General features: G+C 60.4%; 54 protein-coding genes (2 of these 54 cut by a window edge). 34 read left to right on the top strand and 20 right to left on the bottom strand.

The annotated features are described in order from the left end of the window. The 11 genes from RDA78_RS12890 to RDA78_RS12840 form a co-directional block, all read left to right on the top strand. Nucleotides 1-1,879, top strand: partial view of an ATP-binding protein gene (locus RDA78_RS12890; protein ID WP_434055706.1) — the 3' portion only. The gene continues 71 nt to the left of window position 1, outside the view; the window shows 1,879 of its 1,950 coding nt (coding positions 72-1,950); its start codon lies off the left edge, out of view; its stop codon occupies nt 1,877-1,879. Then, nucleotides 1,876-3,270: a DUF6638 family protein gene (locus RDA78_RS12885; protein ID WP_434055705.1), complete on the top strand. Its 1,395-nt coding sequence runs from the start codon at nt 1,876-1,878 to the stop codon at nt 3,268-3,270. Before RDA78_RS12890 ends, RDA78_RS12885 begins: the two co-directional genes overlap by 4 nt. Then, nucleotides 3,270-3,938: a DUF1523 family protein gene (locus tag RDA78_RS12880; RefSeq protein ID WP_434055704.1), complete on the top strand. Its 669-nt coding sequence runs from the start codon at nt 3,270-3,272 to the stop codon at nt 3,936-3,938. Before RDA78_RS12885 ends, RDA78_RS12880 begins: the two co-directional genes overlap by 1 nt. A gap of 210 nt (nt 3,939-4,148) precedes the next feature. Next, nucleotides 4,149-5,180 (top strand): LacI family DNA-binding transcriptional regulator, encoded by a 1,032-nt coding sequence (locus RDA78_RS12875; RefSeq protein ID WP_434055703.1) that lies wholly within the window; start codon nt 4,149-4,151, stop codon nt 5,178-5,180. 85 nt (nt 5,181-5,265) lie between these two features. Further along, a complete protein-coding gene (locus tag RDA78_RS12870; protein WP_434055702.1) occupies nt 5,266-6,570 on the top strand; it encodes an ABC transporter substrate-binding protein in 1,305 nt (434 codons plus the stop codon). A gap of 122 nt (nt 6,571-6,692) precedes the next feature. Next, nucleotides 6,693-7,559, top strand: a complete 867-nt coding sequence (locus tag RDA78_RS12865; protein WP_434055701.1) for a carbohydrate ABC transporter permease — start codon at nt 6,693-6,695, stop codon at nt 7,557-7,559. A gap of 12 nt (nt 7,560-7,571) precedes the next feature. Beyond that, on the top strand, nt 7,572-8,402 hold the full coding sequence (locus RDA78_RS12860; protein WP_434055700.1) for a carbohydrate ABC transporter permease: 831 nt from the start codon (nt 7,572-7,574) through the stop codon (nt 8,400-8,402). An 11-nt stretch (nt 8,403-8,413) separates the two neighbouring features. Next, nucleotides 8,414-9,418: an ABC transporter ATP-binding protein gene (locus RDA78_RS12855; protein ID WP_434055699.1), complete on the top strand. Its 1,005-nt coding sequence runs from the start codon at nt 8,414-8,416 to the stop codon at nt 9,416-9,418. Next, entirely contained in the window at nt 9,415-10,188 is a 774-nt protein-coding gene (locus RDA78_RS12850; RefSeq protein ID WP_434055698.1) for an L-iditol 2-dehydrogenase, read from the top strand. Before RDA78_RS12855 ends, RDA78_RS12850 begins: the two co-directional genes overlap by 4 nt. Before the next feature lie 3 nt (nt 10,189-10,191). Then, nucleotides 10,192-11,697 carry a mannitol dehydrogenase family protein gene (locus tag RDA78_RS12845; RefSeq protein ID WP_434055697.1) on the top strand — a complete coding sequence of 502 codons (1,506 nt, stop codon included), beginning with the start codon at nt 10,192-10,194 and terminating at the stop codon, nt 11,695-11,697. A 139-nt stretch (nt 11,698-11,836) separates the two neighbouring features. Then, nucleotides 11,837-12,379: a TlpA family protein disulfide reductase gene (locus tag RDA78_RS12840; protein ID WP_434055696.1), complete on the top strand. Its 543-nt coding sequence runs from the start codon at nt 11,837-11,839 to the stop codon at nt 12,377-12,379. Between the two features lie 29 nt (nt 12,380-12,408). Here the strand turns inward: RDA78_RS12840 and RDA78_RS12835 are convergent, their stop codons facing one another. Both RDA78_RS12835 and RDA78_RS12830 read right to left on the bottom strand, forming a co-directional pair. After that, nucleotides 12,409-13,110, bottom strand: a complete 702-nt coding sequence (locus tag RDA78_RS12835; RefSeq protein WP_434055695.1) for a GntR family transcriptional regulator — start codon at nt 13,108-13,110, stop codon at nt 12,409-12,411. Nucleotides 13,111-13,119: 9 nt separating this feature from the next. Further along, entirely contained in the window at nt 13,120-14,499 is a 1,380-nt protein-coding gene (locus RDA78_RS12830; protein ID WP_434055694.1) for a formimidoylglutamate deiminase, read from the bottom strand. Between the two features lie 80 nt (nt 14,500-14,579). On the opposite strand from RDA78_RS12830, the gene hutI reads away from it, so the two are divergent. The 7 genes from hutI to RDA78_RS12795 all read left to right on the top strand — a co-directional run bounded on the left by hutI (nt 14,580) and on the right by RDA78_RS12795 (nt 23,236). Further along, complete coding sequence (hutI, locus tag RDA78_RS12825; protein ID WP_434055693.1) at nt 14,580-15,785, top strand: imidazolonepropionase; 1,206 nt, start codon at nt 14,580-14,582, stop codon at nt 15,783-15,785. Further along, nucleotides 15,782-17,335, top strand: coding sequence for a histidine ammonia-lyase (hutH, locus tag RDA78_RS12820; protein WP_434055692.1), 1,554 nt, complete (start codon nt 15,782-15,784; stop codon nt 17,333-17,335). The genes hutI and hutH overlap by 4 nt, the downstream gene beginning before the upstream one ends. Next, nucleotides 17,332-18,162, top strand: coding sequence for an N-formylglutamate deformylase (gene hutG / locus RDA78_RS12815; RefSeq protein WP_434055691.1), 831 nt, complete (start codon nt 17,332-17,334; stop codon nt 18,160-18,162). The genes hutH and hutG overlap by 4 nt, the downstream gene beginning before the upstream one ends. Then, entirely contained in the window at nt 18,159-19,832 is a 1,674-nt protein-coding gene (gene hutU, locus RDA78_RS12810) for a urocanate hydratase (protein ID WP_434055690.1), read from the top strand. The genes hutG and hutU overlap by 4 nt, the downstream gene beginning before the upstream one ends. Nucleotides 19,833-19,882: 50 nt before the next feature. Continuing rightward, the gene (locus RDA78_RS12805; protein ID WP_434055689.1) at nt 19,883-20,980 is read left to right on the top strand and encodes a TRAP transporter substrate-binding protein; all 1,098 of its coding nucleotides are present in this window, start codon (nt 19,883-19,885) and stop codon (nt 20,978-20,980) included. Between the two features lie 205 nt (nt 20,981-21,185). Continuing rightward, nucleotides 21,186-21,689, top strand: a complete 504-nt coding sequence (locus RDA78_RS12800; protein ID WP_434055688.1) for a TRAP transporter small permease subunit — start codon at nt 21,186-21,188, stop codon at nt 21,687-21,689. After that, nucleotides 21,686-23,236 carry a TRAP transporter large permease gene (locus RDA78_RS12795; RefSeq protein WP_434055687.1) on the top strand — a complete coding sequence of 517 codons (1,551 nt, stop codon included), beginning with the start codon at nt 21,686-21,688 and terminating at the stop codon, nt 23,234-23,236. The genes RDA78_RS12800 and RDA78_RS12795 overlap by 4 nt, the downstream gene beginning before the upstream one ends. Here RDA78_RS12795 and RDA78_RS12790 read toward each other — a convergent pair. From RDA78_RS12790 to RDA78_RS12760, 7 genes are all read right to left on the bottom strand, one after another. Further along, on the bottom strand, nt 23,230-24,483 hold the full coding sequence (locus tag RDA78_RS12790; protein ID WP_434055686.1) for a glycoside hydrolase family 3 protein: 1,254 nt from the start codon (nt 24,481-24,483) through the stop codon (nt 23,230-23,232). The genes RDA78_RS12795 and RDA78_RS12790 overlap by 7 nt on opposite strands. Before the next feature lie 122 nt (nt 24,484-24,605). Continuing rightward, entirely contained in the window at nt 24,606-25,883 is a 1,278-nt protein-coding gene (locus RDA78_RS12785) for an aspartate aminotransferase family protein (protein ID WP_434055685.1), read from the bottom strand. Nucleotides 25,884-25,895: 12 nt separating this feature from the next. Then, nucleotides 25,896-27,020, bottom strand: a complete 1,125-nt coding sequence (locus RDA78_RS12780) for a mandelate racemase/muconate lactonizing enzyme family protein (RefSeq protein ID WP_434055684.1) — start codon at nt 27,018-27,020, stop codon at nt 25,896-25,898. Continuing rightward, complete coding sequence (locus RDA78_RS12775; protein WP_434055683.1) at nt 27,017-28,132, bottom strand: mandelate racemase/muconate lactonizing enzyme family protein; 1,116 nt, start codon at nt 28,130-28,132, stop codon at nt 27,017-27,019. The genes RDA78_RS12780 and RDA78_RS12775 overlap by 4 nt, the downstream gene beginning before the upstream one ends. After that, a complete protein-coding gene (locus RDA78_RS12770) occupies nt 28,129-29,241 on the bottom strand; it encodes a mandelate racemase/muconate lactonizing enzyme family protein (RefSeq protein ID WP_434055682.1) in 1,113 nt (370 codons plus the stop codon). The genes RDA78_RS12775 and RDA78_RS12770 overlap by 4 nt, the downstream gene beginning before the upstream one ends. Continuing rightward, nucleotides 29,238-30,332, bottom strand: coding sequence for an alcohol dehydrogenase family protein (locus tag RDA78_RS12765; RefSeq protein ID WP_434055681.1), 1,095 nt, complete (start codon nt 30,330-30,332; stop codon nt 29,238-29,240). The genes RDA78_RS12770 and RDA78_RS12765 overlap by 4 nt, the downstream gene beginning before the upstream one ends. Continuing rightward, on the bottom strand, nt 30,329-32,809 hold the full coding sequence (locus tag RDA78_RS12760) for an FAD-dependent oxidoreductase (RefSeq protein WP_434055680.1): 2,481 nt from the start codon (nt 32,807-32,809) through the stop codon (nt 30,329-30,331). The genes RDA78_RS12765 and RDA78_RS12760 overlap by 4 nt, the downstream gene beginning before the upstream one ends. Nucleotides 32,810-32,885: 76 nt before the next feature. Between RDA78_RS12760 and RDA78_RS12755 the strand changes: the two genes are divergently transcribed. The 10 genes from RDA78_RS12755 to RDA78_RS12710 all read left to right on the top strand — a co-directional run bounded on the left by RDA78_RS12755 (nt 32,886) and on the right by RDA78_RS12710 (nt 41,450). Then, nucleotides 32,886-33,794, top strand: coding sequence for a MurR/RpiR family transcriptional regulator (locus RDA78_RS12755; RefSeq protein WP_434055679.1), 909 nt, complete (start codon nt 32,886-32,888; stop codon nt 33,792-33,794). Next, nucleotides 33,791-34,873 (top strand): aromatic ring-hydroxylating oxygenase subunit alpha, encoded by a 1,083-nt coding sequence (locus tag RDA78_RS12750; protein ID WP_434055678.1) that lies wholly within the window; start codon nt 33,791-33,793, stop codon nt 34,871-34,873. Before RDA78_RS12755 ends, RDA78_RS12750 begins: the two co-directional genes overlap by 4 nt. Beyond that, nucleotides 34,873-35,721 (top strand): hypothetical protein, encoded by an 849-nt coding sequence (locus RDA78_RS12745; RefSeq protein ID WP_434055677.1) that lies wholly within the window; start codon nt 34,873-34,875, stop codon nt 35,719-35,721. The genes RDA78_RS12750 and RDA78_RS12745 overlap by 1 nt, the downstream gene beginning before the upstream one ends. Further along, nucleotides 35,714-36,457, top strand: coding sequence for a hypothetical protein (locus tag RDA78_RS12740; protein ID WP_434055676.1), 744 nt, complete (start codon nt 35,714-35,716; stop codon nt 36,455-36,457). The genes RDA78_RS12745 and RDA78_RS12740 overlap by 8 nt, the downstream gene beginning before the upstream one ends. Then, entirely contained in the window at nt 36,454-37,905 is a 1,452-nt protein-coding gene (locus RDA78_RS12735) for an aldehyde dehydrogenase family protein (RefSeq protein ID WP_434055675.1), read from the top strand. Before RDA78_RS12740 ends, RDA78_RS12735 begins: the two co-directional genes overlap by 4 nt. Before the next feature lie 3 nt (nt 37,906-37,908). Then, nucleotides 37,909-38,289 (top strand): carboxymuconolactone decarboxylase family protein, encoded by a 381-nt coding sequence (locus RDA78_RS12730; protein WP_434055674.1) that lies wholly within the window; start codon nt 37,909-37,911, stop codon nt 38,287-38,289. 127 nt (nt 38,290-38,416) lie between these two features. Further along, nucleotides 38,417-39,124: an ABC transporter permease gene (locus RDA78_RS12725; RefSeq protein ID WP_434055673.1), complete on the top strand. Its 708-nt coding sequence runs from the start codon at nt 38,417-38,419 to the stop codon at nt 39,122-39,124. After that, nucleotides 39,117-39,935: an ATP-binding cassette domain-containing protein gene (locus RDA78_RS12720; RefSeq protein WP_434055672.1), complete on the top strand. Its 819-nt coding sequence runs from the start codon at nt 39,117-39,119 to the stop codon at nt 39,933-39,935. Before RDA78_RS12725 ends, RDA78_RS12720 begins: the two co-directional genes overlap by 8 nt. Next, nucleotides 39,932-40,768 carry a substrate-binding domain-containing protein gene (locus RDA78_RS12715; RefSeq protein ID WP_434055671.1) on the top strand — a complete coding sequence of 279 codons (837 nt, stop codon included), beginning with the start codon at nt 39,932-39,934 and terminating at the stop codon, nt 40,766-40,768. Before RDA78_RS12720 ends, RDA78_RS12715 begins: the two co-directional genes overlap by 4 nt. A gap of 124 nt (nt 40,769-40,892) precedes the next feature. Further along, entirely contained in the window at nt 40,893-41,450 is a 558-nt protein-coding gene (locus RDA78_RS12710; RefSeq protein WP_434055670.1) for a hypothetical protein, read from the top strand. A gap of 76 nt (nt 41,451-41,526) precedes the next feature. Here RDA78_RS12710 and RDA78_RS12705 read toward each other — a convergent pair whose 3' ends face one another. The 10 genes from RDA78_RS12705 to RDA78_RS12660 all read right to left on the bottom strand — a co-directional run bounded on the left by RDA78_RS12705 (nt 41,527) and on the right by RDA78_RS12660 (nt 51,352). Next, the gene (locus RDA78_RS12705) at nt 41,527-42,564 is read right to left on the bottom strand and encodes an aminoglycoside phosphotransferase family protein (protein ID WP_434055669.1); all 1,038 of its coding nucleotides are present in this window, start codon (nt 42,562-42,564) and stop codon (nt 41,527-41,529) included. Between the two features lie 112 nt (nt 42,565-42,676). Then, nucleotides 42,677-42,805, bottom strand: coding sequence for a hypothetical protein (locus RDA78_RS12700; RefSeq protein WP_306144911.1), 129 nt, complete (start codon nt 42,803-42,805; stop codon nt 42,677-42,679). Further along, entirely contained in the window at nt 42,802-44,163 is a 1,362-nt protein-coding gene (locus RDA78_RS12695) for a c-type cytochrome (RefSeq protein ID WP_434055668.1), read from the bottom strand. The genes RDA78_RS12700 and RDA78_RS12695 overlap by 4 nt, the downstream gene beginning before the upstream one ends. A 20-nt stretch (nt 44,164-44,183) precedes the next feature. Continuing rightward, entirely contained in the window at nt 44,184-45,404 is a 1,221-nt protein-coding gene (locus tag RDA78_RS12690) for a formate dehydrogenase subunit gamma (protein ID WP_434055667.1), read from the bottom strand. 145 nt (nt 45,405-45,549) lie between these two features. Next, nucleotides 45,550-46,146 (bottom strand): formate dehydrogenase FDH3 subunit beta, encoded by a 597-nt coding sequence (gene fdh3B / locus RDA78_RS12685; protein WP_306144908.1) that lies wholly within the window; start codon nt 46,144-46,146, stop codon nt 45,550-45,552. Nucleotides 46,147-46,158: 12 nt separating this feature from the next. Next, nucleotides 46,159-49,050 (bottom strand): formate dehydrogenase subunit alpha, encoded by a 2,892-nt coding sequence (locus RDA78_RS12680; RefSeq protein ID WP_434055666.1) that lies wholly within the window; start codon nt 49,048-49,050, stop codon nt 46,159-46,161. Between the two features lie 109 nt (nt 49,051-49,159). Further along, nucleotides 49,160-49,360 (bottom strand): twin-arginine translocation pathway signal protein, encoded by a 201-nt coding sequence (locus tag RDA78_RS12675; RefSeq protein ID WP_306144906.1) that lies wholly within the window; start codon nt 49,358-49,360, stop codon nt 49,160-49,162. Nucleotides 49,361-49,419: 59 nt separating this feature from the next. Then, entirely contained in the window at nt 49,420-50,028 is a 609-nt protein-coding gene (locus tag RDA78_RS12670; protein ID WP_434055665.1) for a TorD/DmsD family molecular chaperone, read from the bottom strand. Nucleotides 50,029-50,099: 71 nt separating this feature from the next. Next, nucleotides 50,100-50,786: a DUF3306 domain-containing protein gene (locus RDA78_RS12665; RefSeq protein ID WP_434055664.1), complete on the bottom strand. Its 687-nt coding sequence runs from the start codon at nt 50,784-50,786 to the stop codon at nt 50,100-50,102. After that, nucleotides 50,783-51,352, bottom strand: a complete 570-nt coding sequence (locus RDA78_RS12660) for a DUF3305 domain-containing protein (RefSeq protein ID WP_434055663.1) — start codon at nt 51,350-51,352, stop codon at nt 50,783-50,785. Before RDA78_RS12660 ends, RDA78_RS12665 begins: the two co-directional genes overlap by 4 nt. 194 nt (nt 51,353-51,546) lie before the next feature. On the opposite strand from RDA78_RS12660, the gene RDA78_RS12655 reads away from it, so the two are divergent. After that, nucleotides 51,547-53,511 (top strand): 4Fe-4S binding protein, encoded by a 1,965-nt coding sequence (locus RDA78_RS12655; RefSeq protein ID WP_434055662.1) that lies wholly within the window; start codon nt 51,547-51,549, stop codon nt 53,509-53,511. A gap of 16 nt (nt 53,512-53,527) precedes the next feature. Here the strand turns inward: RDA78_RS12655 and RDA78_RS12650 are convergent, their stop codons facing one another. Then, on the bottom strand, nt 53,528-54,292 hold the full coding sequence (locus RDA78_RS12650) for a hypothetical protein (protein ID WP_434055661.1): 765 nt from the start codon (nt 54,290-54,292) through the stop codon (nt 53,528-53,530). 92 nt (nt 54,293-54,384) lie between these two features. Here RDA78_RS12650 and RDA78_RS12645 point away from each other — a divergent pair, with 92 nt between their 5' ends. From RDA78_RS12645 to RDA78_RS12625, 5 genes are all read left to right on the top strand, one after another. Then, complete coding sequence (locus RDA78_RS12645) at nt 54,385-54,573, top strand: DUF6494 family protein (RefSeq protein WP_434055660.1); 189 nt, start codon at nt 54,385-54,387, stop codon at nt 54,571-54,573. A 7-nt stretch (nt 54,574-54,580) separates the two neighbouring features. Continuing rightward, nucleotides 54,581-55,672, top strand: coding sequence for an Mrp/NBP35 family ATP-binding protein (locus RDA78_RS12640; RefSeq protein ID WP_434055659.1), 1,092 nt, complete (start codon nt 54,581-54,583; stop codon nt 55,670-55,672). Then, a complete protein-coding gene (locus tag RDA78_RS12635) occupies nt 55,669-56,370 on the top strand; it encodes a DUF4444 domain-containing protein (protein WP_434055658.1) in 702 nt (233 codons plus the stop codon). Before RDA78_RS12640 ends, RDA78_RS12635 begins: the two co-directional genes overlap by 4 nt. Before the next feature lie 4 nt (nt 56,371-56,374). Then, the gene (locus tag RDA78_RS12630) at nt 56,375-56,851 is read left to right on the top strand and encodes a DUF6505 family protein (RefSeq protein ID WP_434055657.1); all 477 of its coding nucleotides are present in this window, start codon (nt 56,375-56,377) and stop codon (nt 56,849-56,851) included. 233 nt (nt 56,852-57,084) lie between these two features. Next, nucleotides 57,085-57,671, top strand: the 5' end (the start) of a protein-coding gene (locus RDA78_RS12625) for a multidrug effflux MFS transporter (RefSeq protein ID WP_434055656.1). Its footprint extends 616 nt past the window's final position; only the first 587 of its 1,203 coding nucleotides appear in the window; its start codon is at nt 57,085-57,087; its stop codon lies off the right edge, out of view.

Here is a 57,671-nt window from a genome sequence, read left to right as displayed (position 1 = left end):
ACTGATCTCGGGGTTCGACCACACGCCGCGCATCGCCGCGAAACGGGAACCGGATGTTGTCCGGGAACGCTCGCCGGATCTGGGTACGCGGCGCAGGTTTCGTTCAACGACACCGGGTCTTGTCACACGCTCCACGGCACGGCCGGAAGGCGTGCAGCTTGCCGAACGGGTTTTGGAGAGCGACGACGACGCCCTGACGACACCCTTGCAGGCAAGCGTGCTGCGCGCCCTGCGACGGTCCCTGTCCGTTGCCCAGGTGATGTCGGACCAGTATGCCGAACAGACCGGGCTGTCCGACCAGAAGCGGGCCAATCTGGCCGGGACGCTGGACGCGTCCCAGAAAGACCGGTTCCAGCAGTTGCTCTCGGCGTCGGCCCTGATTTCGCTGCACGTCTTCGCCAACATGATGGATTTCCTGCTGTCCGGTCTTGCCGCTGACACGGAGGCGAGCGAAGTCCAGTGCGGCGAGGTCGAGGAAATACTGCTCGACAATGACCAGCTCGCGTTGCACGGCGCGCTGTGGGAACTCGACCAGGAGATCGCGTCTGCCTCCATCGATACCGACGCGCAACTGGTCAGCCTGATCATGTCCTACTGCGAACAGCTTATGGAGAAGGTCACGCTCCGGGCCGAAGGCGCGGAGCTGCTGCAGTCCTTTTCCGATGCACGCTACCGGGTGGAGGCCGACAATTTCGAAATCACCGGCTTCACGCCGGCTGCCCGCGCCCGGTCGACAACGCTGGCCATGGCCTTCAAGAAGCCGGAAGAGGTCGTCGGCAATCACATCGCCAAGTATCAGGCCATGAAACTCGCCAAGATGCTGATGGCCTATGATTTCGACCGGAAACTCAATCCGTTCGCGGAACTCGGCGGGTTCATCTTCACTTTCATGGGCGACGGCAAGCCAGGCACCGGCAAGACCACCCTCATCCAGATGATGGCGGGGTTGATCAACGATTACTGCACCAACGCCGGATACGCATTCCGCTATCAGAACCTGTCGACGGACAGCATCGACAGCTACCAGGGCAAGTCCGCTCAGAACGCCAAAGCCTTCATCAGGAACGTGACGGATCCGAATGTCATCGGCTTCGGCACGATCGACGATATCGATCAGCTCGCCGGTAAGCGCGGTGACCGTCAGTCCTCGGCGGGCCAACTGGAAATCACCGCTGTTCTCATGGAAAGTTTCGCCGGTGCCAACACCGTCGTGCGCGGCAACTGCACCTTCGGAATGTTTTCCAACTACCCGGAAAACGTGGATGACGCCCTGCGCCAGCGGGCAGGTGCCCGGTTCCTCGTCGACGGCCCCCAGACCCGCGAAGACTATATCGACATTCTCTACCTCCTGATGGGCAAGAACCACGCGATCCCCGTCGGCGATCACGATCTCTTCGAGGCGCAGGTGATCCAGAAGGCCGTCGCCGCGTCCTATGAAAGTCACTCAAGACCCAAGGAAGACGCGCTGATCAGGGTTTATGAGAAGATCAGCAGCGGCATCGGAGACTTTGACACGATCGCAAAGATCGGCGCCTACCTTAAGGCGATCCAGGAGGCCGACGAACGCTTCACGGGCCGGGCCATCAAGAACATCACCGATGCCGTCAAGGTCCGGGCGATGGATTTCGAGCTGCCCGACGAATGGATGGAAAACCCGGATCTGTTCCTTTTCAAGAACTATGAGACCAAGAAGAGCATGATCGCCGATCTGGCGCAGCCGATCACGATCGACATGGTGATCCAGGAAATCAACCGCTACGCCGACAGTGAGTTCCGCTACGCCGACAAATCGGACGAAGTCGCGATCGACAACGCTGTCCGCGAGATGCAGCGCATGGAAGAAGCCAAACGCCGTTACATGGAACAGTCGCGCACATGATGAGGCTTGTGAAACACGGGCTGATGTACGGCAACCTTGTGGAGGTGACGTCCCCCTCCATGGTGAACCGCTACAATCGCGCGCTGGAGCACCTGACCGGCAAGCGGACGTCCTTGCCGGAATTCCATATCGACATTTCAGGCTTTTCACCGGAGATCGGGGAAGAACTGAATGATCCCCTGTATCTCAACCCGAACGGATGCAATCGCCAGTTCATTCTCCTGAACGTCGCCCAGAAGACCGCCCCGCTTCTCAACGCCCATTTCTCGACATCCCGATCGATCCTCCGGCGGTTCATCGACGAGAATGAAGACCAGCTGTTCGCGCTTTCCATTCGCGATGCGGTCGTCGGCGAACTGGTCAACACGGTGTTTTCTATCGGCTCCCCGCTCGATCTGTTCGACATCCGCTCGATCGACGTGGAAGCGGACACGGTTGGCGGGCATGTCGAGGCAGGCGACGAGCTCACGGACAAGATCAACCGCTTCATGAGCGAACCGGACGGGTGGTGGGATGACGTCCTGATTGCCGAGATGGTCGAACTCTCCAAGCACGCCGGCGACATTATCCGGACACCGATTGCGCTCGAAACGCAGAGCTTCGAGCAAGGCAACTTTTACACCAGCCACTATGGCGGTCTGTATATTTTCCGCTCTGTGAAACGCACAGCCTGCATCTCGGCAAAAAAACTCGACATCGTTGCCGACCTGCCGGTCAGGTACGTTCTGACTCTCCAGGATCGGCGTGAGATTGCCTCGTTCCTGTCGAAGAACAAACTTGCAGAACCGATCGCAAGTGCAGGCAAGTCTCGCGCCGAAAGCATCTTGAGGCAGAAGCTCGATTTCATCGTTATCGATACGGCGGCAAATAACGGCGAGGACCTGTCCGACGTCTCGCGGCGCGACCTTCGCGCCCTCAAGCGCCGCCATCACAAGGATCTGCCCGACGCCTATCACACCCTTGAGCGCTATGTCCGCGCCTTGTCGAAGGGAGGTCGACCGCCTCAGCTCAGCTACGACGATCCCGCCTATTTCTACCTTCTGCGCTCAGCCGGTCACCGCGACAAGCAGCTCGTCAACATGCTGCTGGCGCAGCTGACGCCGCTTGATTTCCGTCAGCTCTTTATCTGTCACAAGGATGCGTTCTATGCTCACTACCAGGGCTGGAGTGACGCCAAGAAAACCTATGCAGCCCAGTTCCTTGCCGAGGAGTATGTTGTCGACAAGGTCGGGACGCGAACCGAACTGTTCGGCCCGGAACCCGGCATGAACGAAGACACCGATCCATCGGATTACGGTTTCGGCAAGGGCATGGGCCCCTGGGGCGCCGTTCCAAGGCATCGAGACGATGACGACGATGATGATGACGACGACGAGGACGACGACGACTGATGAAATACATTAAATGGATCGTCGGTATTCCCCTGGTGCTGATCATCGTCCTGTTCGCGCATTACACGCTTCCAGGCCGTGATGTCGTGCGCATCGTCGGGACAGACGTCAAGCGCATGGATATCGGGTCGTCTTCGCTTTTCTGGGCCGCTCCGGACGCGGGAACGAACCCGAACTGGACGCGCGACGTCCGGTTCATAAATGCGGTGTGGCCGAACGGTGAGCCCAGGGTCTACCGCAACGAAGACACCGAATGGCGCTGGCCGCCCTACCTCAAGTTCAACAGTTCAAACGTCACTGCACAGGCACAGGATCTTGCAAAGAAGGATGGGGAAGTCTGGGTCGCGGTCACGCACTATGGCTGGCGGATCCAGCTTTTCACGATTTTTCCGAACATCATCAGCATACAGGAAGTGTCAGGGCCGAGCGCTTTCCTGATACCCTGGTTCAACATCATCTTCTTTCTGGTTCTGGCCGCCATTGCCTACATGGTCTTCCGTGTCGTCCAGGCCTTCAAGCGCAACCGCATCGACCCGGTTGTCGAAAACATCGATGGCTTCATGGATGATGTCGGTGAAAACGCGGAGCAGGCGCGCGCCCAGGCGGGAAAACACGCGACCGCAGCCACTTCCGGATTCCGCCGCTGGTTCAAACGCTGGTTCGGCTGACCGCAAATCGCGCGGACCACTCGCGTCAAGGCGATTGACGTGAGCAACCGGTGCGATTTTGCCGCTCCGGATCGATGTGACTTGACCAATCCGGTGGAAAGTTTCACTGTTCATAAAAAATTTTACACGCGGAAAGTTTCAGATGCGCCGATGATGTAATAGGCAGCAACCTGGAATCGGAAATCTAGGGCGGAGTGTCAGGGCGGACATATGACGGAACGCAAAATCAGAAATATGGAAGAATTTGCTTCCGTCAGCGGCATTTCAAGGCCGACCGTTTCGAAGTATTTCAACGACCCGGAGAGCGTGCGGCAATCAACAAGGGACCGCATCGAGCAGGCGCTTGAGCGCTACGACTTCCGCCCCAACATATTCGCAATCAACCAGAATCGGCGCCTGACCAAGAATGTCGGCATTGTCGTGCCCTATCTTGCCGACCCGTTTTTTGCCGAGATTGCGCGAAACATCGAGCACCGCTGCCTGGACGCCGGCTACTGGCCGATCCTGTTCAGTGCGCACGGTCAGCAATCCCTGGAAAATGACATCCTCAACAGCCTGCGGTCGCTGAAACCGGCCGGTGTGCTGCTGGCTCCGCTGGGTCGCGCGTCCGACCGGAGCTCCATCGAAAAGTTCTGCAAGGACGTACCGACCGTTCTGTTCGACAGTAATCTGGATGGCATCGGTGAGGCCTTTGTGGGCTCGGACAATTTCAGTTTTGTGTCACAAACCGTGGAATATCTCACGCGGTCCGGCGAGCCGCCCTGCTTTTTTGAGATGAAGACACCGGCGAACCCGAATGCCAACAAGCGCAGGATCGCCTATATCGAGGCCATGGAAAAGCTGGGGCTTGAACCCCACGTCGTCCGGGTCGACGGCGAAGGCTGGGCATTTGAGGAGATCGGACACGAGGGCGCCATGCGCATTCTGGAAGTGAGCGGCTTCCCGACCGATACCGTCCTGTGCAGCAACGACCGTCTGGCGATCGGACTTTTGTCGGCGTGTTACGAAAAAGGCCTCAGGGTCGGCCGCGGAGAAGGCTGCGCGCTTCGCGTTGCATCGCATGACGACCATCCGTTTTCCCGCTTTACCTGCCCTTCCTTGACCACAGCCGCGCATGATTATGACTCGGTCGCAAACCATGCATTCAGCACCCTGATGGACCTGATCGAGGCCGGCGGGGCATTCAGCGATCGCCAGGAAACCCTTTTCACAGCACGACTTATTCTACGCGCGTCTGCCTAAAATTTTACGCGCGCAAATTTTTTCTTGACGCCAGCCAATTTATGCCTCAGGCTCTCTTCAACATCCAAGCCAGGGAGGACATAGGATGTATTTGAAGAACGCATTACGTGCGGTCACCGCACTTACTTTGATCACGACTACCAGCGCTTTCGCAGACACGATCACCATCGCCACCGTGAACAACGGTGACATGATCCGCATGCAGGGTCTGGCGGACGACTTCACCAAGAAAACCGGACATGAGGTCGAGTGGGTCACACTCGAAGAGAACGTGCTGCGCCAGCGCGTCACACAGGACGTTGCCGCCAAGGGCGGTCAGTTCGACATCATGACCATCGGCATGTACGAAACGCCGATCTGGGCGGCCAACGAGTGGCTCGTGTCTCTGGCGGATCTGCCGGCAAGTTACGACGCGGATGACATTCTGCCGGCAATGCGCGCCGGTCTCAGCCATGACGGCACACTCTATGCTGCACCGTTCTACGGCGAATCCTCGATGATCATGTATCGCACGGACCTGATGGAAAAAGCCGGTCTGACGATGCCCGATGCACCGACCTGGAGCGACGTTGAAGCCGCTGCCAAGGCCATGACCGACAAGGACAACGAGATTTACGGCGTCTGCCTGCGCGGCAAGGCCGGTTGGGGTGAGAACATGGCGTTCATCACCACCGTTGCCAACTCCTTCGGTGCACGCTGGTTCGACGAGAACTGGAAGCCTCAGCTCGACACACCGGAGTGGAAGGACGCTGTTACCTTCTACAACGACCTTCTGAACAACTATGGGCCTCCGGGCGCATCGACCAACGGTTTCAACGAAAACCTCGCGCTGTTCCAGCAGGGCAAGTGCGGCATGTGGATCGACGCGACGGTCGCGGCATCCTTCGTGACCAACCCGAACGACTCCACCGTTGCTGACAGTGTCGGCTTCGCGCTGGCGCCGAACAAGGAAGGTGTCGACAAGCGTGCAAACTGGCTCTGGGCGTGGGCGCTCGCAATTCCGGCCGGTACCCAGAAGGAAGCTGCTGCCAAGCAGTTCATCGAATGGGCGACCTCGAAGGAATACATCGAGCTGGTTGCGTCCAAGGAAGGCTGGGCCAACGTTCCTCCGGGTGCGCGGACGTCGCTCTACGAAAATCCGGAGTACCAGAAGGTCCCGTTTGCTGCGATGACGCTCGAAAGCATCAACGCCGCCAATCCTGACAGCCCGACCGTTCAGCCGGTTCCCTATGTCGGCATCCAGTATGTCGCAATTCCGGAATGGGCAGGCATCGGCACGGCTGCCGGACAGGAGTTCTCTGCAATGGTCGCTGGTCAGCAGACCGTGGAAGAAGCCCTGTCGAAAGCTCAGGCGAACACCGCCGAGGAAATGGAAGCCGCCGGCTACTAAGTTTTTCCTCCCCACTTGGGAGGGCGGAAGATATTCCGCCCTCCCTTTTTAATTAAGCCCCTACATCTCATCGCTCCGCTCGACACGGTAGTCTTGCTGCCGTCAACAGAGAAGGTGTATCCATGGCTACGCAGCATTCACGCTCCGCCGCGCGCATCATGATGGCTCCTGCGGTCATCCTACTGCTCGGCTGGATGCTCATCCCCCTCACGATGACCCTGGTCTTTTCCTTCAAGAGATACCTGCCACTGCGTGGTGGTGATCTCGGATGGGTCGGTTTCGAAAACTATGTACGCTTCGTTTCATCGAGCGCCTTCTGGCCAAGCGTGCAGACAACACTGATCATCGTCGGTGGCGTCCTGGCCATCACCATCATTTTCGGAATTCTGCTGTCGATCCTTCTCGATCAGCCGATGTGGGGCCAGGGTGTCGTCCGCATCCTCGTAATCGCACCGTTCTTCGTGATGCCGACGGTTTCGGCCCTCGTCTGGAAGAACATGTTCATGGATCCGGTGAATGGGCTGTTCGCACATCTGTGGAAAGCCTTCGGGGCGCAGCCGGTCGAATGGCTCAGCGATGCGTCGCTGTTCTCGATTATCCTGATCGTCTCTTGGCAGTGGCTGCCCTTTGCAACGCTGATCCTTCTGACGGCGATCCAGTCGCTCGACAGCGAACAGCTTGAGGCTGCCGAGATGGATGGCGCACCGCCGCTCTCCCGCTTCGCCTATATCACCCTGCCGCACCTGTCGCGCGCCATCACCATCGTGCTTCTTATCCAGACGATCTTCCTGCTCGCGATCTTTGCGGAAATCTTCGTGACCACCAGTGGCGCGTTCGGTACACGGACGCTGACTTACCTGATCTACCAGCGCGTGCTGGAAAGTCAGAATGTCGGCCTTGGATCCGCTGGCGGCGTCTACGCAATCATCCTGGCCAACATCGTTGCCATCTTCCTGATGCGCATCGTCGGCAAGAACCTGGACACCTGAGGAGGGAACGACATGTCACGTGCTGTAACCACCCGCCGGAAGACGATCAACACGGTCGCCGCCTGGGCAATCGGTTTGCTGATCTTCTTCCCGATCCTCTGGACCATCCTGACCAGCTTCAAGACCGAAGCCCAGGCAATCAACGATCCGCCCCTGTTCCTGTTCTTCGACTGGACTCTGGAAAACTACGCGGTCGTTCAGGAGCGCTCCGACTACATGCGCTTCCTGTGGAACTCGGTGATCATTGCCGGCGGATCAACGGTCCTCGGCCTCATCATCGCCGTCCCCGCTGCCTGGTCCATGGCCTTCGTGCCCTCCAAGCGCACCAAGGACATCCTGATGTGGATGCTCTCCACGAAGATGCTGCCCGCAGTCGGGGTGCTGTATCCGATCTACCTGCTCTTCATTGAGCTGGGTCTGCTGGATACCCGCATCGGTCTGACGATCGTGCTCATGCTGATCAACCTGCCGATCATCGTCTGGATGCTCTACACCTACTTCAAGGAAATCCCGGGGGAGATCCTCGAAGCAGCCCGTATGGACGGCGCAACGCTGAAGGAAGAGATCCTCTATATCCTGACGCCAATGGCCATACCTGGGATCGCCTCCACGCTGCTGCTCAACGTCATCCTGGCATGGAACGAAGCCTTCTGGACGTTGAACCTCACGGCAGCGAAGGCGGCACCGCTCACGGCCTTCATCGCCAGCTATTCCAGTCCTGAAGGCCTGTTCTACGCAAAACTGAGCGCAGCATCGACCATGGCGATCGCACCGATCCTCATTCTTGGTTGGTTCAGCCAGAAACAACTCGTACGCGGCCTGACATTCGGCGCGGTCAAATAGGAGTTCCCGACATGGGTCAGATCACTCTCAATCAGATCACCAAGAGCTTCGGCGACGTCCAGGTGATCCCTCCGTTGGACCTGCGTATCGACGATGGCGAGTTCGTTGTCTTCGTCGGACCGTCCGGATGCGGCAAGTCCACTTTGCTGCGCCTGATCGCCGGTCTTGAAGACATCTCCAGCGGCGTTATCGACATTGACGGCAGGGATGCCACCGAAGTCCCGCCGGCCAAACGCGGCCTTGCCATGGTGTTCCAGTCCTACGCGCTCTATCCGCATATGTCGGTGCGCAAGAACATCGCTTTTCCGCTCAGGATGGCCGGTCTCGAAAAGGCCGAACAGGACAAGAAGGTGAATGCGGCCGCCAAGGTGCTGAACCTGACGGATTACCTGGAACGGCGACCCGGCCAGCTGTCGGGCGGTCAGCGTCAGCGTGTGGCCATCGGCCGGGCGATCGTGCGCGAACCCGCCGCCTTCCTCTTCGACGAACCGCTCTCGAACCTCGATGCGGCTTTGCGTGTCAACATGCGTCTGGAAATTTCCGAGCTGCACCAGACCCTCAAGACGACGATGATCTACGTCACCCACGACCAGGTCGAGGCCATGACCATGGCCGACAAGATTGTCGTTCTGCAGGCCGGTGTTATCGAGCAGGTGGGGTCACCGCTCGAGTTGTACCACACGCCACGCAACCGCTTTGTCGCCGGCTTCATCGGATCGCCCAAGATGAACTTCATGATGGAAGCCTTCTCCGCCGAATACAATGCGGCGACGATCGGCATCCGTCCCGAGCACATCTCGGTTTCGCATACCGAGGGCAAATGGTCGGGCAAGGTCGGTGTTTCGGAACATCTGGGCTCTGACACGTTCCTTTACGTCGATGTGGAGGGTCTTGAAGATCCTGTCACCGTCCGCTCCACCGGCGAGGTCGCCTTCCGGCACGGAGACACGGTCCACCTGACACCCGAGGCCGACAAAATCCATCGCTTCGACAATCAGGGGCTGAGGATTGCGTGATGCGTCTTGAGGGCAAGTCAGCTCTGATCACCGGTGCCGCACGCGGCATCGGCAAGGCCTTCGCGGAACGCTATGTCCGCGAAGGCGCAACGGTCGCGATTGGTGATATCGACATGGACCGGGCAAGGGAAAGTGCCGCTGAAATCGGAGCCCAGGCCTATGCCGTCTACCTCGATGTCACGGACCAGAGTGCCATTGAAAGCGCGGTTGCCTCGGTCGAGCAGAAAACAGGCGGGCTCGATATCCTCATCAACAATGCAGCCCTGTTTGACCTTGCACCCATCGTCGAGATCACACGGGAAAGCTACGACCGCCTGTTCAACATCAATGTCGCCGGCACGCTCTTCACCATGCAGGCGGCTGCGAAATCGATGATAGAACGCGGCCAGGGCGGCAAGATCATCAACATGGCAAGCCAGGCGGGACGAAGGGGCGAACCTCTCGTCGGCGTCTACTGTGCGACAAAGGCCGCCGTCATCAGCCTCACGCAGTCGGCAGGTCTCAATCTGATCGAGCACGGCATCAACGTGAACGCCATCGCACCGGGTGTGGTCGACGGGGAGCACTGGGACGGTGTCGATGCGCTCTTCGCAAAACACGAGGGCCTCGCGCCAGGCGAGAAAAAGGCTGCCGTCGGCAAATCCGTGCCCTTCGGCCGGATGGGCACGGCGGAAGACCTGAGCGGCATGGCCGTCTTTCTCGCGTCAGCCGATGCCGACTACATCGTGGCCCAGACTTACAACGTGGACGGTGGCAACTGGATGAGTTGACCCATGACAACAAAGCTTAACATGACAGCGCTCTCCCTGCTTCCGGACGCCATAGCGAAACCGGCCTACGACAGATCTGCCCTTTCCGCCGGAATTCTTCATATCGGCGTCGGCAATTTTCATCGGGCGCACCAGGCGGTTTACCTGAACAAGCTGTTCGAAGCAGGTGAAGGTCATGATTGGGCAATCGTGGGAGCGGGCCTCATGCCTTACGACAAGGCCATGCGGGAAAGACTGCAGGCGCAGGACTGGCTCACCACGATCGTTGAACTCGATCCGGACGGTCTCAGCGCCCACGTGTGCGCCTCGATGATCGACTTCATCGACATCGATCCGGGCGTTCTGATCGGCAGGCTCTGCCAGCCGGATATCAGGATTGTCTCCCTCACGATCACCGAGGGGGGCTATTTCGTCGATCCGAATTCCGGCGGTTTCGACGTGTCGCATCCGGAGATCCTGGCCGATCTCGAAAACCCCGAAGCGCCGTCGACCGTCTTCGGCGTGCTGGTTGCCGCCCTTATGAAAAGAAGAGCGGCAGGCGTCTCCCCCTTCACCGTCATGTCCTGTGACAACCTGCCCGAGAACGGCCACATGGCGAAGCAGACCGTTGTCGGCTATGCCCGCGCCATGTCATCGGATGTGGCCGGATGGATCGAGGAAAACGTCGCGTTCCCGAATGGGATGGTCGACTGCATCACGCCTGCCACCGGGGACCGCGAACGCACGCTCATCCGCGAAACATTCGACGTGGAGGATGCCGCCCCGGTCGTCTGCGAACCCTTCAGACAATGGGTGCTGGAGGACAAATTCCCCGCCGGACGCCCGGCGCTTGAGAAGGTTGGCGTCGAGTTCGTCTCGGACGTTGCGCCTTACGAACTCATGAAATTGCGCATCCTGAACGGCGGTCACGCCGCGATTGCTTATCCGGGCGCCCTGCTTGGTCACCATTTCGTTCACGATGCCATGGCAGACCCGCTCATCCGCTCCTACCTTATGAAGCTGGAAACGGACGAGATCCTGCCGACCGTACCCGCAATACCCGGTGTCAGTTTCCATGACTATCTTGAAACGGTGATGGAACGCTTTTCGAATTCGGCTGTTGGCGACACCATCCCGCGGCTTTGCCTCGACGGATCAAACCGCCAGCCGAAATTCATCCTGCCGTCGATCCAGGATCGGTTGCAGCAAGGGCAGCCGGTCGGCGGGCTGGCACTCGAGACCGCCCTTTGGTGCCGGTATTGCCTTGGACACGACGAAAACGGACAAAGGTATAGCGTCGAGGACGAGCATGCCGATGTCCTGCAGGCCTGGGCGCAGGACGTCTTTTCCGGTGCAACGACGGCAAAGATGCCGGATCTTTTCGGACAACTGGGAGACGATCCGGTTTTCCTGGCGGCGTTCAACGATGCTGCCGGCCGGATACGCGCCTTGGGGGTTGCGGCAACGCTGTCAGACTATGTCGCACCGACAAATGAAACAACAAGCGGCTCGCATCCGCGTTCAGCCTGACCGGCCAGCCACGTGAGCATCGGCACCTGATCGCCGGAAATTGAATAACCGTGTAGGGACGTTTTTGCGGCGACACATTACCTGATGTCTGGCTGGCGCGATGCGCCGGGTATCATTCAGACAGAAACAGGGTACCGAAATGATCAGGTTGAGCCGTCGTGAAATTCTGGTTGGGAGCGCCGCCATCGCGGTCACGGGAACACCCTCATTTGCCCAGGAAACGGATTTGAGAGCGCTCGGCCTGGCCGAACCTGCCTTCAACGTTGATGCGGAGCTCAATATTCCGGATCTGACTGGCGCGGTCCATCAGCTTGAGGATTATCGCGGCAAGACCGTCGTGGTCTCGTTCTGGGCAACCTGGTGTCCGCCCTGTCGCAAGGAAATGCCAACGCTTGCGCGCCTCGGGCGCGAACTCGGCACTGACGACTACGCGGTCCTTGCCGTCAATGTCGGCGACAGGCAGGACAAGATCGAAGCCTTCCTTGAGCAGATCGACCATGAAGGCATGGCGATCCTGCTCGACAACAAGAAGGACATGCCGTCAAAGTGGTTCCTGCGCGGTTTGCCGGTGACCTATATCGTGGACGCAAACGGCAAGGTTGCGCTCGGTGCGATCGGCGAACGCGTCTGGGATTCGCCTGAAATGATTGCCGGGATCAAGTCCGTCGGTCAGACGTCTTGAGCACGGCTTCGATCACTGGTGCGCCGCTTCTAAATCTCCGTCCGCATCCGGTATCCGGACGCGAAGATCAGACGGACGTGGGTGATCGGCTGCTCCCCGGCCCAGGTGATGCGCTCCATCGCGAAGAGTGCTGCACCCACTTCCGCATCCAGCTTGCCGGAAAGGGTCTGATCGGCACTGACTGCGAAAAACGACAGGTCCCCATGGCTGTAAGGTGCATTGTGCACCAGCCATTCGTTGGCGCTGATGTCGTTGAATGACATGTCGCGAGCCTCCGGAGCTGCCTCCAGATTGATGTAGCGCTCTTCGAATGCATAAGGGCGTTCATTCGCGAAGTGAAGCGTCTTCAGGAACAGCACATCGTCTCCCAGAGACACCTGAAACGCACCGTGCAGCTTCGGAGGCAGCGGCCGCAGGTCCCGCTCCAGGATCAGGTGGCGATAGGGCTGTCCGAGTGACTCGACCTCCTCTCGCAGAATGGGGATTGTCAGCGTTGCCCGTTGCGGCGGATTGACGGCGACACGCGTGCCGGCCCTGCGTTTACGCACCACGAGACCGCTTTCAGCGAGATCACGAAGCGCGCGATTGACGGTGGTGCGGGCACAGCCGAATTCCTCCGCCAGATCGGCCTCATGGGGAATCTGTTCCCCGGGTTGCCAGATCCGGTCGTGTATCCGGCGCAAGAGAACCTCTCGGATACCTGTCCAGGAATTGGTGTCGGTCAGCGTCAAGTCACGTCCTTATAGCCTGTTTCTGAGCCTTTTCATCGTTGCGCGGTATGCCGCACGGATCGCGTCGCCTTTTACATGTTTTCCGCCGCAAACAACATGCCTGCCCGCGGACCAGACATCGCTTACCATCCGGTCATCGCCTGCAAACACATACGCATCCAGAATGTCATCGCCATCGCGCCCTTCCAGGTCGATCGCCGTGCCATCGAGCGCCAGGAGATCCGCGAAACACCCTTGTGCGATCCTGCCCGCATTTCGCCCTGCCGCCTGGGCACCCCCCGAAACGGCCCCGTCGAAAAGCACGCGTCCCGTCGACCTTTCCGGTGTCGCAACGGCAGCCCGGTTTTTGTCCCGAAGCCGCTGCGAATATTCCAGTGTTCTCAATTCTTCGGAGAGCGAAATGCGGATATTGGAGTCGGAGCCGATACCGAACCTTCCGCCGGCCTGAAGATAACGAACACCATCAAAGATACCGTCGCCAAGGCTTGATTCCGTGATCGGGCAAAGCCCTGCGACCGCCCCTGACTTGGCAAGGCCAAGCGTCTCTTCCGGCATCATCTGGGTACAGTGGATCAGGCACCAGTTCGAGGAAACGTCGTGGTTTTCCAGAAGCCACGCGACCGGACGCTGTCCTCTTGCGCCGACCAGTTCCTCCACCTCGCCGACCTGTTCGGCAAGGTGCATGTGCACAGGGCGTTCGCCCGCAAGCGCAACAACTCCGGCAAGCCCCTCCTCGCAGACGGCCCGAAGCGAATGCGGCGCAACGCCGAGAACAGCATCAGCCTCCAGCGCCTTCAAGGAACCCGCCGCCTGTTCATGCAGCCTTGCGAACCGGTCGGGATCGTTGCCAAAGCGGATCTGACCTGGTCCGAGCGCGCGTAGATCAACCCCGCCATACTGATAGAACACCGGAAGATGCGTCAGACCGATCCCGGTTTCGGAGGCAGCGGCGACAATCCGCACCGACAGTTCGGCAAGATTGTCGTAGGGCACACCGCCCGGCTGGTGGTGCAGGTAGTGGAACTCGCCAACACCCGCATAGCCGGCCTCCAGCATCTCCATCTGCACGAAGGCTGCGATCGCCTCGACGTCGTCCGGATCGAGTGCATCGAGAAACCTGAACATGATCTGTCGCCAGGTCCAGAAACTGTCACGTACTTCCTCACCGCGCCGTTCGCTCATGCCCGCCATCGCGCGCTGAAAGGCGTGGCTGTGCAGGTTGACCGGCGCCGGAAGAAGTATGCCGACCCGCTTTCCACTCGGTGCCTGCCCCTGCTCAACCGCGGAGATCGATCCGTTTTCGGAAATGGAAACGAGGACATTTTCCACCCACCCGTGAGGCAGGAGCGCTTTCTCCGCAAAAACTTTGGTTCCGGCGCGTGTCGACATACCGCGTTTCCCTCGTTGACACGTTAATATGTGCATGCATATTATCTTATAACGCAATCTAATCAAGCCGGAGATCATTCTTGACCCGACGCCTTCTGACCAATGCCGGCCTGGCGACATTTGCCGACATTGATGCGCCCTACGGCCTTGTCGAGGACGGCGTGCTGGCGCTTGAGGATGGCGTGATCACCTGGGTCGGCGCCGAAGCGGACCTTGCGCCGGAATTTGCGGATTGGCCAAAGGAAGACCTTGGCGGATGCGTTGTGACGCCCGGACTGATCGACTGCCACACCCATGTCGTTTTCGGGGGCAACCGGGCACGCGAGTTCGAGATGCGGCTCGAGGGAGCGACATACGAAGAGGTTGCCCGTGCCGGTGGAGGGATCGTTTCAACGGTCAGGTCTACGCGCGCTGCAACTGAAGACGCCCTGCTGGAACAGGCACTTGTGCGTATTGACGCGCTCATTGCCGAGGGGATCACCACCCTGGAAATCAAGTCCGGATACGGGCTCGATCAGGAAACCGAATTGCGCATGCTGCGCACCGCGCGGAAAATCGCAGACCTCAGACCCGTCGAGATCCGCACGAGTTTCCTGGGCGCCCATGCGGTGCCGCCGGAATACAAGGGCCACGCGGACGCCTACCTGGACGAGATCTGCCTTCCGGCGCTCGCAGCGGCGCATGATGCCGGCCTTGTGGACGCCGTTGACGGGTTCTGCGAAGGCATCGCGTTTTCACCCACACAGATTGCCCGCGTCTTCGACAAGGCACGGAATTTGAACCTGCCTGTCAAACTCCATGCCGAGCAACTGTCCGATCTCGGCGGCGCCGAACTGGCGGCGTCCTATGGAGCGCTTTCAGCCGACCATCTGGAATATCTCTCCGAAACGGGCGTCGAAGCACTCGCAGGGAGCAGAAGTGTGGCGGTGCTGTTGCCGGGTGCGTTCTACACCCTGCGCGAAACGCAGATGCCCCCGGTCGAACTCCTGCGCGAACACAAGGTGCCGATCGCGCTCGCGACAGATTGCAATCCCGGCTCTTCCCCACTCGCCTCCCTGCTCCTGACCCTCAACATGGGCTGCACCCTGTTTCACATGACGCCAGAAGAGGCCCTCGCCGGTGTCACCCGGGAGGCAGCGAAAGCCCTGGGTCTCTCCGATCGCGGTACGCTTGAAGCCGGAAAGCGGGCTGATCTGGCCATCTGGAACGTCTCACATCCGGCGGAACTCGCTTACCGCATTGGTTTCAATCCGTTGAAAGAACGTATTTTCGGAGGCTCACAATGACCAGCCTCACTCTGGATCCCGGCCGTGTCACGCTCGCCGAACTGGAGCGCGTCTACAGGGAACTTCTTCCGGTCCGCATCAACCGGGCATCGGAAGCAGCCATTCGTCAGGCCTCGGAACGTGTTGCGCGTGCAGCGGGTGGCGACGAGGCCGTCTACGGCGTCAACACCGGCTTCGGAAAACTGGCCAGCGTCAAGATCGCGGCCGGCGACACCGCAACCCTCCAGCGCAACCTGATCCTGTCCCATTGCTGCGGCGTCGGTGAATCGCTGGACGAAACCACGACCCGGCTGATGATGGCACTCAAGCTGCTGTCCCTCGGGCGCGGAGCCTCGGGTGTGCGCTTCGAGGTTCTGGAACTGATCGAGGAATGCCTCACAAAGGGCGTGACGCCCGTCGTGCCCTCGCAAGGGTCGGTCGGAGCCTCGGGCGACCTTGCCCCGCTTGCGCATATGACCGCCGTTCTCATCGGCGAAGGCGAAGCCACGTTCGCGGGCGAGCGGCTTGCGGGCAGGGACGCCCTTGAAAAGGCCGGCCTGAATCCCGTTGTCCTTGGCCCCAAGGAGGGGCTGGGCCTGATCAACGGAACCCAGTTTTCCACCGCCTGCGCACTTGTCGCCCTGTTCGACAGCTGGCGCCTCGCGGAAGCAACGCTGATTACCGCAAGCCTCTCCACCGACGCCATCATGGGATCGACTGCCCCGTTGCTGCCGGAAATCCACGAGTTGCGCGGCCACCGCGGTCAGATCGAAGTGGCAAGGGCCATGCGGCAGATCATGACCGGGTCGGAAATCCGTGAAAGCCATCGCGACGGTGACACCCGCGTTCAGGATCCTTATTGCATAAGGTGCCAGCCACAGGTTGCCGGTGCGTGTGTCGACCTTTTGCGCATGGCGGCGACGACCCTTGAAATCGAAGCCAACGCGGCAACGGACAATCCGCTTGTCCTGATTGATGCGGACAGGATCGTGTCGGGCGGCAATTTCCATGCGGAACCGGTCGCATTTGCTGCCGATCAGATAGCGCTCGCCGTTGCCGAACTCGGGGCAATTGCCCAGCGCAGGATCGCCCTGATGGTCGATCCGACACTATCCTTCGATCTGCCGCCCTTCCTCGCCAGGGATCCGGGGCTCAACTCGGGCCTGATGATTGCGGAGGTCACGACGGCGGCGCTCATGAGTGAAAACAAGCACCTGGCCAATCCCTGTTCGACGGACTCCACACCTACCAGCGCAAACCAGGAGGATCACGTCTCCATGGCCGCGCATGGGGCGCGACGGCTCGGCCGCATGAACGCGAACCTGGCACACATTCTGGGTGTGGAACTTCTGTGCGCGGTTGAGGGGATCGAACACCGGGCCCCACTGAAGACCAGCCCTGCCTTGCAGTCCGTAATCGGCGAACTGCGGCCGAAGGTTCCGCATCTCGACGCGGACCGGTATCTCGCCCCCGACCTCGAGACGGCGGCGGATCTTGTGCGCACCCGCAGCCTCGTTTCCGCCGTCTCAAACGAACACATCATCAGACTGGAGACTGGGAGCGGCGCATGACCCCGTTTGAGGTAACAAGAGGCGATGGACCTGTTGTTCTGGGTGTGCCGCACTCGGGCACCTTCGTTCCTGAAGATATCTGGCAGCGCCTCACCCTTCTTGGACAGAAACTTGCCGACACCGACTGGCACGTGGACAAGCTCTACACGGGTTTGCTGCCCGGCGTAACGATGGTGCGGGCCAACTTCCATCGCTATGTCATCGACGCCAACCGCGACCCGGAAGGTGTCAGTCTCTACCCCGGCCAGAACACGACAACGCTCTGCCCGACAACGGACTTCGACGGCAGACCGATCTACAAGGAGGGTGAAGCTCCCGGGGATCAGGAGATCGAAGCCCGGCGTCTCGCCTGGCATGCTCCCTACCATTCCGCACTGCAAAGCGAACTTGAGCGCGTCCGTGCCAGACACGGCGTCGCGATCCTTTACGACTGCCATTCGATCCGCTCGCTCGTGCCGTATCTGTTCGAAGGCACGCTGCCCGATTTCAACACCGGAACAAACAGCGGCGCGACCTGCGCGTCGCAGATAGAGACCGCTGTGTTTGAGCGGACCCAAAATGCCGCCGGGTACACATCTGTTCTGAACGGTCGCTTCAAGGGTGGCTGGACAACGCGCCACTACGGCAAACCGGATCAGGGCATCCACGCCATCCAGATGGAACTTGCCCAGAAGACGCATCTGTCAAGCGAAGACACGCCCTTCGACTACGACGAAGGCAAGGCGGAGCGGCTCCGGTCGCACCTCGGGGACATCCTCGAAGCACTTGCAGCCCTCGCGCCGGCGCTTGCCCGAAAAACCAAAGACCATCCAGGGAGCGCATCATGAACGATCGCCGACACAATGCCCGCGACGTCTATCCCCCGACGGGCACGGAGCTGAACACCAAGTCCTGGCTGACCGAAGCACCCTTGCGCATGCTGATGAACAATCTCCATCCGGATGTCGCTGAAAACCCGCATGAACTTGTGGTTTACGGCGGCATCGGCCGCGCGGCCAGGACCTGGGACGATTTCGACAGGATCGTTTCAAGTCTCAAGCAGCTCGAAGAGGACGAAACCCTGTTGGTCCAGTCTGGCAAGCCGGTTGGCGTGTTCAAAACCCACAAGGACGCTCCGCGTGTTCTGATCGCCAATTCGAACCTTGTGCCGAACTGGGCCAACTGGGACCATTTCCACGAACTCGACAAGAAAGGTCTTGCGATGTACGGCCAGATGACGGCCGGTTCGTGGATCTATATCGGCACGCAGGGCATCGTTCAGGGCACCTATGAAACCTTCATGGAAGCGGGCCGTCAGCACTATGGCGGCGATCTGAAAGGCCGATGGATCCTGACGGGCGGCCTCGGCGGCATGGGCGGTGCACAGCCCTTGGCAGCGGTCATGGCCGGTGCCTGTTGCCTGGCCGTCGAATGCGACGAGAAAAGCGCCGATTTCCGGCTGCGCACGCGCTACGTGGATGAAAAGACACATTCTCTCGACGAAGCCCTCGCGCTGATCGAGCGCTGGACGAAGGCAGGTGAGGCCAAATCCGTTGCCCTGATCGGCAACGCGGCAGATGTCTTTCCCGAACTGGTCAGGCGCGGCGTCAAGCCGGACATCGTGACCGACCAGACCTCCGCGCACGATCCGGTCAACGGCTACCTGCCGCAAGGCTGGACCGTCGCCGAATGGCGTGCGAAGGCCGAAGCGGACCCCAAGGCCGTGGAGAAAGCCGCACGGGCGTCGATGAAGGTTCATGTTGCCGCCATGGTCGACTTCTGGAACCAGGGTGTGCCGACGCTGGACTATGGCAACAACATCCGCCAGGTCGCGCTGGAAGAAGGACTTGAAAACGCCTTCGCCTTCCCCGGTTTCGTACCGGCTTACATCCGCCCGCTGTTCTGCCGCGGCATAGGCCCCTTCCGCTGGTGTGCCCTGTCGGGCGACCCGGAGGACATTTACCGCACCGACGCAAAGGTCAAGGAACTGATCCCGGACGATACGCACCTTCATAACTGGCTGGACATGGCACGGGACCGCATTTCGTTTCAAGGACTGCCCGCGCGGATTTGCTGGGTCGGCCTCGGTCAGCGCCATCGGCTCGGCCTCGCCTTCAACGAGATGGTCAGAACGGGGGAATTGAAAGCGCCCGTCGTCATTGGCCGCGATCATCTTGATTCCGGTTCCGTTGCTTCGCCCAACCGCGAAACGGAGGCGATGCGGGACGGCTCGGACGCCGTTTCCGACTGGCCGCTTCTCAACGCGTTGCTCAACACCGCCTCCGGCGCGACCTGGGTGTCGCTGCATCATGGCGGCGGCGTCGGCATGGGCTTTTCACAGCATTCAGGCATGGTCATCTGCTGTGACGGCAGCGAAGATGCTGCACGCCGGATCGAACGCGTGCTTTGGAACGACCCGGCCACCGGCGTGATGCGTCATGCCGATGCCGGATACGAAATCGCGCTCGACTGCGCGAAAGAACAGGGGCTTAACCTGCCGGGAATCTTGGAGGAATAAAAACCACGGCAGGACACTCCGAACCCAAATTCGAATCGAGGGGTAGAACGATGAAAAGACGTGATTTTCTGAAAGCCGGTGCGACCGGTACCGCCGCCGTTGCGGCCACGACACTGGCTGCACCCGCCGTTGCGCAGGACATCCGCCAGTGGCGCATGGTCACCGCGTGGCCGAAAAACCTGCCGGGACCCGGCGTCGCCGCGCAAATGCTTGCCGACCGCATCACGGCACTTTCCGGCGGACGCATCGAGGTCAAGCTGTTTGCTGCAGGCGAAATCGTCCCCGGAAACGGCGTCTTCGACGCGGTTGGCCAGGGAACGGCGGAACTCTATCACGCAGTTCCGGCCTACTGGGGATCGAAATCCAAGGGCATTCTGCTGTTCGGCTCGCAGCCTTTCGGCTTGACGGCACCGGAACAGGCCGGCTGGCTCATCCATGGCGGTGGCCAGGCGCTCTATGACGAGATCTATGGCGGCTTCAATCTCAAGCCATTCCTTTGCGGCAACTCCGGCCCGCAATGGGCCGGCTGGTTCCGCACCGAGATCAGCAGCGTCGATGATCTGAAAGGCCTGAAGTTCCGTTCGACGGGCCTCGCATCGGAAATGTGCTCCAAGCTCGGCATGGCGGTTCAGGCGATGAGCGGGCCGGCCATGTTCCAGGCACTGCAGTCCGGCGCGCTCGATGCGGGCGAGTTCATCGGCCCGTGGACAGACAGCGCGCTCGGCTACTACCAGATAGCCAAGAACTACTATTGGCCGGGTGTCGGCGAACCGTCTTCCGCCGAAGAATGCGCCGTCAATCTGGACGCCTATAACGACCTGCCCGACGACCTCAAGGCGGCCGTCTCCCATGCATGTGCGAGCCTCTACAACGATGTTCTCACCGAGTACAACACCAAGCACGCGCAGGCGCTCACCCAGCTCGTCAACGAGCATGACGTGATGGTGCGCAAGTTGCCCGACGAGGTCATCGTCGCGATGGGCAACGCGGCAGGCGAAGTCATCGCCGACCTGCGTGCCAGCGATGACGAGTTGATCAAGCGCATCACCGAGAGCTTCCTCGCCTATCGCAAGCTGATGCACGAATACATGCCTTACGCCGACAACGGCCAGATGAACGCGCGTCTGCTCGATTACAAGTACGACTAGCGTGATGTTCAGAAGGCTGATTTCGAAAGAGCGAGGGACCCACGGGTCCCTCTGAGTGCCTTTTGTCATCCCTGCCAAGGCAGGGATCCAAGCCGCTTTCTCTCCGCTTCAGAATCGCGGCATGGTGACGGAATGGATTGCAGGGCCCAGCCCTGGAACGACGACACAGGAACGGATCAGGCAACAAAAGGCAGGTTCAACCGCAATGGAACGACTGGCGGGTGCGCTGGAGCGCGTCAATTCATTGATAGGCAACATACTGTGCTGGGCGGCACTCGCCATGCTGCTTCTGCAATTCGTGATCGTTCTGCTGCGCTACGTCTTCGGCTACAGCTACATCTTTCTGGACGAGGGTGTGCTCTATCTGCATGCGAGCCTGTTCATGCTCGGTGCGGGCTACACTTTCCTCGTCAATGCGCATGTGCGCGTCGACATCTTTTACGCAGAGTGCACCGAACGGACCCAGGCCTGGATTGATCTTTTCGGGCACCTGTTTCTGCCCACGCCGGCGCTCATTCTGCTGATCTGGTTTTCCTGGCCCTATGTGCGCGGCAGCTGGGCGATCATGGAAGGACCGATCTCGGTCGGCGGCATTCCCGCGTCCTATCTCCTGAAAACACTAATCCCCGCCTATTGCGTCCTGCTTCTCATTCAGGGCGCCGCGGCCTTCATCCGCGATGTCGTCAAGCTGAAGGGGACGGAGGCATGACCCTGCCACTCGACCTCATCATGTTCGGTGCGCTGATTGCCTTCATCCTGCTCGGCTACCCGGTTGCCTTCACGATTGCGGGCGTCGCGACGGGCTTCGCGCTGCTCGGCTGGATGCTGGGTGACTTCAACATCCAGCTTATGGGCGCGATGGGTCAGCGGTTTTTCGGCGTCCTGATCAATCCTGTCCTGACAGCAATCCCGCTGTTTGTGCTGATGGGTGTCATTCTGGAAAAAAGCCGGATCGCGGAAGAACTTCTGGAAACCATGGGACGCCTGTTCGGCCGCATGAACGGGGGTCTCGGCGTCTCGGTTGTGCTTGTCGGCGCGCTTCTGGCAGCATCGACAGGCATTGTCGGCGCAACCGTTGTCGCGATGGGTCTGATCGCCCTGCCCACCATGCTGCGCAACGGCTATGACCCGAAGCTCGCCTCCGGCATGGTCTGCACGGCAGGAACGCTCGGCCAGATCATACCGCCTTCGACGCTTCTGATCATCCTGGCCGACGTCATGTCGAACGCCTTCCAGCAGGCACAATATGCACAGGGAAAGTTCACCATAGAAACCATTTCCGTCGGCCAGACCTTTGCCGCGGCGATGGTGCCCGGCTTGCTGCTGGTGGTGGTGTACTGTGTCTACATTCTCGGGCGCGCCAGGCTTTTTCCCGGCGATGCACCGGCGATGCGCGAAGACGTCGACCAGCCGTCGGTCCGGGAAATCATCGCCGCGATTGTTCCGCCCATTCTCCTGATCTTTGCCGTACTCGGCTCAATCCTCGGCGGCATCGCCTCTCCGAACGAGGCCGCCTCGGTTGGCGCGATCGGCGCGATCCTGCTCGCAGGCCGGCGTCTGGGTGTGTCGACAAATCTGATCATACTTGCGACGCTGGCCCTTCTCGTCCTGGCCGTTGCCGCCACATTTTTGCCGGTGCGCCTGCAGCGTTCCGATGTCACTTTCACCGGTTACCTGCTTGCCGCGCTTTATGCGGGACTTGCCGTCTTTGCGCTTGTTGTCGTGCTCCGCATCCTGTGGGCCGCCTTCCGCGACGGGCTCCTGAAAGCTTCGCTGCTGTCGACGCTGACCGTCACGTCGATGATCTTTGCCACCATCCTGATGGCAAGTTTCTTCTCCCTGGTCTTTGTCGGCCTCGGCGGGGAAGACCGGGTGCATGCGATCCTCAACGAAATGCCCGGCGGTCCGACAGGGGCGCTGATTTTCGCGATGCTGTTCGTGTTCGTGCTCGGATTCTTCCTCGATTTCGTCGAGATCTCCGTCATTCTGCTGCCGGTTCTGATCCCGCCGCTCATCCTGATGGGGATCGATCCCATCTGGCTGACCGTCCTGATCGCGATCAACCTGCAGACTTCGTTCCTGACCCCGCCATTCGGCTTTTCGCTGTTCTATCTGAGGGGTGCCGCGCCGAAGGAAATCACGACCGGCCAGATCTATCGCGGCGTCGTGCCTTTCATCGCCTTGCAGGCAGTCGCCGTCGCGATCTTGTGGCTGTTCCCGATCCTTGCCACCTGGCTGCCTCGTTCGCTCTACTGAGCCGGTTCAAGCGCGCATAAATGTTCACCTTCGACGATCGCGGTGTGCGTGCCGGTCAGAAGTTGTGAGGCATCAAGGCTGATTTCTGCTGAAGCAAGCAGACGGCTCTTGAGGGTCACAATCCGGCTATAGGCGGCGTCGATCTTGCGCGCCAGGTCCGGATCATTCTTCGCTGCCGTCTCAAGAATGTCGGCAACCTTTCGAGGTATCCCGGGGTCCGGACGCTTGTCATTGGCAAAGAGCAGAATATCGGTCTCCGCCATGACCGCCTTCAGAACGGCTTGCCGCAAGGAAAAATTCCATCGGATTGCATCCATCTGTATGTCGTCTGAGATGATAACGCCGGTGAAACCGAGGTCACCGCGCAGCATTCCGGCAAGCGCATCTCTCGAAAGAGACATGGGGACATTCTTGCCTGTCTGCTCAATCGTGCGGTTGATGACATGCGCCGTCATGACGAGGTCGACCATGCCGTCGGCGATGAGTTCCCGGAACGGGATCAGTTCGTCTTGCGACCACGTCCTCGTGATATCGACCGCGCCCTTGTGACTGTCTCTCAGGCTTGATCCGTGCCCCGGAAAATGCTTGAGCGCGGTCAGAATACCTTGCGCCCTGTGCGCGGACACAAAGGCCGCGCCGAAAGCTGCGACCCGTTTCGGATCGGACGAATAGGACCGGCCCAGCCTGCCGATGATCGGATTGCGCGGGTTTGCATCGACATCCACGACCGGACCGAGGGTGAGGGTGAAGCCCCAGTCTGCAAGATTTTTGGCAAGAACACGATAGGTGCTCTCCGCGTCGTTCGGGCTTCCCTTTCGCGCAATTTGCTTTGCCGACGGCGTTTCCGGAAACCCGTCCCGGCCTCTCAGACGCTGCACCCGCCCACCTTCCTGATCGATGGCAATCAGCGGCGGCAACGCAGCGGGCGCGGCCTCCCGGAAAGCCGCATTCATACGTTGAACGGTCTGCTTGTTCTTGAGGTTACGCCCGAGATAAAGAACGCCGCCGATTTCGCCGGCCTCAAGTTGCTCCAGAACCCGTCTGACACCGGTTCTGGAAGGCGAGTTTCCGACGAACCCGACAAGGATCATCTGGCCGATCTTCTGTCTGACCGGGACCGCTTCCAGGGGCACCGCGGTCCCAACCGAGACTTCAGCCGCACTCGCGGGCCGCACAGGGTTATGCGCGATTACGACCGACGCACACACAGGAACAGCGATCGCCAGGATCCTGAAGCAGGCCCTCATACCGGTCTCAGATCTTCAATGCGAGTGAACAACCTTTTTGGATTCCACACCGAACGTTCGACTAACAGCCTCCGCTATAAGGTAGGTCATTCGCGCCGGTTTTCACGTCAGGTGTCCGAAGTTCAGCCCGCCAGTTCCCCCGCTCCGGTTTCCAGAGCCGCTTCGGTCTGGGCCAGGTCTGCTTCCGTCAGCGCCAGATGCGCATAGAGTTTGCTGTCCGGTTTCAGGATGCCGCTGGCACGCAGACTGCGATTGAGGGTCTTTGCCCTGTCGGCATCGTTCCGGAACATGTCGCGGTAGTTCTTGACCGGCTGATCGGTGAAAACGACATCGAACAGGAACGGTTCGCCAACGATCTGGTGTGCGATACCCGCGGCATCCAGATGGGTCCGGTAAGCTGCCATCAGGCGCTCGCCGTTCTTCCGGATGGTGTCATAAGCACCCGGTCGCCTCAGGATCTCGAGGGTCTTCAGGCCGGCAACGCTCGCGACCGGGTTGCCGCTCAGGGTTCCGATCTGGAACGTGAACCCTTCGGCACCGGCGATGGACTTGTCGAAATGGTCCATGATCTCTTTCTTGCCGGCAATTGCTGCCAGCGGGAAACCGCCACCAATGATCTTGCCCAGTGTGCAAAGGTCCGGCGTGACCCGGTAATATTCCTGCGCGCCGCCATAGGCGAAGCGGAAGCCGGTCACGACCTCGTCGAAGATGAGGACGATGCCATGTTTGCTGGTCAGGTCCCTGAGCGCCTGCAGGAACCCCGGCTCGGGTGGGATCAGTCGCTGGAGCGGCTCGACGATCACGCAGGCAATCTCGTCGGCGTGTTCCTCGATCAGGGAACTGACGAACTCTGCATCGTTGAACGGCGCGATCAGCATTTTGTCGCGCACGCTTTCAGGGATGCCGGCAGAATCCGGCACGGCCTGAGGGAAATTGATCAGCTTGCTTGGCGACAGGCTCATCAGCGCTTCGCCGGACATGCCGTGATAGCCGCCCTCGAACTTGAGGATCTTGTCGCGTCCTGTAAAGGCCCGGGCAAGACGCATGGCATACATGTCAGCCTCGCCTCCCGTTGACACGTAACGTACCTGGTCCGCGCAGGGCACCGCCTCGACCAGCACTTCGGCGAGTTCGATGCCGCGCGCATTATTGGCGAAAAACGTCATGCCGTCGGTAAGCTGTTCCTGCACGGCTTCAAGCACTTCCGGATGCCCGTGGCCAAGGATCATCGGCCCCGAACCGATCAGGTAGTCGATGAACTCTTTGCCATCCTCATCCCAGACCCGGGAGCCCTTGCCATTACGGATCACGACGCCCGGATCGAAATTGCCGAAACCGGCAGCCGGCAGGACCGCTGCTGCACGTGTCTTCCAGTCGCCTTGTGAAATCGATGTTTTCATCTGCAAGCTCCTTCATGCAGCGAGAGAAAGGACAGGTTCGCCCAGGACATTCGGATCCGGCGCAATGCCGAGGCCGGGGCCTTCAGGCGGATGGATCCTGCCGTTGACGCGAGCTGGCGCATCCGGGTCAAGTCTTGGATAAACATAGCCGGAGAGATCGCATACGTTAAGGATCGCCTGTGGCGGCGTCGATGCCGCAACATGCAGCGCGGCTGCCGTTGCTATGTCCGACCCCCAGGTGTCCTCGATGCACATCTTTGCCCCGAAATGGAGGCACAGATCCCTTGCGCGCCTGAGGTCTGAAATGCCGCCGAATTTCGACAGCTTCAGCGCCACGGCATCCATGCAGCCAAGCTCATAGGCTTTCATGAGGCTCGCCGTATCATGCGCGGTCTCGTCCAGTTTCATCGGCAACCCGGTCGCCGAGCGGACGGCTGCGCACTCCTCAAGCGTCGCACAGGGCTGTTCAAGCATGATATCGAGATCGCGGACGGCCCGTCCAACCCGCGTCGCATCCAGCCGGCTGGCGCCGCAATTCCAGTCGCCGTAGACGACAGGTCCCGGACCAACAGCTTCGCGGACCTTTCTCAGCCGCGCGACATCGGCTTCCCAGTTGGCGTCTGCGCCCAGTTTCACCTGGATCTGGCGCATGCCACCCGCAACCGCATCGGCCGCGATAGCCGCCATGTCTTCCGGGGCGATGCAGGTGATCGAATGATAAAGCGGGAAGTCCTCCGACTGCCGCCCGCCAAGGAGCGTAAAAACCGGCAGTCCGCAGGCCTTGCCCGTCAGGTCCCAGAGCGCAATATCGATCACCGACTGGACGTAAGGGTGCCCCAGCAGCCAGGAACGGCACTTGCGTGCAATCGCATCAACACCGATCGGATCGCCCCCCAACAGAACGGGCGCAAGCTCTTCGATCGCAGGCGCGACACCTCTCGCGTAGGATGGCAGGTAATGCGGTATGGGACACACTTCGCCCCAACCGCTGACATCCTGATCGGTATCGATCCGGAGCACCATGCTGTCGACGGTCGCACAGGTCTTGCCCTCGGCCATGTAGTAGGTTTCATGGCTCGTAAGCGGCACTTTCCAAAGTGTCAGGCCTGTTATCCTGTAAGCGGGGTAGTTGCTCATAAGGGCTCCTCGTAAACCGCAACTGGCTCTCCAAGAGCATCCTCGTCGGGCGTGATACCAACACCGGGAGCATCGCCGAACCGCACGAACCCATCGTGGTTGCGCGCGCCCTGACCGGGCACAGGGTCGACGGCAAGGTGAGCATGGCAAAGCCAACTGGCGAGCCGGTTGGCATCGGGAGTCGATGCGGCCAACTGAAGCGCCACCGCATCCGCGAACGCGCTGCCGCCGGTGTCTTCGATATGCATTTGCCAGCCGACGGCGAGCCCGAAATCGCGGATCTGCCGCGCCCGCGTCAGCCCCCCGACCCGGTTCGGCTTCACCTTCACGCCTTGGCATGCACCCTGCCTCCAGGCCTCCAGATGGTCCTGAAACGTTGTCAGGCACTCATCCAGCATGATCGGCTGCTGCACGTTTGCAGCGACAAACGCGCACTGGTCGAGGGTTTCGCAGGGCTGTTCGATCCAGTCCCGCGCAGACACCGCATTCAGCACCTGGAGCGCGACGCCCGGCGTCCAGGCCCGGTTGACGTCGAACGTCACCTGCTCGCCCTTCGGCAGCGCCGCCGATATGGCTTCGATCCGGGCAATATCGGCTGCTGCGTCCTGACCGCCGACCTTTGCGGAATGGGTGCGATATCCCTTTGCGCTCGCGTCACGGATCAGCGCGATCATTTCATCCGGTGTTCCCGTCGAGATCGAGGAATTGATGGCGACCGGCGCGGGTTCCTCCACCCCCAGCATGCGCCAGAGCGGCTGCCCCGTCGCCCTCCCGGCAAGGTCCCAGCAGGCGATGTCGAGCGGTGCCTTGGCGTAGGCGTGCCCCGGCAGCTGCACGTCCATGATCCGGTTGATTTCGTCGCGTGCACGCGGGTCATGGCCAAGGAGAGCTGGCGCAAGAAGCTCAAGGGATGATCTGAGACCAGCCCCATGAGCAGGAAGATAGGTGTGGCCCCAAGGGCACCCCTCCCCCCAGCCGGATACACCTTCGTCGGTATCGATCCGCACGAACGTTGAGTCCAGTTTTTCAAACTTCAGCCGGCCGCCGGACAGCCAGTAGGGTTTGGCAAGCGGGAGATCGATTTGCCAGACGCTGATCCGCGAGATCCTCATGCCGCCTCTCCGTAGACAGCGACCGGCGCGCCAAGACTGTCAAAATCCGGCTCCACGCCGAGACCGGCTGCATCGGAGGCATAGAGCTTTCCGTTCTCGGTTCTGGGAGCCGGAGACCCGGTGGATCGTGTGTTGTAGTTGTGCAGATCCGTGGTGTTCTGAAGAAACTCATCCGGCGTCGAGGCCGCGAAATGGGCAAGCGTCGCCGTTGCGATCTCTCCGCCCCAGGTGTCTTCCGAAACAACGGGAATGCGGTTGTCGACGAAAAAGTCCCGGACCCGTCGCGCCTTGGACAGACCGCCAAGGTTGGAGATCTTCAGACAGACGAGATCGGCGGCCCTGTCGGCCACGATCCGCTGCGCGGCTGCGAGACCGGTCACGCACTCGTCCAGCTTCATCGGCAGATCGATGCGCTGGCGAACCTGCAGGCATTCTTCGTAGGTGCGGCAGGGCTGTTCGAAGATGAAATCGAGGTCGCGTGTCGCCCGCGCGACCCGGAGCGCATTGTCCACGCGCCAGCCCTGGTTGGCGTCCGCCATCGCCTTTTCGCCCGGATTGAGCAGCGGCACGGTCGCGCGGATCCGGTCGATGTCCTGAACCCAGTCCGCTCCGACCTTGATCTGAAATTGCCGGTAGCCGTTCGCGCGATGACGCTCCAGTTCGGCAACGGTATCCTCTGTAGAGCGGTGCGGGGCGACCCGGTACATCGGCGCACCGTCGGTCAGCTTGCCGCCGAGCAGCATCCAGACCGGCGCGTTCAGCGCCTTGCCGGCAATGTCCCAGCAGGCAGCATCAAACGGGGCCTTGGCATAGCCATGTCCCTGGACGAGGTGGTCGAGCAGGTGTTCGATATGCGCGACCTGGCGCGGGTCCTCGCCAATGAGCGCGGGCGCCACAAGACGGGCCAGCGCCTCCACGCCCTCCGAATGGGCAACCATGTAGTTCTCGCCGCAGGGCGTGAACTCCCCGCATCCGGAAAGACCGGCATCGGTATCGATGACCACCACGGATGCCCTCGCCGTGGTGATCGCGTTCCCCGCTCCCCAGCCATAGGCACCGTCGACATAGGGCAGATCCGTCTTGAAGATCCGGATGCGGGTTATCTTCATGGGATCACCACGATGTTTCCCGTATGCTTTTTCTCAATGAAGGCCGTCTGCGCCGCGTGAAAATCCTTGAGCGGATAGGTCGCTGCAAGCGCCGGCTTGATCTCACTGCGCTCGATGTATCCGACCAGGTCCTTGAAGATATGCGGCTCGACGACGGTGGAGCCGATCAGGGTCAGATCGTTCAGATAGAAGGTTCTGAGATCAAACGCGACGATAGGACCCGCGATCGCGCCGGAACAGGTGTAGCGTCCCCCGCGCTCCAGAACCGCAATCAGGTTGCCCCAGTACGGTCCGCCGACAATATCGGCAACGACGGAGACGGTCTCCTGTCCGGTCGCTTCCTTCAGGGCCGCGGCAAGGTCCTCGGGCGCGCGATCCAGCAGAACATCCGCGCCGAGAGCTTTGACAGCCTCATGCTTGGACGCGGAAGCGAGCGCAACGATCGTCGCACCGCGCCGCCGGGCAAGCTGCACGACCGCGGAGCCAACCCCGCCGGACGCACCTGTGACCAGAACCGTGTCTGCCTCCCCCACATGTGCGCGGCTGAGCATGCCTTCCGCCGTGGTGTAGGAACACGAGAATGTTGCGAGTTCCGCATCGCTCAGATCCGACTGCACCGCGCCGACGTTGTTGGCATTGGCGACCGTATATTCAGCATATCCGCCGTTGCACTCGGAGCCGAAATAGCCGACCTTGTCCTTGTTGAACGGGTCGGACCAGTCGCGGAGCCAGCCGTCCACCATGACTCGTTTGCCAAGCAGCGTTTCCGGCGCGCCGTCACCCAGCGCGACAACCTCGCCAACCGCATCCGCCCCCTGGATGCGGGGAAACGTGATCGGCGCGCCGCCCCAGGTCGGGTCCTCTTCCCCGACCTCGGCATAGGCTCCCCCGGTTGTCGCATCCGAAACGGTCTTGGAGTACCAGCCGGATCTCGTGTTCACATCCGTGTTGTTCATCCCGCATGCGCCGACCTTGATAAGCACCTCTCCGGGACCGGGTCGCGGTGTCGGCCAGTCCTCGTGCCAGACCAGCTTGTCGAGCCCGCCATGTCCTTCAAGGACGATGGCCTTCATGGTGGACGGTATCGTCATTCTGCGGCAACTCCCACAGGGGCGTCCGTTCTCGGCAGCAGGCTGTCCGGATCATAGGCAGGGGCGTCAAGCACCCTTGCCTTGCGAACCCCGTTCATGATCACGACTTCCAGTTCCCGACCCGGCGCGGCCGCTTCCGGTTTGACATAAGCAAAGGCGAGGATTTTCCCGACCGTATGCGCATAGGCAACCGAACTGGTCGCGCCGACCGGCTGTCCATTCAAAAGCACAGCCTCGCCGCCATGCCCGTCTTCCACGCCGTCCGGTTCGATCTCCAGGTAAACGCAAATCCAGGGCAATTGAGAAGACGCCGCACTCGCTTCGGTCTCTTCCCTGCCGATGAACTCTCCCTTATCGAGTTTGACGAAACGCATCACGTCCGCTTCGGGCAACGTCACTTCGTTGGTCAGTTCTCCGGCGCCCTTGAAGCCTTTTTCAAGGCGAAGCGCGTTCATTGCGAAGGAGCCGTAGTCCACAAGCCCGAGATGCCTGCCGGTTTCCCAGAGCGCGTCATAGACCTCCAGCATGTGCTCACGCGGAATGTGGAATTCCCAGCCGAGTTCGCCGGCATAGGACATGCGGAATGCCCAGACCTTGTGTCCGGCGACCTCGATTTCCTGCGCCGTCAGCCATCGGAACGACGCATTGTCGAGAGCCGTCGGAGTATTGGGAGCAAGAATGCCGCGCGCAAGCGGACCGTTGAGCGTCATCGCGCCCCACTCGGTGGAAAGGTTGCGGACGCGGATGTCTTCGCCATCGCCGTTCTGGGCCAGGTGATCGAGCAGCCTTTGCTCGAAGAAGGCGGCACAGACCAGATAGAACCGGTCTTCGGCCAGGCGGACGACCGTCAGTTCGAGCTCAATCCGGCCGCGCCGGTTGAGCATATGTGTCAGGACGATACCGCCGACTTTTTTCGGCAGGCGATTGGCGACCAGCCGGTCCAGATAAGCTTCGGCATCAGGCCCGGACAGCTCGATCTTGGTGAAGGCCGAGATATCCATGATCCCTGCCGTTGTCCTGACGGCCTGCATTTCCTTTGCAACCGCCTCGTGCCAGGCCGCCCGCCGGAACGAGTAGTAATCCCGCTGCTCCAGATCACCGGTGGCGAACCAGCGCGGGCGTTCGTGCCCATAGACCTCTTCGTAGACCGCACCCTTGTCCTTCAGCCGTTCGTAAAGCGGACTGGGTTTGATCGGGCGTCCTTCCTGCCGATTGAAATGCGGGAACGGAATCTCGTGGCGCAGGCAATAGTCTTCCTTGGCCTTGACGACCTGCCAGTCCTGATCGGCATAGCTGCCGAACCTGCGCGGGTCGAATTCGCGCATCGAGATATCCGCCGATCCGTGCACGACCCAGCGGGCAAGCTCACGGGTCAGGCCCGGCCCCCAGCCGATGCCGATCTGGGTGCCGCAGCAGCACCAGTAGTTCTTAACACCCGGCGCAGGACCGATCAGCGGATTGCCGTCCGGCGGATGCGAGATCGCTCCGTGAACTTCACGCTTGATGCCGAGTTCGGCGAAGATCGGCATGCGGTCCATGGCATTTTCCAGCCAAGGCATGATCCGGTCATAGTCAGCTTCGAACAGCTCGTTCTCCGCCTCCCACGGGCAGAAGTCTTCCCAGACCGTGTTCGGGTTCTCTTTCTCGTAGATCCCGATGAGGCCCGACTTCTGCTCCATGCGGATGTAACCGGAAACCAGTTTGTCATCGCGAATGACGGGAAGCTCCTCGTCCAGATCCTTGAATTCCGGCACGGTGTCCGTGACGATGTAATGATGCGTCATCGACGTCATGGGCAGTTGCAGCCCGCTCCATTCACCCATTTGCCGCGCGTAGGTTCCGCCCGCGTTGACAACGTGCTCGCAGGTAATGTCACCGAGTTCGGTTGAGACCTTCCACTCGCCATTCGCCTGCTGCTTGATATCGGTCGTGCGGCAGCGGCGGATGATCTTGACGCCGAGCTTGCGTGCGCCGATCGCCAGCGCCTGTGTCACGCCGGACGGGTCCGCGTGACCGTCATCAGGCGTGTGCAGTGCGCCCAGAACGCCGTCGAGATTGTAGAAAGGGTGCAACTCCCGGATCCGGTCCGGTCCGACCAGTTCCATCGGGAACTGAAGCGCACGGCCGACACTCATGGTGTGGCGAAGCCAGTCCATCTCGTCTTCCGTATAGGCCAGCCGGAAAGAGCCGCAGCCGTGCCAGGTGACCGATTGACCCGTCTCTTCCTCAAGCAGCCCGGAATAGAGATCAATATTGTAGCCGACACATTTTCCAAGACCGAAGCTGGACGTGGAATGCGTGATCTGCCCGGCCGCGTGCCAGGTGGAGCCGGAGGTCAGTTCCGCCTTTTCCAGGAGAACGACGTCGGTGCAGCCCTCATGGGCCAGATGATAGGCAAGGCCGCAGCCCATGATGCCGCCGCCGACAATGACGACGCGGGCCGAAGACGGCAGTTTGGAGGTTCCGGTTTCCGACACGTGTGATCTCCCAGGCCGGTGATTTTTCGATGGACATCGTAATTGTACAAATGTACTCTCGTCAATCATGAATGATATGAATGTATCAAAAACCGGATTGAAAGCCCCGCAGACGGTGCTTGAAGACCTCGCATCCGAGCTCGAGGAACTGACACCTGAGCTGCGCAAGGCCGCCAGCTATGTCCTTGAAAACCCGAATGATGTCGGTGTGAGCTCTATTCGCGAGATTGCAGATGCAGCCGGGGTCAAGCCGAACACTTTCGTGCGCATGGCGCGCTCGGTCGGTTTCGACGGTTACGAGGATTTTCGTCATCCGTTCCGCGAAGCGATCCGCAGCCGTGGTACAGACTTTCCAGACCGGGCGCGCTGGCTGCAATCGCTGGCCAAGGAAGGGCAGCTCGGCGCATTGTTTGCGGAAATGGCTGCCTGCGCGATCTCGAACGTCGAGAACACGTTCGCCGCAACCGATGCCAACGCGATGAAGGCGGCGGCCGATGCCATCGTGAATGCCCGCCACACCTACGTGCTTGGCGTCGGCGTGAACAACTCCAACGCACGCAATTTCTCCTATCTCGCTGATATGGCGGTCGACACGATCTGGACCATTCCGAGGATGGGCTCTGTTGCAACGGACGATCTGGCGCGGGCGGATAAGCGGGACGTGCTCGTTGCCATGACCTGCAAACCCTATCGGACCGATGTCATCGCGGCCGTGGAGACGGCGCGCGAACAGGGGCTCACGATCGTCGCCATCTCCGACAGCCCGGCCTCGCCAATTGTCGTCGGAAGCGACCATGCGTTCGTCGTCGATGCCGAAACACCTCAGTTCTTTCCCTCGTCCGTCTCGACAATCGCCTTGCTGGAAACACTGCTGGCCTTCGTCATCGCCGATGCGCCCGAGGACGTCATTTCCAGCATCGAACGCTTTCACACCCGCCGCCACACGATGGGGCTCTACCAGGAAGAGTGGAAGGACCGCTCATGAATGTTCACAGCCAGCTGACCCATTCGCTCGAAGCCCGCTACTACACGGACCCGGATCATTTCAAACGGGAAAAAGACGGGTTGCTGGCACGAACGTGGCAATTCGCCGGGCACATCTCGCAGCTCGAGAAACCGGGTGACTATTTCACGGTGGATATCGCAGACGAAAGCATCATCTGCCTGCGCGACCGGGACGGTGTGCTCCGGGCCTACTACAACGTCTGCCAGCACCGGGCACACCAGCTGGTACAGGGCGAAGGCAACACCAAGCTCCTGGTTTGCCCCTATCACAGCTGGACCTACGAACTGACCGGTGGCCTGCGTTCCGGCCCAAATGTGCGCGCTGTTCCAGGTTTCGACCGCAGCAAGATATGCCTGACCTCCGTGCGCATCGAAGACTTCTGCGGCTTCCTGTTCGTCAATCTCGACCCGGATGCAAAACCGATGAACGACTGGTTTCCGAACGTGCGTGAGGAATTGCGCGCCTTCGTACCGCAGATAGATCGTCTGAAGCCTCTCGAATGGGTGGAAATTGCCGAGAACTGCAACTGGAAAGTCTCGGTCGAAAACTATTCGGAATGCTATCACTGCCCCATCAACCATCCCACATTCGCAACCGGCGTGGTCAAGCCCGAGACCTATGATATCCAGCCACAAGGATACTGTCTCCGTCACACGACCGAATGCCAGAACCTCGACAGGATGACCTACGATATCGATCTGGATGCCAATGAACACGCAGGTGACTATTCCTCCTGGTTCCTGTGGCCGCTGTTCTCGTTCCAGGTCTATCCGGGCAACATCCTGAACACTTATCACTGGCGCGCGGTCGACGTTGATCATGTGATCGTCTGGCGCGGCTGGTACACCGTGGACGGTGTCGACAGCGAAACCATCCGGCGGCTCGCCGTGCAGGACCGCTCCACGACAGTCGAAGAGGACATCTACCTCGTGGAAGCGGTTCAGAAGGGCCTGCGCAGCCGCGGCTACAAACCCGGCCCACTGGTGTTAGACCCGGCTAGCGGCGTGAATTCGGAACATTCCGTTCAAACCCTTCAGAACTGGATGCGGGAAGCCTGATGTCTGCGCCCGGGTCCGAAGTCCAAGGCATGCCGCTGGAATGGACCGAGGACCAGAAGCTGTTTCCGCACCAGGTCGGGTTCACCTGCCCTCCCCATGACTGGGATGCCGCCCCGACCGACTTCCTGCGCATTGCCCCGGGAAGCGTGGGTGTCCACGGCTGGATGCTTCATGTGCCCGACTACCGGCACCGGCTCGATCAGCGCACGCAGAATTTTGCCATGCTCGAGGACTTCGCGTCGGTCATGGCCAACAATGGCGCTGATGTCTGTGCGCAGGTCGGATCAAACTGGGTACACGCCTCGGGCATGGGTGTTCAGGGAATTGGAGACTTCTGCGCGCGGCTCAGCGATACCCATGGCCTCGCCTTTCACATGGCCGGCTACGCGATGGTCGAGGCACTGCGCGAAATGAACGTGGAAAAGGTCGCCCTCAACGCGGTTTACCACTGGCCGGAGTGGTGGCAGGGAACGGTGAGTTTCCTGAAAGAAGCGGGCTTCGACGTGCTGTGGGCCGGGAATTTTGTCGATCAGGGCTGGTTCAAAACCCAGGAGGATGTGAACCGGCAAAGATGGATCTTCGAGGGCGATCTTGCCCGGCGCAGCTTCGAGTATGTCGCCGAACAGGCCCCGGAAGCCGATGCCTATCTTGCCAACGGCATGGTCAACTTCCGGACCGGGCAGAATGGCCAGCCGCAGCGCATGCTGCACCTGACACCTGAGCTCGAAGACCAGCTCGGCAAACCGGTCATCGCCCACGACACCGCCCTCTACTGGCGCATCTTCCGCTCGCTCAAGTTGGCGCCGGAAGGCAGCCACGGGCAATTGCTGGAAAGACTCCATGCATAAGATCGTTGCTCTTTGGGCCGTACCCCGGTCAACGTCCACCGCCTTTGAATGGATGATGCGCCAACGCGGCGATCTGGATTGCCTGCACGAACCCTTCGGCGAAGCGTGGTATCAGGGCGCAGAACCGCTGTGGCCGAGATGGCAGCCAGGCGACAGGACAACACCGGGTCTGACCCTGGAAAGCGTCTGGGAGGATATTCGGGCGCGGGCTGCGGCAGGACCGGTCTTCATCAAGAACTTCCCGCATTATGTCAGCCACATGTGGGATCGAGAGTTCCTGGGCAATTTCACCCATGCGTTCCTGATCCGCGATCCGGCGCTCACGATCACATCGATGTACGATAAATGGCCCGACTTCGACAGCGCGGAGGTCGGCTTTCCGGAGCAGCGGGCGCTGTTCGACCTGCTACATGCCCTGGACGGCAAGGCCCCGCCCGTGATTGACAGTGACGACCTTCTGGAAAATCCGGAAGGCACGGTGAAGGCCTTTTGCGACGCCGTTGGCATACCGTTCATTGCCGACGCGCTCACCTGGGAACCAGGGGCTGACACCGCACAATACAGCTGGTGGGACGGTGGTTCCTTCCACGCCAATCTCAAGAACTCGACGGGGCTTCGGCCGCAAAGGCGGCGCTATGTCGAACTGGACGATGCGCCTGAACGTGTGCGGCACGTCCACCGGCGCATGAAACCGCATTACGACAGACTTCATTCTTACAGGATCAGGGTGCAGTGACGGATATTCCGGCCTATTGGCACAACTTTATCGACGGCGACTACTGCGAGGGTGGCGCCGGACATATCGAGGTTCTCGATCCCTCGACCGGTGAGCGGGTTGCGGACCAGGCGCTTGCGGACGAAAGTGATGTCGACCGCGCGGTCTCCGCAGCTGAGACCCTGAGTGCAAGCGGCGCCTGGTCGGACCTGCGTCCGGTGGAGCGCGGTCGCGTCGTTCGAAAGATGGGAGAGTATATCCTCGACCGGATCGGCGAGATCGCTCCGGTCCTGACACGCGAAGCCGGCAAGCCGCTTTGGGAAGCCCGACTCGAGCTTGAAGGGGCAGCACGCTACTTCGAGTACTACGGCAACCAGGCGGAGACCATGGAAGGCCGCTCCATTCCTCTCGGCGGCGGCTATTTCGATTTCACCACCCACGAACCCTTCGGCGTCTCTGCCCAGATCATCCCCTGGAACTACCCCATGGAAATGACGGCGCGTTCGTTGTCGGCCGCGCTTGCGGCCGGCTGTTCCGTTGTCGTGAAGACACCTGAACTCGATCCGCTCACCAACCGCTATTTTGCCGATGCAGCGCTTGCCTGCGGCCTGCCCAATGGTGCTCTCAACATCCTCTGCGGGCTCGGCAAGGACACCGGCGCGGCCCTGACCGCCCATCCCGGCGTCAATCAGATCGTCTTCACCGGCTCGGTTCAGACCGGAACGGCCATCGCGACTGCGGCGGCGCGGAACGTCGTGCCCTGCGTTCTCGAACTGGGCGGCAAGTCCGCCGCCATCGTCCACGACGATGCCGATCTGGATGCGTTTTTGTCCGACGTCCGCTGGGGCATCTATTTCAATGCCGGCCAGGTTTGTTCCGCCATGTCCCGCGTCGTCGCCCATGAGCGGATACACGACAGGCTGGTCGACGGCATCGTCGCCATGGCGGAGGACCTTGACGTCGGCGACGGCCTCGGGTTTCCGGACTTCGGCGCAAACATGGGCCCGATGATCTCCGAAGCACAATGCCAGCGCGCGGCCGGCATGGTCTCGAACGCCGAGCGCGACGGTGCGCGTGCGGCAACGGGCGGGCGGCGGATGAACCGGCCCGGCTACTTTCTCGAACCGACGGTGCTCACCGGCGTGACGCCCAACATGACGATTGCCAATGACGAAGTGTTCGGGCCGGTTCTGTCCGTCCTGAAATTCCGCACCGAGGAAGAAGCCATCCGGATCGCCAACGGGACACCGTATGGTCTTGTCGCCGGTGTCTTCACCTCCGACATCGATCGCGCAATGCGCGCAACAAAAGGTCTGCGCGCCGGTCAGGTCTTCGTCAACGAATGGTACGCGGGGGGTGTCGAAACCCCCTTTGGTGGTTTCGGCAAATCCGGCTACGGTCGCGAAAAGGGCCGCGAAGCGCTGCTCAACTACGTTCAAACAAAAAATGTCGCGATCAAGCTGAGGTAAGAGATGGATCAGGATCTGTTCGAAAAGGGACTGGAACAGCGCAAGGCAACACTTGGCGCTGAATATGTCGAAAACAACCTGGCCAAGGCGGATGACTTCACCCTGCCCTTCCAGGAGGCAATGACAGCCTGGTGCTGGGGTTTCGGCTGGGGCGACGACACCATCGACGCAAAGACGCGGTCCATGATGAACCTTGCGATGATCGGCGCGCTCGGCAAGATGACCGAGTGGGAAATCCACTGCCGGGGCGCCATCAACAACGGTGTCACCAGGAAGGAGATCCAGGCCATCATCCACGTGGTGGGGATCTATTGCGGTGTGCCGCAGGCCCTGGAATGCTTCCGCGTCGCCAGGAAAGTGCTTGAAGAACAGGAAGCCGCATAGCGTCATCGCAGCGCGGATGCGGCAATCGCACGCGGGCTGCGGATAGCGCTCCTCTCAGGCCAAGTTTGAGTTGGATTTTTGTGCATTTTACGCTATTTTTTCCCAAAGCCTGGGAGGAAATGCATAAATGGACGGATTCTGGAGCGTCCTGGGCGGGGCATTTGCCCTCGTCTTTGCACTTGATCCGAATCTTCTGGAAATCATCGGCCTGTCCTTGCGGGTCACACTGACGGCTGTCTTTTTTGCCTGTCTGATCGGATTTCCGCTTGGCGCTGCCGTCGGGGTCTTCCGGTTTCCCGGAAGGACATTCCTCGCCATTTCACTCAATGCACTCATGGGACTGCCGCCGGTCGTGGTCGGACTCGTTGTCTACCTGATGCTGTCGGCGTCCGGTCCGTTCGGCCCGCTCCGCCTTCTTTACACGCCGAGCGCGATGATCATCGCGCAGATGATCATTGTCACACCCATCGTTGCCGCGCTGACGCGCCAGGTGGTCGAGGACCTCAATCGCGAATACGCTGAACAGTTCGCATCGCTTGGTGTCGGTGCATTGGACCGGTTGCTGTCCCTGCTCTGGGACGCCCGCTACAGCCTGTTGACCGTCGCCCTGGCCGGGTTTGGCCGGGCAGTTGCCGAGGTTGGTGCCGTCCTGATCGTCGGTGGCAACATCAATCACGTGACCCGCGTGATGACCACGACAATCGCGTTGGAAACCTCAAAGGGAAATCTGCAGCTTGCACTCGCGCTCGGTGTTGTTCTTCTGGCAATCGCCTTCTCGGTGACGGCATGCGTCATGGCCCTGAAGGCCTCTGCCGTGAGGGCCGCCTATGCGTGACGCCGGTTTCGATATGCCTGCCGCACCCTCCGCCTCGCTCCAGTCGCTTGCGCCCGAGCCGCTTCTGGACGCGCGCGGCCTTGTCTTCGAAGCCGGTGGACAGCGGCTTCTGGACGGTGTCGATGTGTCAATCCGAAAGGGATCACGGACCCTGGTCATGGGACCGAACGGCGCGGGCAAGAGCCTGCTCCTGCGCTTGCTGCACGGTCTGATTCAGCCGCAGCAGGGTTCGCTTTCGTGGCAGGGACATCCGCTCACGAAACAGGCCCGTCAGGCACAGGCCATGGTGTTTCAGCGCCCGGTCCTGTTGCGCCGGTCCGTTCTTGCCAATCTGAGATTTGCGCTTTCTGTGCGCGGCCTGCGTGGTTCGGAGCGTGCGAGGAAAATCGACGCGGCCCTCGCCTCAGCCGGTCTTGCCCACCTCGCGAAACGCCCGGCACGCGTGCTTTCCGGCGGTGAACAGCAGCGCCTGGCCGTCGTCAGGGCACTCGCCTGTGAACCGGACCTCCTGTTTCTGGACGAGCCGACGGCAAATCTTGATCCGGCCTCGACGGCTGCGATCGAAAACCTCGTGCTTGAAGCGAGTTCCCGAGGCGTCACCATCGTTCTTGTCACCCATGATACCGGTCAGGCGCACCGCCTCGGCGAGGACGTCATCTTTCTCCAGGATGGCGTAGTCGCCGAAACAGGGTCTGCCCAGCAGGTCCTGAACAACCCTCAAAGCGAACCGGCGCGCGCATGGCGCGACGGCCGGCTTTACCTTGGCCCCAACACCCGGTCTCTGGCGCAAACCTTAAGGAGGACATCTTGATCAGACGCCTGTTGAGCCTTGCGCTTGCAACATTTGTTTTCGGTGCAGCGACTGTCTCTTCCGCATTTGCCGACGAGAAATTCATCATCGTTCAATCGACAACCTCCACCCAGAATTCGGGCCTGTTCGACACTATTCTTCCCACCTTCCGTGACAAGACCGGGATCGAAGTCCGGGTTGTTGCCGTCGGCACGGGACAGGCGATCCGCAACGCCGTCAATGGCGACGGTGACGTGCTTCTCGTGCATTCAAAGCCGTCAGAAGAAAAATTCGTCGCAGACGGGTTCGGCGTCTCCCGCGCCGATGTCATGTATAATGACTTCGTGATCGTCGGCCCTGCGTCCGACCCGGCAGGTATCAAGGGCAGCCGCGACGCGGTCGACGCTCTGCCGAAGATCGCGGAGAGCGAGACGCCCTTCGCCTCGCGTGGTGATGACAGCGGCACACACAAGGCAGAGCTTCGCCTTTGGCAGGCTGCAGACATTGATGCAGCAGCGGCATCAGGAACCTGGTACCGGGAAACCGGCTCGGGCATGGGCTCCACCTTGAACACCGCCATCGGCATGGATGCCTACGTCATGACGGACCGGGCGACCTGGATCGCGTTCGGCAACAAGGGCACGCACGAAATCATGGTTGAGGGCGATCCGCGCATGTTCAACCAGTATGGCGTGATCCTGGTGAATGCCATGAAACATCCGCATGTCAAAGCCGATCTCGGCCAGGTCTTCATTGACTGGCTCCTGTCGAAAGAAGGCCAGGGCGCGATCGCGGATTACAAGGTCGACGGGCAGCAGCTTTTCTTTCCCAACGCCAATGATGGCTCCAGCTGACCGCGGTTCAATGGACGCGAATATGCCGAGCATGCCGGGCATCGCACACGGGACTGTGACCCGTCCGTGATTGTTGACGTCCGCGTGAATGCGGCATGGTGTTTCCAACGAACCTGGAGACGGCATGCTGAAGAAACTCATCCCGGCAGTTCTTGCACTTACATGTACGAGCCCCGCAATGGCCGTCGTTCTCGGTGGCGAAATTGTCGATCAGCGCGGCAACGGCAAATTTGTCCTGCTGAATACGGGTACGCCCTTCAGCGTCGGTGCCGACAACTTCAACACAGACAACCTTTATGCGTTCGATGAAGATCAGAACATTGTTCTCACCGAACCGATACGTGTCGATTTCGGAGGAGACAACGGCATCATCCGGCAAGGCGAAACCATCGCAAGCCACTATGTCTTCTTCGACAGTTTTGCAGGCGTCCACTACGGCTACGTGGATTTCGATGCACCCGTCCTGGGGATCGCTGCGTTTCAGGACACGATGGCGGCGACCGATTTCCTTGCTAACAATGATGTGAACTACATCAGTACGGAACTGCGCGGGCTGGAGCCGGGTGACCGGGTCTGGGTCGACGGTCAGAACCCCAATCGCCTGTGGGTCTTCTGGGCCGGTTCTTCACCCGGTGACTATATCCGGGTCTTCACGGAAAAATCGCTTGGCGCGATGATGTGACACGGGACGCGTTTCCCGGTTTCACCAAACCCTGCGATTGCACATCTGAAGGCCAATCGACAATCGCGTTCGCCAATTATCCAAGCAACTTGCGGCAGTCCAGATCCTCGAATGCGAGAAACCATCGTTCCAGGTGCGACCACCAGCTTGCATGCGTGTTGTCAGTGCTGTGCAGAAAAATCGGAACAACCACGTTGCACATATGGCCGAGCCGGTAATCATGCCAAAGTTCTTCCCATGACACGAGCGAACTCGCACCGGCATTGTAGGCCTGAAGGTAACTCTTCAGCAGATTGACTTCATGGAGGGCACGCCTTTGGGGATACCAGTGCATGGCGATCATCAGGGAAAGATCCAGACCGGGAAAATCGACCCTCCAGTCTTCCCAGTCGATCAGGATGGCACTGCCATTTTCCCCGTCCCTTGGGTATAAAACGTTCCAGAAGTGTGCGTCCCCGTGAATACGGGTGACGGGTCTCCCGCTCTTGTAACGATCTGCTTTCAAAGCCGGAATGCGCTCACAAACCTGCACCAGAAGCGCGGCGCGATCCGCCGACAGGCGATCGCCGAGCTTTTCCAGGAACCCCGGCAGCAATTCGCAAACGTGTTGGCCCAGGACGCGTTCGCGACTGTTGAGATCCGCTGTTGCGGACTGGGCCCAATGTGCGTGCAACGTGGCAAGAGAGCGTACCGCCAAATGGCAACGGGACAGTGTCGGAGGCATCGGCCACGGTGTTGCGACATGGGTCGCCGAAAGATCTTCCAACAGGACGCAGGTCGCACCGCTGGACGGGTTGACCAACGAAGCCAGGCAGGCCGCCAGCGGCAAACCGGAAACAGGTGCTGCCGCATAGAAGACCTGTTCGCCCGGAAAGAGATTTGAAAGCGGATCCGGATCCTGCCTGATTTTCAGAAAAAGCTCCGTCGGCAATTCAATCGTCGGGTCGGCGAATTCGGCTTTGACAAAAGCAGTGTCTGCAACGTTCCATTTTGTGCAGGAGGAGACCGAGAACTCCTTGACCTGGACCGAACCATGGCCGCCATGCCTTGAAAGCACATCGGACAGCCATTCTGCGTCAAGGTCGAGTGGCGAACGTGGAATTGAAACAGGCACGGAAACAATCGGCGGACGGGTTGGGAGCGATCTCACGATCGGCAGAAAGAAGCGGCCTGAAAAGCTTCCCGGCAAGAGCGCGAGCAGTCGGCCTCCCCTGCGACCTGAAGCGCTACTCCCCCAGTCTCACGGAGGAACTGCTGCCCTGTTCGGCGCTGGAGAAGCCTGCGCGATCGAGGACCTGGCTGGCACCGATCGAAATGACCACGATTGCGGCAAAGGCCGCGAGCATAGCTCTCATTGTGTTTCTCCGTTCTTGTTCTGCGAACTCGCAGCCGCTTTCAGATAGTTGACCAGGTCACTCCGGTCCTCAGGCTTCGCAATCACCTGCATTGGCATTTTCGAGCCGGGGATGAAGTGATCCGGGCCATCCAGAAAAAGCTGATCAATCGTTTCTTCCGTCCAGATGATATCAGACCCGGTCAGGGTTTCCGAATAGGGATAGTCCGGCAAAGTACCCGCGCGCCTTCCGAAAACCTCATAGAGGCTTGGCCCCGCCTTGCGTGCGCTGCCCTCTGTCAGGGCGTGGCATATGGAACACTTGCGCGCAAACTGGCGTTCACCATTCGACATCTGCTCCGGCTTTCGCAGGAATTTCGGCGTTTCCTTCGCCATCGGATCGAATTTCCCAAGTCCGGCAACGGGCCAGGAATAGACGATGTCCTCTATCCCGCCGGCGTGCAGAACCTCGCCGTCCTTTGAAAAGGCGAGCGCCCAGATCGGTCCCTTCAAGGCCGCCTTGAAGTCGGATTCGATCGTCCAGGTTTCCGTATCGAAAACGGTTATGTAGCCATGCCCGTCCCCGGTCGCCAGCCGCTTGCCGTCCTCGCTGAGAGACATGGCGAGTATCGGCCGCCGTTCCAGCGTGAAGTCGTGAAGCCGGTCCCCGCTCTCAATGTCAACGATGCGTGTGACACCATCCTGCGATCCATAGGCCACCCAGGTTTCGTTGCTGTTTTTGCCGCCAAGCGCCAGCACGTTCACACCGAACCCGTTTCGGACAATCACCCGCTTTTCTGCCTTGGCCGCGACATCCCAGAGTATGATGGAGCCATCAACGGACGCTGAATAAAGCCAGGCCCCGTCCGCCGAAAATGCGACCTTGTTCACGCCTGCACTATGACCGCTCAGGAAGACCGGCTCACCGCCCTCCACGGGCCACAGTCCGATTTTCGCGTCCCAGCTTGCGCTGGCGATCATCTTGCCGTCGGGAGACACCGCCAGACCCATGACCTTCGCCGTGTGGCCCTCTCGCCTCCGTTGGGACCCGTCTTCAAGGTTCCACAGGATCAGCGCGTTGTCATCACCGGCCGACACTACGAGATCGTCATTGACGAAGCGCACCACCTTGACCGCAGCCTCGTGTCCGTCCAGCCAGTCCGGTTTCCGCCCGGACCAGACCCCGACCGCATTGTCGAAACTTGCCGTTGCAACGCGCCCGCTGTCCCGGGACACGGTGATGTCCATGACAGGTCCGCCATGCCCCTTGAGCGTCTCGAAATCAGCAGCGTTGGCAGCCCCGCCCGGCACCATCATCATGAGACAGAGCAGGCGCAGAAGCACATCCCTGCACGCAAGATAGGGGTCGGCTAGGCTCACGATCCGCATCGCCGACAACCCTACTCAGCAGGAACCGCGTTCTTGCCCGGAGCTTTCGCCGTGCGTTCAGCCTCTTCGACTTCCTTGACCCACAGGCCGTGGTGCTCACGCGCCCACTGCAGCTCGACCTCGCCGGACCCCATGGCATCGTAGGCGCCTTCCATGCCGACCGAACCGATATAGATGTGAGCGAGGATCATGGCGATCATCAGGAAGGCGACGATCGTGTGCCAGAGCTGGGCGTATTGCATTTCCTCATGCGGCGCGAGTTCGGTCGGCAGGGTACCGAGCCCGACCAGCTGCGGCAGACCGAGATTGTTCAGGAATTCGAAGGTCTTGGCGAACATCGGGAAATCGAAGGGGAACAGCAGCGAGATGCCCGAGGCGGAAATCGATGCCCCCAGAACGATCACACCCCAGAAAATCATCTTCTGGCCGAAGTTGAATTTCTTTGCCGGAGGGTGCACGCCCTTTTTCAGCAGCCCGCCACCGACCGCGATCCATTTCAGATCCGTCTTGTTCGGAATGTTGTGAACCACCCACATGAAGAAAACCATCACAAGGCCGAGCATGAACGCCCAGGACACGTTGTTGTGGACCCATTTGGACGCCAGCGCGATCGGCGCGTAAGCATCCTTTCCGAGCAGCGGGATGATGGCGACCCGCCCGAAAAGGACGATCAGACCTGTAACGGCAAGCAATACGAAGCTGCCGGCGAGCAGCCAGTGTCCGAACCGTTCGATCACTTTGAAACGCGTAATGGTTTGGCCGGTCTTTTCGCCGTCGATCCGGATCCGGCCGCGAAGCAGATAAAAAAGGACAAGAAAGGCAAGCGTGCCCGCGAGGAGATAGGCACCGTAAAGCTTCAATGGCCCGTTTCTGATTTCGAGCCAGCGCATGCCGCCATCCTGCATCAGAACGGTCGCTTCCTTGCCGCCGGACGAGACCGTGATATCGGCGGAGCCGAAGCGCAGAGCGCGCCACAATTCGGGATCAGACACCCCGCCAAGCGTTCCCAGCTGATTGGTCATGCCGGCAGCCGAATTCGGATCGCCAGTCGCGTTGCTCCTGAATTCGTTTTCAACCTTCTCGCCGCGCTGACGCTTCATGATGTCTTCAAGCGTCTGCGCACCTCCGGTCGCGCTCCGATCTGCCTGCGGCGGTTCCTGTGGCTGCTCCTGGGCAAATGCCGGGGACAGTATTGCCAGAAGAACAACAACGGCCAAAGCCAAGCGTTTCATAGCCGGATCCTCATTCCTTGTGCAGCGTTTCAGCTTTGCAGAGATGAAGAGGGCGGCATGTTTGCCGCCCCGTTCAGATTTTTTAAGGAGGGAACGGAATGGTCCGGCGACAGACCCCCTCTGCCGCCGCCGGACACAGACCGGTTTACCCGCCCCTTTGACCGTAGGCGGAGCCCCAGCCCCAGGCGCCGGAGCCGAAGCCACGGGCAACCACACGCTCGCGGTAGATGGCGGACACGACGTCGCCATCACCGGCAAGCAGGGCCTTGGTGGAGCACATCTCCGCGCAAAGCGGCAGCTTGCCTTCCGCAATACGGTTTGCACCATATTTTGCGCGTTCGGCAGTCGAGTTGTTTTCTTCCGGACCGCCTGCACAGAAGGTGCACTTGTCCATCTTGCCGCGCGATCCGAAGTTCCCGGCCTGCGGGAACTGCGGGGCGCCGAACGGACAGGCGTAGAAGCAGTAGCCGCAGCCAATGCAAAGATCCTTCGAGTGAAGAACCACACCTTCTTCGTTCTGGTAGAAACAATCGACCGGGCACACCGCCATGCAGGGTGCGTCCGAACAGTGCATACAGGCCACGGAGATCGACCGTTCGCCCGGGCTGCCATCATTGATGGTCACGACCCGGCGGCGATTGATCCCCCACGGCACTTCATTTTCATTCTTGCAAGCCGTGACACAGGCATTGCACTCAATGCATCGCTCAGCGTCACAAAGGAATTTTGCTCTTGCAGCCATTGCGTCTCCTCCTTACGCGGCCGAGATCTTGCAGAGAGTCGCTTTCGTCTCCTGCATCTGGGTCACTGAGTCATAGCCATACGTCTGAGCGGTGTTACAGCTTTCGCCGAGGACATAAGGGTCAGCACCTTTTGGATACTTGGACCTGAGATCCTCACCCTGGTAATGACCACCGAAGTGGAACGGCATGAAGGCGACGCCTTCTCCGACCCGCTCGGTCACCATTGCCATGACTTTCACCTTGCCGCCTTCAGGGCCTTCGACCCAGACCTGCGCACCGTCGCGCACACCCAGGTTGTTGGCATCGCGAGGATTGATCTCAACGAACATATCCTGCTGAAGCTCGGCGAGCCACGGGTTGGACCGTGTCTCGTCACCACCGCCCTCATATTCCACCAGGCGGCCGGACGTCAGGATGATTGGATAATCCTTCGAGAAGTCCTGCTTCTGGATAGAGGCATAGAGCGTTGGCAGGCGGTAGAACTTCCGGTCCTCGTAGGTCGGATAGTCAGCCACCAGGTCGCGGCGGTTGGTGTAAAGCGGCTCGCGGTGCAGCGGCACCGGATCCGGGAACGTCCAGACGACGGCGCGAGCCTTCGCGTTGCCGAAAGGTGCACAGCCATGCTTGATCGCGACGCGCTGGATGCCGCCGGAAAGGTCGGTCTTCCAGTTCGTCTTCGGCCCTGCGACCGCTTCGATCGATGCCCGCTCCTCGTCGGTCAGGTCGCCATCCCAGCCAAGGTCCATGAGCATCTGCATCGTGAACTCGGGATAACCGTCCTGAATTTCCGAACCGGGGTTCGAGACACCATCGGCAAGCAGGTTGTCGCCGTCCCGCTCGACGCCGAAGCGTGCGCGGAAACACAGACCGCCTTCAGCGACAGGTTTGGACATGTCGTAAAGGTTGGGTGTGCCCGGGTGCTTCATGTCGGCGGTGCCCCAGCACGGCCACGGCATACCGTAGTATTCGCCGTCATTCGGTCCACCGACAGCCTGAAGCGTCGTGCGGTCGAACGTGTGCTGGTTTGCCATGTGCGACTTGATGCGCTCCGGCGACTGCCCGGTATAACCGATCGTCCACAGCCCGCTGTTGAACTCGCGGGTGATGCTTTCGACGTTCGGAGTTTCCGGATCGTCCATTTCGATGTTGCGGAAGAGCCTGTCGCCCCAGCCGAACTTGTTTGCGAACTTGGCCATGATGACTTCGTCCGGCAGGCTTTCGAACAGAGGCTCGACAACCTTGTCGCGCCACTGCAGCGAGCGGTTCGACGCGGTCACGGAACCACGTGTTTCGAACTGCGTACACGCCGGCAGCAGGTAGACACCGTCGGTCCGGTCATGAAGCACGGCGGAAACCGTCGGATAGGGGTCGATCACGACCAGCATATCCAGCTTTTCCATCGCGGTTTTCATTTCCGTCATGCGGGTTTGCGAGTTCGGGGCGTGACCCCAGAGAACCATCGCACGCACGGCGTTCGGCTGATCGGTGTTTGCCGGGTCTTCCAGAACACCGTCGATCCAGCGGCTGACCGGGATACCGGTGAGGTTCTGGAGGCTCTTTTCCTTGCCGTCCGAGCCCTTGACCGTCGCGAACTGTGCTTTCAGCCAGTCCGGATCTTCATCCCATACACGGGCCCAGTGACCCCACGCACCTGCGCTCAGGCCATAGTAGCCGGGAAGGGTGTGGCTGAGAACGCCAAGGTCTGTTGCGCCCTGAACGTTGTCGTGGCCGCGGAAGATGTTGGTTCCGCCACCGGTGGTACCCATGTTGCCAAGGGCAAGCTGCAGCACGCAGTAAGCACGCGTGTTGTTGTTGCCGTTGGTATGCTGGGTGCCGCCCATGCACCAGATCACGGTGCCCGGACGGTTGTTGGCAAGCGTCCGCGCGACACGCTTCAGCTGGCTTTCCGGAGTACCGGTCACACGTTCGACTTCGTCAGGCGTCCACCTGGCGACTTCTTCGCGGATCTGGTCCATGCCCCAGACACGGGTACGGATGAATTCCTTGTCTTCCCAGCCGTTGTCGAAGATGTGCCAGAGAATGCCCCAGATCAGGGCCACGTCCGTGCCGGGACGGAAGCGCACATATTCGTCGGCATGGGCGGCGGTGCGCGTGAAACGCGGATCGCACACGATTACCGGAGCGTTGTTCTGCTCCTTGGCCCGCAGCACGTGCAGCAGGGACACCGGGTGTGCTTCAGCCGGGTTGCCGCCGATGATGAAGATGGCCTTGGAATTGTGGATGTCGTTGTAGCTGTTGGTCATGGCGCCGTAGCCCCATGTGTTGGCTACGCCGGCAACCGTCGTCGAGTGGCAGATACGTGCCTGGTGATCGACGTTGTTCGTGCCCCAGTAGGCCGCGAACTTGCGGAACAGGTAGGCCTGTTCGTTGTTGTGCTTCGCCGAGCCGAGCCAGTAGACGCTGTCCGGTCCGCTTTCTTCGCGGATCTGCATCATCTGGTCGCCGATGGCATTGATTGCCTCGTCCCAGCTGACGCGCTTCCACTCGCCGCCTTCTTTTTTCATCGGGTACTTCAGCCGGCGCTCGCCGTGTGCGTGCTCCCGGACTGCGGCGCCCTTGGCGCAATGCGCACCCAGGTTGAAGGGGCTGTCCCATCCCGGCTCCTGGCCGGTCCACACGCCGTTCTTCACTTCGGCGATGACGGTGCAGCCGACGGAGCAGTGTGTGCAGACGGATTTTACGAGATTGACGGCCTCGTCGGACGACTGGGCCTGTGCCTGTGTAACGGTACCGCCTGTTGCGGTGATGGCGGCCAGGCCTCCTGCGGCGACACCGGATCCTTTCAGGAATGTCCGGCGGTCTACCGATTTGTGTGCAGCGTCTCTAAGGATACTTGCACCCTGGGGGCGTCGCGCAACCCCATTGGTCTTTTTCCTAAGCATATTGCCCTACCTTGCTTGTATCGGAATCGATACTGCTGGGTTGGTTTTTCAGCGAACCGGCCAGCGGGCGTCACGCAACCATAGGCCGGGTGTGAAGTTCAGGGTCCGGTCAGAACCGGGCGCTGTCGAAGTAGGCGCGTGTGTGCGCTGTGTCCTGCATTTTTTCGGATGTGAGATCCACTTCCGCTGCTTGAGCGGTGCCGGAAACCGCTGTTGCGGCCACGGCTACAGGGGCCGACAGGGCCGCCAGTTTCAGGAAGTCCCGGCGGCCAGAACCCTCACGGGGCACCGCTTGATCGGGCTTTTTCATCGTTGCAATCCTCCTCTCCTTGCAGCGGCCGACGGCCGCTTAAATTGCCAACGTGAACTTTAGTTCGGCAGCATACCGAAGGCCTCGGCCTCTATCTCCATAAACTGCCGTCCCAAGGCACCGACGGCCCCGTAGAACACGGAGGTCTTCGATGCTTCAAGATCTGCGAAAAAGTGTATTGCCCAGGGCTCGATGTGATCCTGGAAGAACTGCTTCTGCTCCGCCACGGATGTGACCTTGCCGAAGCGGCCGACAATCATGCCCGCCATCATTTCCATGAGCGAGGCGATGTTGTCTTCCGGCTCGTGCGTGCCGTCGGAGCGTCCGATCCCGCGTTTCGCCATGTCCGCGCGCAGGTTGGCCAGTGGCTTCTCGTTCAAAAAACCGGTCAGGTAGTGACTTGCATAGGGAAGAAGTTCGCCGCGCCCGAGCCCCACGAACAGGGCATTGAACTCGCGTTCTGCGGTTTCTGCCGAAGTAACGGAAGCGACCTTGGCCAGCACGCCGAGCGCGTTGCCAAGCGTTGTGTCATCAGACGTGAGACCCGAGACCTGCTTCAAAAGGGAGGTGTCTGCTGGCTTCACCAGCAACAGTCCAATAAAATCATAGAGTTCTGATCGAGCCTGATCTTCAGGATCGATGACGTATTCCGTGACCGCTGCGGACATCCGCGATCTTCCTCCCTCGTGCGCTGGCCAGTGTCACCTTTTTGGCGCGCCTCTTACATTCAACTTTAGTATCAACTGTAGTCGAACCGCAAGCGCCGTCGCGTTACTTGAAAGTCGAACTCAACTTTTTCGGCTTCCATTTCTTGCGATTCTGCAGCGCTCTCATGCTTTTCACGAGATTGCAGGACGTTGTCTGCTTGCGTCAATTGCACAGATGTTTCTTCATTTTCAACAGAATCATTGTGCGCCGCAACATTTTCTTCGGGATTTTCGTTTTCTTCTGAAAGGTTTTCTTTTTCGGGAAGATTTTCAGGCTTCAACCCTGGCGTTTCGGAGATTTTCTCTTCAACCTCCTTGAACTGCTCCAGCATGCCCTTTCCGATCTTGTAGACGGTCTGGAGGTTATCCACGACGGTCGCCGCATCGGTATAGTCTTCGGCGTAATCGACGAGGCCATCGAGATTCGCCAGAACCGGATTGAGGCCCCAGAGCCTGCGGAGCGCGCGCCGCCGGATCCGATCGGGCACGGTTGCCGACAGGAACCCGGAAAAGTCGTCTCCCTTCGTCAGGGTCTCCGGATCGGGCAACCCGAGTTCCTCCAGGATGTCCTCGTCGCTCTTTTCTGCGAGTGCAGCCTGTTCCTCTGCCGCCAGCGCGGCCTCCTCCTTGACCTGTTCGGCTTCCTCCGCCTTGCGGACAGCCGCTTTCCGGCGCGACCAGAAATCACCGCCGGTCTCGTCCTGACTGCCGCCACTCATTGCAGGGTATCCTTCGGCTTGCGGCTGGGCGCGCGGTAAACGTCGCTGATCTGGCGGATGCGGGCATCCCCGATCCCGTCTTCTTTCAGGTCGATCCGTTTCTTGTCGCGCTTGCGCTTAATGAAGATCTCGTCCTCGTGGTGCAGTTCGACGAAATCGCGTATCCAGGCGATCAGCCCGGGGGGCATTGGAACCTTTTCGACCATGACGTCGCTGGTATCGGCGTAGTCCTGTCCCTCGTAGGCGGACGCCGTGAGCAGCATGACGTCCATCGGCACATCGCGATCGACTTCCTCTGCGGGGCGCATGATCACGTAAATCGATGGCACCTTGTCCGAAAGAGCGGTGAGATAGGCTTCGGTATCGGTCCGGTAGAGCTCCAGATTCAGCGTCGCCGCGTGGTATTCCACGGCATCGCCTTCCTGGCGCATCACTTCCCAGTCGGCGGCTTTTGCACCCGGCAGCAGCGAGACTGGACGCCAGCTCCACTTCTGCCACCTTGTCACGCCCGGCAACCGTCTGACGACGACGCCAACCGGCATCGATCGCGTTTTTTCAACTGTCACTGCGGACTTCCTCCCACCCGCGGTTCATCAACCGCATTTCTTCCTTACATGCTGTAGCAACTTTGAGAAATTTCAAGTCCGGCGGAAGTCGAACTTGACCTGATGCGACATCCGCCCTTGTTATGGTACCGGACATGCGCGAATCCGGAGGGGAGAATCCGGAAGCGGCGGTCCTGGGAGAGGACGCAACAAGAATGACAGATTTGAAGCTTCTGCTGTGCGATTGCCGCAAGAGCCAGGCGATCGACGCGGAACAATTGGAGGAAGCGTCCGGCGTTTCCTGTTCGAGAGTATACTCGGAACTCTGCAGGGCCGAGGCCGGCATTGCCGAGGACGCGATCCGCTCCGGAAATGCGATGATCGCCTGCGGACAGGAACAAAGCATCTTTCAGGAAATCGCCGCAGACATCGAGGCCGACGAACCGCTGTTCGTCGACCTGCGTGACCGCGCCGGATGGAACGACGGCAGCGATGCCAGCGCGAAGATGGCGGCCCTGATTGCCGATTCGCTCCTGCCGCACCCGGGCGAAAAGGTCGTGGATATCTCCTCTGCTGGAACATGTATCATTCTCGGTGACACGGAGGATGCCGTCGAGGCGGCAGATCTCCTGTGCGAGACACTGAGCGTCACCGTGCTTCTTGCTCCCGAGGCTGAGCTGCCGATCTCCAACGACCGAAGATTCGACATCGTCCGTGGTCGGATCAAGGGTGCCACCGGCGCACTTGGCGAATTCAAACTCTCGTTCGATGCCCTCCAGGAGCGCATTCCCGGCGGCCGCGGCGCGTTCAACTGGACGGAGCCCCGCGACGGCGGCAGAACCGAATGCGACATCATTGTGGATCTGCGCCGTGGATCCCAGCCGCTGGTCCCGGCACCCGAAAAGCGCGAAGGCTATCTGCGCGCAGACCCCGGCAGCGCTGTAGCGCGCGCCAGGGTTCTCATGGAAGCCTCGCAACTGATCGGAACGTTCGAGAAGCCGATCTATGTCAAAGTCAATGAAGACCTGTGCGCACACTCGCGCGCGCAAAAGCCTGGCTGCTCCCGCTGTTTGAACCTGTGTCCGACAGGGGCGATCACCCCGGCCGGCGATCACGTCGCCGTGGACGCCATGACTTGCGCCGGATGCGGCAGCTGTTCCGCCGTCTGTCCCTCAGGCGCGATTTCCTACGACGCGCCGCCGGCGGACCATGTCTTCAAGCGCATTCAGACACTCGCATCGACCTGGCGCAAGCTCGGCACAGGCAGCCCGCGCCTTCTGGTCCACGATGCAAGCCATGGCCTGGACATGATCCGCTTGAGCGCGCGCTACGGCAAAGGCCTTCCGAGCGACGTCATTCCGCTCGAAACTGCAGCCTTGGCGGGCTTCGGCCATGCCGAGATGCTGGCCGCACTGGCCAGCGGGTTCAACTCGGTGATCCTGCTCTTGTCGCCCGGCACCGAAAAGGACGGCCTGCCCTTCCAGGCTGAACTGGGTGCCGCCATCGCCGGCGGCGATCGGATCAGCCTGATCGAGCCGACGGATCCCGATCAGCTCGATGAGCTGTTGCGCCAGGACGCATCTGCGGCGGCTCAGGTTCAGCCCATCCTGCCCGTGGGCTCGCGGCGGCAGGTCACGCGGCTCGCTGCCAAGGCGCTCAACACCGGCGAAGAGCCGATCACGCTTCCTGCCGGAGCCCCCTATGGCGCGCTCGACATCAACCTGGACAGCTGCACGCTCTGCCTGTCCTGCGTTTCGCTTTGCCCCTCCGGCGCCTTGAAGGAAAACCCGGATATGCCGCAACTGCGTTTCCAGGAGGATGCGTGCCTTCAATGCGGTATCTGCACCAATATCTGCCCGGAGAGCGCGCTTTCGCTGAACCCGCGCCTGAACCTTGCGGACGAAGCGCTCACGCCGATCGTTCTGAAAGAAGAAGAACCCTTTGAATGCATCGAGTGCGGCAAGCCGTTCGGCGTGCGCTCAATGGTGGAGCGGATGACCGAGAAGCTCGCCGGCAAGCACGGCATGTTCAAGGACAACAAGGCCGCCAAGCTCATTCAGATGTGCGACGATTGCCGCGTGAACGCGGTCTACCATTCGGAAAACAATCCCTTCGCCATGGGAGAACGGCCGAAGGTGCGCACCACTGACGACTATATCAGCAAGCGGCGCGACCATTGACCAAGCCGAGACGTGATCACTGGTACTGGATCGGCGCGCCCAGATCAGCGGGCGGTATCCGCGAGACGAATGCAAGGATCGCATCCAGATCGTCCAGCGTGATCTCCACCGGGGCGATCGGAGACGGCCGGCTGATGTCAAATGGTTCAGTCACCCCATCCACCTGCGTAAACGATGGGTGCGGATTGAGGGCAAAGAACGCCTCGAAACGCGCGCGCCAGTCTGAAAAGCTCCGCATGACGGCAAAGGACGGCGAAGACCCGATCGTGGTCAGCCGCGTCGCCTCGTTCACCATGTGGCAGCGACCGCAATGGACGACGGCGAGTTTCTCGCCGGACACCACGTCGCCTGCAATCGCCTCCGAAACAGCCTCTTTCGGTTTGGCAACCGCGGCCGCGAAAACTTGGCCATCCGCCGGCTTGTATGACGTGATCGTGTTCTTGCCGACGTCGCTGGTCAGCCACTCCTCAAAGCGGGCAACATGCTCATTGCCGTCATCCGCGATCACCAGGAACCAGTCTTTGCCGATGCCCGAAAAGGCAGGCGTCCCCGCGTTCGAGGTCGAAAAGGCAGCCTCCGCGGGCCCGCTCTCCGGTACGATTTCAATCCGGATACCGGTCTTGAGCGAAAATCGCGGCAACAGGTGCTTCAGGAAACCGGACGCCACAAGATCGTCCGGTGCACCCAGGCGGAATGTCTTTGCAGATGCCTCGCCCGTCGCGCCCGGCCCTGCGACTAGAAACAGTCCGAACAGGACTGCAATCAAAAAACGGCAGCACACGCGCTCCTCCCTCACGTTGCTGACAAAACACGTTAGGTTAGGGGGGAAATCATTCAGCCGTCAATTCACACGCTGCTTATAGAGAGGTTAAGATGAGCGACGAATTCAACATGTCCATGCGCAAATTCCTGAAACAGGTCGGCGTGACATCCCAGCAGGCTATCGAGGATGCGGTCAGGAAAGCCGGTGCTTCGGAAGGCAAGAAATACAAGGTCAAGGCTGTCGTCACGATTGAGGAAATCGGCCTTGAGCACGAGGTAAATGGCGAGATCGAGGGGTAAACACGTCGTGTCACTGACGCGGGAAACGGTCCTAAATTCACTCAAGTCCGTCAAGGACCCGGCAACCGGCGAAAACATCGTCGCGTCCGGGATGGTGCGCGCGCTCCAGATCGGTGAAGGCACAATTCGTTTTGTCATGGAAATCGACGCCGGCCGCATGAACGAGATGGAGGCCTTGAAGAGCGAGGCCGAATCGTGCCTCTCGCAACTCGAGGGTGCCGGCAACGTCCAGATCATCATGACGGCCCACTCGGAAAAGGCTGCCGAGGCGCCCAAACCCAGCGAACCAACGCCCATCAAGCCGCGTCCCGCGCCTCCCGGAACGTCAGGACCGCAGCGTGTCCCCGGGATAGACAGGATCGTTGCCGTTGCCTCCGGCAAAGGCGGCGTCGGCAAGTCGACAGTGGCGGCAAACCTTGCCTGTGCGCTCGCGGCGGATGGGCGCAAGGTCGGTCTACTCGACGCGGATGTCTATGGCCCTTCGCAGCCGAAAATGCTCGGCATCTCCGGGCGTCCGACGTCGCCCGATGGCCAGATGATCCTGCCGCTGCGCAATCACGGCGTTACGCTGATTTCGATCGGACTGATGACATCCGGGGACCAGGCAGTCGTCTGGCGCGGCCCGATGCTGATGGGCGCGCTTCAGCAGATGATGAGCCAGGTTCAGTGGGGCGCGCTCGACATTCTCATCGTCGACCTGCCGCCCGGAACCGGTGATGTCCAGATGACGCTGTCGCAGAAATTCATCGTCGATGGAGCGATCATCGTGTCGACGCCACAGGATGTTGCGCTTCTGGACGCCCGCAAGGGCATAGACATGTTTCAGCAGATGCAGGTGCCGATCATCGGCATGATCGAGAACATGTCGACGCATATCTGCTCCAAATGCGGTCACGAGGAACATGTTTTCGGACATGGTGGTGTTGCCGCTGAAGCGGAAAAGCTGGGCGTGCCGCTCCTTGCCGAAGTTCCGCTGCATCTGAACATCCGTCTCGCGGGAGACGGCGGCACGCCGATCGCGGTTGAAAATCCGGACGCACCCGAAGCGGGCGTGTTCAGAACGCTGGCGAAAAATCTCGTTGCGGAGGGGCACGCGTGAGCGATCTGCAGTTCCCGCCGATGTTTCAGGGAGAAGCTCTGACCGGTCCTGCCGATCCGTTTGATCGGGCGCTGGCTCTTGCGATCACCGGTACGGATGCGGGCACGGTCGTCTACAATATTTCGGGCGACTCGCTGAAAGCCAGCCTGATCTTTACCCCGGAAGTGCCACTGGAAGAAGCCATGGCGACCCTGCCCGTCTGCGGCCTCGGGTTTCAGGCAGCCCTCGGCGCGCTCGCCCCGCCGGAGGTCGCCGTCCATCTGGAATGGGACGGCACGATCCGCGTAAACGGCGCTGTCTGCGGACGCATGCGCCTCAAGGCGTCCACCGCAAACCCTGAGGAAACTCCGGACTGGCTGGTTCTCGGCCTCGAACTCAACATGACCAGTTCAACCGAAAACCCGGGCACCGATGCCGACACGACCTATCTCTCGGAGGAAGGCTGCGCTGAAGTCACCCCGGACGGTCTTCTGGAAGCCTGGGTACGTCACAGCCTTTACTGGATCAATCGCTGGCTCGACGAGGGGCTGCGCCCCGTTCATGCCGACTGGCGCGGCCTTGTGCCAACCCTCGGGGAACCGATAGAGATCGATGGAAAGTCCGGAACATTCGTCGGGGTGGACGAGAATTTCGGAATGCTGCTCAGAACCGGGGACGAGACAACCCTGATCCCGCTTTCGAGCCGACTGGAGACCTGACCTCATGAAACTGGCCCGTGCGATCCATATGGATGACAGCGACCGCAACGTCTACTTTTCCCCGGCCAGAACCGGTGAATGGTGTCTTTCGGGAGGCTTCGAGTTTTCCGACTGGACCGAAGCCGACCTTGTCGGCAAGGCCCGGCAGGCCTTTTCCAACGGCTGGCTGGGTCTGGAGACCTTCGGACGCGTCACTTTCGTCGCCATCACGCCGGTCAGCGAAGACGAATTCTCCACACTGGTCGACAATTTGGCGCGCCATTTCGTCGAGGTCTATGGAGCGCCCTCGGTCGATGCGGCAAGAGGCGTTGCCGAGGACGAACTCCGCTACATGGCCGACTTGTGTTCCGAACACGACGAGAACATGCTGCTCGCCGTCCACCGGGAGCTTTCCGAAGAAGGCGTGAAGGAAAGCTACAGCGCCATTGAGGCCCCGGCAGCGGAACTGGATCTCGTCGCCATGCATGGGGACATGCAATAGGTTCCAGACAGCCCGGCAGCCGCAACTGAACGCCGGATCAGCCCGAACGACTGCCTTGCCGCCGGCGCTGTGGCCGACTAGTCTCTTGTTCGGAGGCACCGGATGACACGTCATATTCAAACAGTGGTGAGACATGAGCGCATGGAGCAATAGCGGCTGTCCCTGCCGTTTTCCATGTGCCCCCGGCCTTGTACGGGGGCATTTTTTTTGACCCGACCAGACCAGAGAAACCCTTGGCCCGTACACCGCCGCATCTCATCACGATCATTCTGCTGACCGCGTTTTCGCCGCTGTCGCTGAACATGTTCCTGCCGTCCCTTGGACACATCGCCGAGGATCTTCAGACGGACTACGCGCTGGTGAGCGTGGCAATCGCCGGGTATCTCGCGACCACCGCAGTCATCCAGTTGATCGCAGGCCCCCTTGCGGACCGGTTCGGCCGCCGCCCGGTCCTGCTGGTCGCGCTCGTGATTTTCTGCATTTCGTCTTTTGTTTGCGCGATGGCGGAAAACATCTGGGTCTTCCTGTTTTTCCGCATGCTCCAGGGAAGCATCACGGCAGGGTACACGCTGTCGATGGCGATCGTGCGCGATACGCACCCGCCGCAGCAGGCCGCGGGCCTCATCGGCTACATCAGCATGTGCATGGCCATCGCCCCAATGCTCGGTCCCGTCTTTGGTGGCTTGCTTGACACCGCTTTCGGCTGGCGCTCGAACTTCTACCTTTACGCCACCTGCGGGGTGCTGATCCTTGCCTTGTGCTGGGTCGACCTGGGCGAAACCAGGCCGGAGCGGCAGGAAAGCGATCAGCCGATGACGCG

The sequence above is a fragment of the Roseibium sp. genome (assembly GCF_051016195.1).
Lineage (GTDB): Bacteria > Pseudomonadota > Alphaproteobacteria > Rhizobiales > Stappiaceae > Roseibium.
This window is presented reverse-complemented; position numbering and strand designations above follow the sequence as displayed.

What these genes read in the sequence shown, in the direction of transcription:
- RDA78_RS12885 (WP_434055705.1), top strand. Translation starts at nt 1,876, where the DNA reads ATGATGAGGCTTGTGAAACACGGGCTGATGTACGGCAACCTTGTGGAG.
- RDA78_RS12880 (WP_434055704.1), top strand. Translation starts at nt 3,270, where the DNA reads ATGAAATACATTAAATGGATCGTCGGTATTCCCCTGGTGCTGATCATC.
- RDA78_RS12875 (WP_434055703.1), top strand. Translation starts at nt 4,149, where the DNA reads ATGACGGAACGCAAAATCAGAAATATGGAAGAATTTGCTTCCGTCAGC.
- RDA78_RS12870 (WP_434055702.1), top strand. Translation starts at nt 5,266, where the DNA reads ATGTATTTGAAGAACGCATTACGTGCGGTCACCGCACTTACTTTGATC.
- RDA78_RS12865 (WP_434055701.1), top strand. Translation starts at nt 6,693, where the DNA reads ATGGCTACGCAGCATTCACGCTCCGCCGCGCGCATCATGATGGCTCCT.
- RDA78_RS12860 (WP_434055700.1), top strand. Translation starts at nt 7,572, where the DNA reads ATGTCACGTGCTGTAACCACCCGCCGGAAGACGATCAACACGGTCGCC.
- RDA78_RS12855 (WP_434055699.1), top strand. Translation starts at nt 8,414, where the DNA reads ATGGGTCAGATCACTCTCAATCAGATCACCAAGAGCTTCGGCGACGTC.
- RDA78_RS12845 (WP_434055697.1), top strand. Translation starts at nt 10,192, where the DNA reads ATGACAACAAAGCTTAACATGACAGCGCTCTCCCTGCTTCCGGACGCC.
- RDA78_RS12840 (WP_434055696.1), top strand. Translation starts at nt 11,837, where the DNA reads ATGATCAGGTTGAGCCGTCGTGAAATTCTGGTTGGGAGCGCCGCCATC.
- RDA78_RS12830 (WP_434055694.1), bottom strand. Translation starts at nt 14,499, where the DNA reads ATGTCGACACGCGCCGGAACCAAAGTTTTTGCGGAGAAAGCGCTCCTG.
- hutH (WP_434055692.1), top strand. Translation starts at nt 15,782, where the DNA reads ATGACCAGCCTCACTCTGGATCCCGGCCGTGTCACGCTCGCCGAACTG.
- hutG (WP_434055691.1), top strand. Translation starts at nt 17,332, where the DNA reads ATGACCCCGTTTGAGGTAACAAGAGGCGATGGACCTGTTGTTCTGGGT.
- hutU (WP_434055690.1), top strand. Translation starts at nt 18,159, where the DNA reads ATGAACGATCGCCGACACAATGCCCGCGACGTCTATCCCCCGACGGGC.
- RDA78_RS12805 (WP_434055689.1), top strand. Translation starts at nt 19,883, where the DNA reads ATGAAAAGACGTGATTTTCTGAAAGCCGGTGCGACCGGTACCGCCGCC.
- RDA78_RS12800 (WP_434055688.1), top strand. Translation starts at nt 21,186, where the DNA reads ATGGAACGACTGGCGGGTGCGCTGGAGCGCGTCAATTCATTGATAGGC.
- RDA78_RS12795 (WP_434055687.1), top strand. Translation starts at nt 21,686, where the DNA reads ATGACCCTGCCACTCGACCTCATCATGTTCGGTGCGCTGATTGCCTTC.
- RDA78_RS12790 (WP_434055686.1), bottom strand. Translation starts at nt 24,483, where the DNA reads ATGAGGGCCTGCTTCAGGATCCTGGCGATCGCTGTTCCTGTGTGTGCG.
- RDA78_RS12785 (WP_434055685.1), bottom strand. Translation starts at nt 25,883, where the DNA reads ATGAAAACATCGATTTCACAAGGCGACTGGAAGACACGTGCAGCAGCG.
- RDA78_RS12780 (WP_434055684.1), bottom strand. Translation starts at nt 27,020, where the DNA reads ATGAGCAACTACCCCGCTTACAGGATAACAGGCCTGACACTTTGGAAA.
- RDA78_RS12775 (WP_434055683.1), bottom strand. Translation starts at nt 28,132, where the DNA reads ATGAGGATCTCGCGGATCAGCGTCTGGCAAATCGATCTCCCGCTTGCC.
- RDA78_RS12770 (WP_434055682.1), bottom strand. Translation starts at nt 29,241, where the DNA reads ATGAAGATAACCCGCATCCGGATCTTCAAGACGGATCTGCCCTATGTC.
- RDA78_RS12765 (WP_434055681.1), bottom strand. Translation starts at nt 30,332, where the DNA reads ATGACGATACCGTCCACCATGAAGGCCATCGTCCTTGAAGGACATGGC.
- RDA78_RS12755 (WP_434055679.1), top strand. Translation starts at nt 32,886, where the DNA reads ATGAATGTATCAAAAACCGGATTGAAAGCCCCGCAGACGGTGCTTGAA.
- RDA78_RS12750 (WP_434055678.1), top strand. Translation starts at nt 33,791, where the DNA reads ATGAATGTTCACAGCCAGCTGACCCATTCGCTCGAAGCCCGCTACTAC.
- RDA78_RS12745 (WP_434055677.1), top strand. Translation starts at nt 34,873, where the DNA reads ATGTCTGCGCCCGGGTCCGAAGTCCAAGGCATGCCGCTGGAATGGACC.
- RDA78_RS12740 (WP_434055676.1), top strand. Translation starts at nt 35,714, where the DNA reads ATGCATAAGATCGTTGCTCTTTGGGCCGTACCCCGGTCAACGTCCACC.
- RDA78_RS12730 (WP_434055674.1), top strand. Translation starts at nt 37,909, where the DNA reads ATGGATCAGGATCTGTTCGAAAAGGGACTGGAACAGCGCAAGGCAACA.
- RDA78_RS12725 (WP_434055673.1), top strand. Translation starts at nt 38,417, where the DNA reads ATGGACGGATTCTGGAGCGTCCTGGGCGGGGCATTTGCCCTCGTCTTT.
- RDA78_RS12720 (WP_434055672.1), top strand. Translation starts at nt 39,117, where the DNA reads ATGCGTGACGCCGGTTTCGATATGCCTGCCGCACCCTCCGCCTCGCTC.
- RDA78_RS12710 (WP_434055670.1), top strand. Translation starts at nt 40,893, where the DNA reads ATGCTGAAGAAACTCATCCCGGCAGTTCTTGCACTTACATGTACGAGC.
- RDA78_RS12700 (WP_306144911.1), bottom strand. Translation starts at nt 42,805, where the DNA reads ATGAGAGCTATGCTCGCGGCCTTTGCCGCAATCGTGGTCATTTCGATC.
- RDA78_RS12690 (WP_434055667.1), bottom strand. Translation starts at nt 45,404, where the DNA reads ATGAAACGCTTGGCTTTGGCCGTTGTTGTTCTTCTGGCAATACTGTCC.
- fdh3B (WP_306144908.1), bottom strand. Translation starts at nt 46,146, where the DNA reads ATGGCTGCAAGAGCAAAATTCCTTTGTGACGCTGAGCGATGCATTGAG.
- RDA78_RS12680 (WP_434055666.1), bottom strand. Translation starts at nt 49,050, where the DNA reads ATGCTTAGGAAAAAGACCAATGGGGTTGCGCGACGCCCCCAGGGTGCA.
- RDA78_RS12675 (WP_306144906.1), bottom strand. Translation starts at nt 49,360, where the DNA reads ATGAAAAAGCCCGATCAAGCGGTGCCCCGTGAGGGTTCTGGCCGCCGG.
- RDA78_RS12670 (WP_434055665.1), bottom strand. Translation starts at nt 50,028, where the DNA reads ATGTCCGCAGCGGTCACGGAATACGTCATCGATCCTGAAGATCAGGCT.
- RDA78_RS12665 (WP_434055664.1), bottom strand. Translation starts at nt 50,786, where the DNA reads ATGAGTGGCGGCAGTCAGGACGAGACCGGCGGTGATTTCTGGTCGCGC.
- RDA78_RS12655 (WP_434055662.1), top strand. Translation starts at nt 51,547, where the DNA reads ATGACAGATTTGAAGCTTCTGCTGTGCGATTGCCGCAAGAGCCAGGCG.
- RDA78_RS12645 (WP_434055660.1), top strand. Translation starts at nt 54,385, where the DNA reads ATGAGCGACGAATTCAACATGTCCATGCGCAAATTCCTGAAACAGGTC.
- RDA78_RS12630 (WP_434055657.1), top strand. Translation starts at nt 56,375, where the DNA reads ATGAAACTGGCCCGTGCGATCCATATGGATGACAGCGACCGCAACGTC.